Origin of the sequence: Lactobacillus sp. UMNPBX15 (assembly GCF_002553785.1) — a bacterium.
GTDB classification, from domain to species: domain Bacteria; phylum Bacillota; class Bacilli; order Lactobacillales; family Lactobacillaceae; genus Lactobacillus; species Lactobacillus crispatus.
Map to the genome: position 1 here is coordinate 57,672 of NZ_PCYV01000002.1, position 55,903 is coordinate 113,574.

At 37.8% G+C, this 55,903-nt stretch carries 61 protein-coding genes and 1 pseudogene (1 of these 62 running past the window's edge); 13 read left to right on the forward strand and 49 right to left on the reverse strand.

Going from position 1 to position 55,903, the window contains the following annotated elements; genetic code table 11:
- The 20 genes from CP366_RS01135 to CP366_RS01240 all read right to left on the reverse strand — a co-directional run.
- On the reverse strand, window positions 1–982 hold the beginning of the coding sequence (locus CP366_RS01135; RefSeq protein WP_089147710.1) for a fructose-specific PTS transporter subunit EIIC. It extends 1,016 nt beyond the left edge of the window; the window shows 982 of its 1,998 coding nt (coding positions 1–982); its start codon is at window positions 980–982; the stop codon falls past the left edge of the window.
- Window positions 983–1,002: 20 nt separating this feature from the next.
- Window positions 1,003–1,917: a 1-phosphofructokinase gene (gene pfkB / locus CP366_RS01140; RefSeq protein WP_005721020.1), complete on the reverse strand. Its 915-nt coding sequence runs from the start codon at window positions 1,915–1,917 to the stop codon at window positions 1,003–1,005.
- A gap of 1 nt (window position 1,918) precedes the next feature.
- Window positions 1,919–2,674, reverse strand: coding sequence for a DeoR/GlpR family DNA-binding transcription regulator (locus CP366_RS01145; protein ID WP_005721017.1), 756 nt, complete (start codon window positions 2,672–2,674; stop codon window positions 1,919–1,921).
- A 307-nt stretch (window positions 2,675–2,981) separates the two neighbouring features.
- Window positions 2,982–4,196, reverse strand: a complete 1,215-nt coding sequence (locus CP366_RS01150) for an ABC transporter permease (RefSeq protein WP_180707136.1) — start codon at window positions 4,194–4,196, stop codon at window positions 2,982–2,984.
- The gene (locus CP366_RS01155) at window positions 4,189–5,085 is read right to left on the reverse strand and encodes an ABC transporter ATP-binding protein (RefSeq protein WP_089145819.1); all 897 of its coding nucleotides are present in this window, start codon (window positions 5,083–5,085) and stop codon (window positions 4,189–4,191) included. Before CP366_RS01155 ends, CP366_RS01150 begins: the two co-directional genes overlap by 8 nt.
- A 39-nt stretch (window positions 5,086–5,124) precedes the next feature.
- Complete coding sequence (locus CP366_RS01160; protein WP_233197955.1) at window positions 5,125–5,352, reverse strand: hypothetical protein; 228 nt, start codon at window positions 5,350–5,352, stop codon at window positions 5,125–5,127.
- 269 nt (window positions 5,353–5,621) lie between these two features.
- The gene (locus CP366_RS01170) at window positions 5,622–6,044 is read right to left on the reverse strand and encodes a hypothetical protein (RefSeq protein ID WP_089145817.1); all 423 of its coding nucleotides are present in this window, start codon (window positions 6,042–6,044) and stop codon (window positions 5,622–5,624) included.
- Window positions 6,045–6,077: 33 nt separating this feature from the next.
- Window positions 6,078–6,272 (reverse strand): hypothetical protein, encoded by a 195-nt coding sequence (locus CP366_RS01175; protein WP_089145816.1) that lies wholly within the window; start codon window positions 6,270–6,272, stop codon window positions 6,078–6,080.
- Window positions 6,273–6,404: 132 nt separating this feature from the next.
- On the reverse strand, window positions 6,405–6,614 hold the full coding sequence (locus CP366_RS01180) for a helix-turn-helix transcriptional regulator (protein ID WP_065990707.1): 210 nt from the start codon (window positions 6,612–6,614) through the stop codon (window positions 6,405–6,407).
- 15 nt (window positions 6,615–6,629) lie between these two features.
- On the reverse strand, window positions 6,630–7,187 hold the full coding sequence (locus CP366_RS01185) for a hypothetical protein (RefSeq protein ID WP_061205101.1): 558 nt from the start codon (window positions 7,185–7,187) through the stop codon (window positions 6,630–6,632).
- A 227-nt stretch (window positions 7,188–7,414) separates the two neighbouring features.
- Entirely contained in the window at window positions 7,415–7,600 is a 186-nt protein-coding gene (locus CP366_RS01190; RefSeq protein ID WP_061205100.1) for a hypothetical protein, read from the reverse strand.
- Window positions 7,601–7,764: 164 nt separating this feature from the next.
- Window positions 7,765–10,071, reverse strand: a complete 2,307-nt coding sequence (locus CP366_RS01195) for a glycoside hydrolase family 31 protein (RefSeq protein ID WP_089147713.1) — start codon at window positions 10,069–10,071, stop codon at window positions 7,765–7,767.
- A 144-nt stretch (window positions 10,072–10,215) separates the two neighbouring features.
- Complete coding sequence (locus CP366_RS01200; protein ID WP_023488154.1) at window positions 10,216–11,619, reverse strand: FAD-binding oxidoreductase; 1,404 nt, start codon at window positions 11,617–11,619, stop codon at window positions 10,216–10,218.
- Window positions 11,620–11,826: 207 nt separating this feature from the next.
- Complete coding sequence (locus CP366_RS01205; RefSeq protein ID WP_005720986.1) at window positions 11,827–12,012, reverse strand: hypothetical protein; 186 nt, start codon at window positions 12,010–12,012, stop codon at window positions 11,827–11,829.
- 281 nt (window positions 12,013–12,293) lie between these two features.
- Window positions 12,294–12,518: a hypothetical protein gene (locus CP366_RS01215; RefSeq protein WP_089147714.1), complete on the reverse strand. Its 225-nt coding sequence runs from the start codon at window positions 12,516–12,518 to the stop codon at window positions 12,294–12,296.
- Between the two features lie 148 nt (window positions 12,519–12,666).
- On the reverse strand, window positions 12,667–12,990 hold the full coding sequence (locus tag CP366_RS01220; RefSeq protein ID WP_089147715.1) for a bacteriocin immunity protein: 324 nt from the start codon (window positions 12,988–12,990) through the stop codon (window positions 12,667–12,669).
- 141 nt (window positions 12,991–13,131) lie between these two features.
- The gene (locus CP366_RS01225; protein ID WP_089143635.1) at window positions 13,132–13,881 is read right to left on the reverse strand and encodes an aspartate/glutamate racemase family protein; all 750 of its coding nucleotides are present in this window, start codon (window positions 13,879–13,881) and stop codon (window positions 13,132–13,134) included.
- Between the two features lie 9 nt (window positions 13,882–13,890).
- Window positions 13,891–15,462 (reverse strand): UDP-N-acetylmuramoyl-L-alanyl-D-glutamate--2,6-diaminopimelate ligase, encoded by a 1,572-nt coding sequence (locus CP366_RS01230; protein WP_005720979.1) that lies wholly within the window; start codon window positions 15,460–15,462, stop codon window positions 13,891–13,893.
- Window positions 15,463–15,514: 52 nt separating this feature from the next.
- On the reverse strand, window positions 15,515–16,669 hold the full coding sequence (locus CP366_RS01235; protein WP_005723778.1) for a cell wall metabolism sensor histidine kinase WalK: 1,155 nt from the start codon (window positions 16,667–16,669) through the stop codon (window positions 15,515–15,517).
- Window position 16,670: 1 nt separating this feature from the next.
- Window positions 16,671–17,357, reverse strand: coding sequence for a response regulator transcription factor (locus CP366_RS01240; RefSeq protein ID WP_005720977.1), 687 nt, complete (start codon window positions 17,355–17,357; stop codon window positions 16,671–16,673).
- 187 nt (window positions 17,358–17,544) lie between these two features.
- On the opposite strand from CP366_RS01240, the gene CP366_RS01245 reads away from it, so the two are divergent.
- Window positions 17,545–17,838: a toxin-antitoxin system HicB family antitoxin gene (locus CP366_RS01245; protein ID WP_081307150.1), complete on the forward strand. Its 294-nt coding sequence runs from the start codon at window positions 17,545–17,547 to the stop codon at window positions 17,836–17,838.
- Between the two features lie 223 nt (window positions 17,839–18,061).
- On the opposite strand, the gene CP366_RS01250 is transcribed toward CP366_RS01245, so the two are convergent.
- From CP366_RS01250 to rsmG, 11 genes are all read right to left on the reverse strand, one after another.
- Complete coding sequence (locus CP366_RS01250) at window positions 18,062–19,303, reverse strand: RNA-guided endonuclease TnpB family protein (protein WP_089143634.1); 1,242 nt, start codon at window positions 19,301–19,303, stop codon at window positions 18,062–18,064.
- 178 nt (window positions 19,304–19,481) lie between these two features.
- Window positions 19,482–19,793, reverse strand: coding sequence for a hypothetical protein (locus CP366_RS01255; protein ID WP_224761823.1), 312 nt, complete (start codon window positions 19,791–19,793; stop codon window positions 19,482–19,484).
- An 82-nt stretch (window positions 19,794–19,875) separates the two neighbouring features.
- Entirely contained in the window at window positions 19,876–21,729 is a 1,854-nt protein-coding gene (locus tag CP366_RS01260; protein ID WP_061205199.1) for an ABC transporter ATP-binding protein, read from the reverse strand.
- A gap of 21 nt (window positions 21,730–21,750) precedes the next feature.
- Window positions 21,751–23,475: an ABC transporter ATP-binding protein gene (locus CP366_RS01265; protein WP_089147716.1), complete on the reverse strand. Its 1,725-nt coding sequence runs from the start codon at window positions 23,473–23,475 to the stop codon at window positions 21,751–21,753.
- Window positions 23,476–23,621: 146 nt separating this feature from the next.
- Complete coding sequence (locus CP366_RS01270) at window positions 23,622–24,407, reverse strand: DUF1129 family protein (protein WP_065990749.1); 786 nt, start codon at window positions 24,405–24,407, stop codon at window positions 23,622–23,624.
- Window positions 24,408–24,415: 8 nt separating this feature from the next.
- Window positions 24,416–25,516 (reverse strand): redox-regulated ATPase YchF, encoded by a 1,101-nt coding sequence (ychF, locus tag CP366_RS01275; protein WP_005720971.1) that lies wholly within the window; start codon window positions 25,514–25,516, stop codon window positions 24,416–24,418.
- Window positions 25,517–25,569: 53 nt separating this feature from the next.
- On the reverse strand, window positions 25,570–25,833 hold the full coding sequence (locus tag CP366_RS01280; protein WP_065990751.1) for a DUF951 domain-containing protein: 264 nt from the start codon (window positions 25,831–25,833) through the stop codon (window positions 25,570–25,572).
- Complete coding sequence (locus CP366_RS01285) at window positions 25,826–26,713, reverse strand: ParB/RepB/Spo0J family partition protein (protein WP_089147717.1); 888 nt, start codon at window positions 26,711–26,713, stop codon at window positions 25,826–25,828. The genes CP366_RS01280 and CP366_RS01285 overlap by 8 nt, the downstream gene beginning before the upstream one ends.
- Window positions 26,691–27,470 carry a ParA family protein gene (locus CP366_RS01290; RefSeq protein WP_005721788.1) on the reverse strand — a complete coding sequence of 260 codons (780 nt, stop codon included), beginning with the start codon at window positions 27,468–27,470 and terminating at the stop codon, window positions 26,691–26,693. The genes CP366_RS01285 and CP366_RS01290 overlap by 23 nt, the downstream gene beginning before the upstream one ends.
- A gap of 18 nt (window positions 27,471–27,488) precedes the next feature.
- Window positions 27,489–28,325 (reverse strand): nucleoid occlusion protein, encoded by an 837-nt coding sequence (noc, locus tag CP366_RS01295; RefSeq protein ID WP_089147718.1) that lies wholly within the window; start codon window positions 28,323–28,325, stop codon window positions 27,489–27,491.
- Between the two features lie 17 nt (window positions 28,326–28,342).
- Window positions 28,343–29,065, reverse strand: a complete 723-nt coding sequence (gene rsmG, locus CP366_RS01300) for a 16S rRNA (guanine(527)-N(7))-methyltransferase RsmG (protein ID WP_005720965.1) — start codon at window positions 29,063–29,065, stop codon at window positions 28,343–28,345.
- 161 nt (window positions 29,066–29,226) lie between these two features.
- On the opposite strand from rsmG, the gene CP366_RS01305 reads away from it, so the two are divergent.
- The gene (locus CP366_RS01305) at window positions 29,227–29,763 is read left to right on the forward strand and encodes a CvpA family protein (RefSeq protein ID WP_005720964.1); all 537 of its coding nucleotides are present in this window, start codon (window positions 29,227–29,229) and stop codon (window positions 29,761–29,763) included.
- A 156-nt stretch (window positions 29,764–29,919) separates the two neighbouring features.
- Window positions 29,920–30,087, forward strand: a complete 168-nt coding sequence (locus tag CP366_RS10625; RefSeq protein ID WP_158182144.1) for a putative holin-like toxin — start codon at window positions 29,920–29,922, stop codon at window positions 30,085–30,087.
- 92 nt (window positions 30,088–30,179) lie between these two features.
- Here CP366_RS10625 and CP366_RS01315 read toward each other — a convergent pair whose 3' ends face one another.
- The 6 genes from CP366_RS01315 to CP366_RS01340 all read right to left on the reverse strand — a co-directional run bounded on the left by CP366_RS01315 (window position 30,180) and on the right by CP366_RS01340 (window position 34,242).
- Window positions 30,180–31,109 (reverse strand): FAD:protein FMN transferase, encoded by a 930-nt coding sequence (locus tag CP366_RS01315; RefSeq protein ID WP_089147719.1) that lies wholly within the window; start codon window positions 31,107–31,109, stop codon window positions 30,180–30,182.
- Window positions 31,110–31,111: 2 nt separating this feature from the next.
- Window positions 31,112–31,903, reverse strand: a complete 792-nt coding sequence (locus CP366_RS01320) for a tyrosine-protein phosphatase (protein WP_005721790.1) — start codon at window positions 31,901–31,903, stop codon at window positions 31,112–31,114.
- Window positions 31,904–31,994: 91 nt separating this feature from the next.
- On the reverse strand, window positions 31,995–32,543 hold the full coding sequence (locus CP366_RS01325) for an NADPH-dependent FMN reductase (RefSeq protein WP_005720960.1): 549 nt from the start codon (window positions 32,541–32,543) through the stop codon (window positions 31,995–31,997).
- 13 nt (window positions 32,544–32,556) lie between these two features.
- Window positions 32,557–33,096 (reverse strand): NADPH-dependent FMN reductase, encoded by a 540-nt coding sequence (locus CP366_RS01330; protein WP_023488165.1) that lies wholly within the window; start codon window positions 33,094–33,096, stop codon window positions 32,557–32,559.
- A gap of 152 nt (window positions 33,097–33,248) precedes the next feature.
- On the reverse strand, window positions 33,249–33,872 hold the full coding sequence (locus CP366_RS01335; protein ID WP_065990758.1) for a TetR/AcrR family transcriptional regulator: 624 nt from the start codon (window positions 33,870–33,872) through the stop codon (window positions 33,249–33,251).
- A 127-nt stretch (window positions 33,873–33,999) separates the two neighbouring features.
- Window positions 34,000–34,242, reverse strand: a complete 243-nt coding sequence (locus CP366_RS01340; RefSeq protein ID WP_005721791.1) for a hypothetical protein — start codon at window positions 34,240–34,242, stop codon at window positions 34,000–34,002.
- Between the two features lie 107 nt (window positions 34,243–34,349).
- Here CP366_RS01340 and CP366_RS01345 point away from each other — a divergent pair, with 107 nt between their 5' ends.
- Window positions 34,350–35,762 carry a C69 family dipeptidase gene (locus CP366_RS01345; protein ID WP_005720112.1) on the forward strand — a complete coding sequence of 471 codons (1,413 nt, stop codon included), beginning with the start codon at window positions 34,350–34,352 and terminating at the stop codon, window positions 35,760–35,762.
- Between the two features lie 32 nt (window positions 35,763–35,794).
- Here the strand turns inward: CP366_RS01345 and CP366_RS01350 are convergent, their stop codons facing one another.
- The 4 genes from CP366_RS01350 to CP366_RS01365 all read right to left on the reverse strand — a co-directional run bounded on the left by CP366_RS01350 (window position 35,795) and on the right by CP366_RS01365 (window position 38,775).
- Window positions 35,795–36,469 (reverse strand): ABC transporter ATP-binding protein, encoded by a 675-nt coding sequence (locus tag CP366_RS01350; RefSeq protein ID WP_005721793.1) that lies wholly within the window; start codon window positions 36,467–36,469, stop codon window positions 35,795–35,797.
- Window position 36,470: 1 nt separating this feature from the next.
- Window positions 36,471–37,532, reverse strand: a complete 1,062-nt coding sequence (locus tag CP366_RS01355) for an ABC transporter permease (protein ID WP_005721794.1) — start codon at window positions 37,530–37,532, stop codon at window positions 36,471–36,473.
- Between the two features lie 2 nt (window positions 37,533–37,534).
- Complete coding sequence (locus tag CP366_RS01360) at window positions 37,535–38,059, reverse strand: TetR/AcrR family transcriptional regulator (protein ID WP_089147720.1); 525 nt, start codon at window positions 38,057–38,059, stop codon at window positions 37,535–37,537.
- 116 nt (window positions 38,060–38,175) lie between these two features.
- A complete protein-coding gene (locus tag CP366_RS01365) occupies window positions 38,176–38,775 on the reverse strand; it encodes a histidine phosphatase family protein (protein ID WP_060462439.1) in 600 nt (199 codons plus the stop codon).
- Window positions 38,776–38,904: 129 nt separating this feature from the next.
- Here CP366_RS01365 and CP366_RS01370 point away from each other — a divergent pair, with 129 nt between their 5' ends.
- Complete coding sequence (locus tag CP366_RS01370) at window positions 38,905–39,660, forward strand: alpha/beta hydrolase (RefSeq protein ID WP_005723752.1); 756 nt, start codon at window positions 38,905–38,907, stop codon at window positions 39,658–39,660.
- Here CP366_RS01370 and yaaA read toward each other — a convergent pair.
- Window positions 39,657–40,418 (reverse strand): peroxide stress protein YaaA, encoded by a 762-nt coding sequence (gene yaaA, locus CP366_RS01375; RefSeq protein ID WP_089147721.1) that lies wholly within the window; start codon window positions 40,416–40,418, stop codon window positions 39,657–39,659. The genes CP366_RS01370 and yaaA overlap by 4 nt on opposite strands.
- Window positions 40,419–40,476: 58 nt before the next feature.
- On the opposite strand from yaaA, the gene CP366_RS01380 reads away from it, so the two are divergent.
- Window positions 40,477–41,121, forward strand: coding sequence for a hypothetical protein (locus CP366_RS01380; protein WP_005721800.1), 645 nt, complete (start codon window positions 40,477–40,479; stop codon window positions 41,119–41,121).
- Between the two features lie 98 nt (window positions 41,122–41,219).
- On the opposite strand, the gene CP366_RS01385 is transcribed toward CP366_RS01380, so the two are convergent.
- Window positions 41,220–42,002: a DUF4931 domain-containing protein gene (locus CP366_RS01385; protein WP_089147722.1), complete on the reverse strand. Its 783-nt coding sequence runs from the start codon at window positions 42,000–42,002 to the stop codon at window positions 41,220–41,222.
- A 157-nt stretch (window positions 42,003–42,159) separates the two neighbouring features.
- On the opposite strand from CP366_RS01385, the pseudogene CP366_RS01390 reads away from it, so the two are divergent.
- The 3 genes and pseudogenes from CP366_RS01390 to CP366_RS01400 all read left to right on the forward strand — a co-directional run bounded on the left by CP366_RS01390 (window position 42,160) and on the right by CP366_RS01400 (window position 45,158).
- A pseudogene (locus CP366_RS01390) lies at window positions 42,160–43,361 on the forward strand (L,D-transpeptidase family protein).
- 92 nt (window positions 43,362–43,453) lie between these two features.
- On the forward strand, window positions 43,454–43,645 hold the full coding sequence (locus CP366_RS01395) for a hypothetical protein (protein WP_013086978.1): 192 nt from the start codon (window positions 43,454–43,456) through the stop codon (window positions 43,643–43,645).
- Window positions 43,646–43,826: 181 nt separating this feature from the next.
- Window positions 43,827–45,158: an RNA-guided endonuclease TnpB family protein gene (locus CP366_RS01400; RefSeq protein ID WP_089147723.1), complete on the forward strand. Its 1,332-nt coding sequence runs from the start codon at window positions 43,827–43,829 to the stop codon at window positions 45,156–45,158.
- Between the two features lie 163 nt (window positions 45,159–45,321).
- Here CP366_RS01400 and CP366_RS01405 read toward each other — a convergent pair whose 3' ends face one another.
- From CP366_RS01405 to CP366_RS01425, 5 genes are all read right to left on the reverse strand, one after another.
- The gene (locus tag CP366_RS01405) at window positions 45,322–46,095 is read right to left on the reverse strand and encodes a hypothetical protein (protein ID WP_089147724.1); all 774 of its coding nucleotides are present in this window, start codon (window positions 46,093–46,095) and stop codon (window positions 45,322–45,324) included.
- A gap of 2 nt (window positions 46,096–46,097) precedes the next feature.
- Entirely contained in the window at window positions 46,098–46,547 is a 450-nt protein-coding gene (locus tag CP366_RS01410; RefSeq protein ID WP_013086981.1) for a LytTR family DNA-binding domain-containing protein, read from the reverse strand.
- Window positions 46,548–46,687: 140 nt separating this feature from the next.
- Window positions 46,688–46,924 (reverse strand): hypothetical protein, encoded by a 237-nt coding sequence (locus CP366_RS01415; RefSeq protein WP_369823047.1) that lies wholly within the window; start codon window positions 46,922–46,924, stop codon window positions 46,688–46,690.
- A gap of 103 nt (window positions 46,925–47,027) precedes the next feature.
- Window positions 47,028–48,521, reverse strand: coding sequence for a peptide MFS transporter (locus CP366_RS01420; RefSeq protein WP_089147725.1), 1,494 nt, complete (start codon window positions 48,519–48,521; stop codon window positions 47,028–47,030).
- 113 nt (window positions 48,522–48,634) lie between these two features.
- A complete protein-coding gene (locus CP366_RS01425) occupies window positions 48,635–51,172 on the reverse strand; it encodes a M1 family metallopeptidase (RefSeq protein WP_089147109.1) in 2,538 nt (845 codons plus the stop codon).
- 214 nt (window positions 51,173–51,386) lie between these two features.
- On the opposite strand from CP366_RS01425, the gene CP366_RS01430 reads away from it, so the two are divergent.
- Complete coding sequence (locus tag CP366_RS01430) at window positions 51,387–51,749, forward strand: hypothetical protein (protein ID WP_005726721.1); 363 nt, start codon at window positions 51,387–51,389, stop codon at window positions 51,747–51,749.
- A gap of 71 nt (window positions 51,750–51,820) precedes the next feature.
- On the opposite strand, the gene CP366_RS01435 is transcribed toward CP366_RS01430, so the two are convergent.
- Complete coding sequence (locus tag CP366_RS01435) at window positions 51,821–52,804, reverse strand: hypothetical protein (RefSeq protein ID WP_013086986.1); 984 nt, start codon at window positions 52,802–52,804, stop codon at window positions 51,821–51,823.
- Between the two features lie 152 nt (window positions 52,805–52,956).
- Between CP366_RS01435 and CP366_RS01440 the strand changes: the two genes are divergently transcribed.
- The 3 genes from CP366_RS01440 to CP366_RS01450 all read left to right on the forward strand — a co-directional run.
- Window positions 52,957–54,204 carry an MFS transporter gene (locus CP366_RS01440; protein ID WP_089147726.1) on the forward strand — a complete coding sequence of 416 codons (1,248 nt, stop codon included), beginning with the start codon at window positions 52,957–52,959 and terminating at the stop codon, window positions 54,202–54,204.
- A 137-nt stretch (window positions 54,205–54,341) separates the two neighbouring features.
- Entirely contained in the window at window positions 54,342–54,956 is a 615-nt protein-coding gene (locus tag CP366_RS01445; RefSeq protein WP_035443518.1) for an IS607 family transposase, read from the forward strand.
- 30 nt (window positions 54,957–54,986) lie between these two features.
- The coding region (locus tag CP366_RS01450; RefSeq protein WP_098043572.1) for an RNA-guided endonuclease TnpB family protein at window positions 54,987–55,903 on the forward strand (917 nt) is incomplete at its 3' end.

Sequence of the window (55,903 nt, forward strand, 5' to 3'; positions counted from 1 at the left end):
TACCTCCACCAATAACGAATGGAAGCATGTGACTAATACCATTCATCAAGTTCTTGTAGATACCTGCCCACAAACCTGGCTTCTCAGTTGATGAAGATTCAGTTGACTTGTCTTGAGCACTTGCACGGTAAACATCAGCCTTACCACCCATAATGTCATCAATCAATTCGCCTGGCTTGTTAATTCCATCAACAACAGGACGGTTAACTAAGTGCTTGCCGTCAAAACGTGGCATATCAACTTTCTTATCAGAAGCGATAATAACACCTTTAGCACGCTTGATTTCATCAGGAGTCAACTTATCCTTAACCCCTTCTGAACCGTTAGTTTCAATTCTAACTTCGATGCCGCGCTTCTTACCTTCCTTGATCAAGGCTTCTTGAGCCATGTAAGTGTGGGCAATACCGTTAATACATGCAGTAACACCAACAATCAATGGCTTGTTGTCGTCATCACTTGTACCTTGAGCCTTAGCAGCTTCCTTAGCCTTCTTAGCTTCAGCTGCCTTCTTGTCTTCTTCGTCTTTTTTAGCTTCAGCCTTTTCAAAAAGATCGATAACTTCTTCAGGAGTCTTAGTATTCTTCAAAGCTTCAACTAAATCAGGATCAATTAACAAACCTGAAAGTTTTGCTAATGCTTGAAGGTGAGTATTGTCAGCACCATCTGGTGCAGTAATCATGAAGAATAAGTGAACTGGTTGGCCATCAAGTGAATTATAGTCAATTCCTTCCTTACTCTTGGCGAATAATACGCGTGCCTTGTTAATAGATTTGTTACGTGCGTGAGGCATCGCAATTCCGCCACCAATACCAGTAGTTGATTCGTTTTCACGTGCCCAGATTGACTTAATAAAAGCATCTTCGTCGTTAACGATATCAGTTGCTACTTCAAGGTCAGCCATTTCTTTAATGGCATCTTCTTTGTTCTTAGCCTTAAGCTCCATAATCATGGAGTCAGGGCTTAAAATATCCTTGATTCTCATATTTTTCCCCTCGTTTTTTATTAAGAAATTTGCTCAACTTTGATTTGTGGAAGAACAGCATCAATTTGGCTCTTAACTGCAATGTCCTTAGTAAAGGCAGTAGCGGCACCACAAGCCATTCCAATTCTGAAGCCTTCCTTAGGGTCTTGGGTCTTGTAGTAGGTACCAACGAAGCCGGCAATCATTGAATCACCTGCACCAACTGAGTTAACAGCAGTACCAACAGCACCCTTAGCATGGTAAACATGATCCTTGGTAAGAAGGAAACCACCTTCACCAGCCATAGAAACCATCACATTTTGAGCACCCTTATCTAAAAGCTTTTGTGCGTATTCAAGCATCACATCACTTGAATCAAAAGTTACGCCAAACAAGTCTGCTAATTCATGGTGGTTAGGCTTAATTACTAGTGGCTTATATGCCAAAGTATCAAGTAAAGCTTGTCCAGTAGTATCAACAACAAATTCTGCACCTGCTTCTTTAATAGTAGGAAGCAATGATTGATAGAAATCAGTTGGAAGGCTTGGAGTAAGAGAACCGCTCATTACTACAATGTCGCCCTTCTTTAAATCGTTTAAACGATCCTTAAAAGCAGTGATTTCTTGGTCGGTAATGTTAGGACCAGCCGCGTTAATTTCAGTTTCCTTTTCAGCGTGGATCTTAACATTCACACGAGTGTTATCTGAAATAGTAACGAAATCACTTTCAATTCTCTTTTGATTCAATTGACGAACCAATTCCTTACCAGTGAAGCCACCTACGAAGCCCCATGCCGTATTATCAACATTTAATTGGTTAAGGATTTGAGAAACGTTAATTCCCTTACCCCCTGCTAAAAATGAATCATTGTTAGTTCTGTTAACTTCTCCGCGGTTAACTTTTTCTAATTGAAGAACATAGTCAAGCGCTGGATTAACAGTTACTGTATAAATCATCCTATTTTGCCTCCTCTAATTCAATACCGACTGGTAATGACCGTTTTTGACCTGGTTTTAGTTGATCAGTTACCACAATCACGTCACTTGTATTGGCAAACACAGCAAAGTTACGCTCACCAATTTTACTATTATCAGTTAATACATAAGCGTGTCTTGCCTGTTTGATTTCGGCTGCCTTAACCGCAGCTTCCTCTGGATCAGGTGTAGTTAGATTGCCATTTTTTTCAATTCCATTAGCACCAACGAAGCTAGCTGAAAAATTCATTGCCTTAATCTGACTTAAGGCGGTCTGACCTATAACAGCATGCGTATCGTCCTTAACTTCACCGCCAATTAGAATTGTGTTAATTCCGTGATTTAAACTGCATAAAGCAGTCTCTACACCATTAGTAATAATCTTGACGTTAGCAACCTCTGCTAAAAATGGTACCATCTCATAAGTTGTTGTTCCTGCATCAATGAAGACATTGTCACCTGGACGAACAAAATTCTGCACGGCATATCTAGCAATAGTGATTTTTGCGTCATGATTCAAACTGAAGCGAACGTTTTGTGATACATCACGAGAAAAATGTTTAACTGATTGGGCACCGCCATGAACACGCTTAAGGATCCCATTTTTTTCCATCTGAATTAGATCTCGACGGATAGTTGATTCAGATGTTGCGGTTAAGTCACATAATTCACTTACGCGACATAACTCGTGTTGATTAACATAGTCTTCGATTAAGCTTTGGCGCTCCTGAGTCAGCATCATTTCTCACCTCGATAAATATTGTATTCGCTTTCTCCTCCAAAATCAATCATTTTTCTTCAAAAAATGTCATTTTTATTTATTATCGTTCAATAAAATTCATTTATATGCAAAAAAGATGCCGTTTTTTGATTGAAACGACATCTTTTCTTCGTCATTTGGAATTATTCTTAGTCGTTTTACCCTATTTGACTAAGAATCAGCAAAGATGACTAAGAAAGAGAACCCAAGATCTATTAACCTTGCTAAAACAAAACACGCCGAATCATTATTGATTCAGCGCGTTTTACTATTAAATATATTTTGTCTAGCCTTTCAAGCTACGCTTAAAGTTTTGCCATGGGCCGACATCATCTGTTTGCAAAATCAAGTTTGGATAGATTTTTCTAATCCAGATAAATGACGCTACTGTAGCGGCTAAAGCAATTAAAGCAGAGATAGCTGCCTCTAAATTAGTTGCGTTACCCATAATTACTCTAGCTGGCATTACAAATGATGATAGAAACGGGATGTACGATAATACTTTAGCAAAAATCGTATCCCCACCTGATTGCATATTGACTGTGAACAAGAACCCGATCAACATCAATGTAGATAGTGGTCCCACCGCTTTGTTGGCATTCTCGCTTTTAGCAACCAAAGCGCCACAGAAAGCTGCAAAGATAATAAACAATACCAAGCCGATTATCGTAAACACCAATCCCCAAGAAGCCAGATTGCCAATTGCTTGATCAATCATCGGCTTATACTGTCCAAATAAATCTCTAAAGCCATCGATGTATGGGGCCGCGCAATAAACTGCCACAAAACCAACAACATAAATTAACACTTGGGTAATAATTTCACCAAAAATACCTAAAATTTTCCCAGTGAAATAATCGCCACCTGGCATACTCGAAAAGATTACTTCCATTATCTTGGTACCCTTCTCCGTAGCGATATCTTGTGCTGTTACTTGCGTATAAGTGATCACAAGCATGTACAAGATAATCAGCAAAGTCCAGAAGGAAATTTGCTTAACAGGATCATTGTCAAAGCTCTTCTTCTCAACATGCTTAACTTGTTGCTTAAATTGCGCCCGCGTAGCTAAAGTCTGAGTCTGTTTTGTCGTTAGCTTGGCCTTACTTAAATTCAATTGTTGCTGGGCGGTGTTTAGGCTCGTTAGCAGCTCTGATTTTAGATCACTGTCCATTTTTTCATCACTATAGTAAGTTGCAGCTAATTGATTATTCTTTTGTTCAATTAAAACATAGCCATCGATATCTTCATCTTTATACGCCTTTTTAGCCTTAGCTTCAGTGCTATAGTTGTCAAAGTCTTCTGACTTTTTAATTGCTTGCTTTAAGGCAGAATTAGAAGTAACTACCCCGACATAGTTGTCATCACTACCGCCAGCTGATACCATTCCGATAACAAATGAAAAGAAGACGAGCAGAAACGGTGCTAAAATCATCAACAAATATGACCAAGTTTTCACTTCTCTACGGTAGGTTTCTTTAGCGACAAGCCAGATCTTATTCATGACGAGCACCTGCTTTCATCTTGAAAATTTCGTCTAAAGTTGGAGGTTCCTGGTCAAAAGTCTGGATATATTGACCGGCCGAAAGTTGGTTAAAAATATCCTTACCATATTTTTCGTCTGCAAGAATAAGCAGCTTCATTCCATTGTTTTGCAAAATTACATCTTTTACACCTGGCAAGGCTGATAATTCAGCAGCACTTTTGTCTGTCCTGACAAAAATTCGAGTTAAACCAAAGCTGTTCTTAATTTCATTTACTGGGCCATTCAAGACGATATGCCCATCATTGATCATTACGACGTCATCGCACAATTCTTCCACGTTACGCATATCATGATCAGAAAAAATGATTGTAGCGCCTTTTCTTTTTTCTTCCAAAATCAGCTGCTTCAGTAGATCGACATTAACAGGATCTAGTCCACTGAATGGTTCATCTAAAATAATCAATTTAGGTTGATGAATTAAAGTCGCAATCATCTGTACTTTTTGTTGGTTACCTTTAGACAAAGACTTAATCTTATCCATGGGGATCCCTTTAACAGCCAAACGTGATAACCAATCAGGTAATTCTTCTTTTACCTTTTTAGCCGGCATCCCTTTAAGGCTAGCTAAAAACACTACCTGATCTTCAATGGTTAACTTAGGCATCAAACTTCGCTCTTCAGGCAGATAGCCAATATTGTCATAATCTTTAGCGTTGAAAGAATGTCCATCAATACTAATCTGACCGTCATAATCAACGAATTTCAAAATACTATGAAAGATCGTCGACTTACCCGACCCATTTTTACCAACCAGTCCGAGAATACGTCTATCTGACACATTGAAGCTAACATCAAACAAAACCTGTGTTGACCCGAAGCTTTTATTTAGGTGTTCTATTTTTAACATGAGCTTTTCCTCAACTTTTATATGTTATTGATTGAATATCTAAGAATAATTATCGCCAAAGAATGCAAGCACATCCAAAATATTCAGCAGTGCTTGCCGCCAATATGCTTGCCAAAAATGAGGATATACCTTAGTAGATTTCCTAATAAATCTTAGTTGATAACCATCTGATGTTTTGTTCCGCATTACCTGGGGAATAGTAACTAACCAATATAGTGCAATTACTATAACAATTATCATAATTATAGAAATAACTGTATTTTTCATGGCATTCATTCCTTTTTAACTTCTGCTATGGGAATTATGTGGTACATATACTAATAATTGTCGCTATCATTTTCTGCTTTAAGCTTAAAATATCCGATACTTGTATAGCCTACCCAGATCAACAAGATAACAATAACGGTACATAATTTTCAAGTTGTACCATTACCAGTAATACTAAAAATTGCGACAATTAGTGCAATAACAGAGAAAATCACAGCACCAGTGAATTGTTTTTTAGCTTTTTCTAACATGATCTATCCCTCAACTTTTTATCTAATGGTTATTAGACCTAGAAGTACACCGTCAAAGAACTGCCATAAAGTATCGGTTGAAAAAATTGTTTTTACAATATCAACTGACCCCCAATTGGTTACTAAAGTAATCACTACACTAGCTGCAGCAACCACTACTCCTGTACCAATAACTTGAGGAGCAAGTTTCAACACTTTCTTCTGCCATGGAATCTTTGAATCTACTGTCTTGCTAACGGCCAAGTTAGCAGAAATAATGCCGCCAATTATCAAGCCAAAAGCGAATCCAATTGCAATAGATGCAATAATCTGCCAAGCCTGAAGTGGACCATGATTTTTAACATACATTATCCCTAAGAAAACCAGCGGACCCGCAATTGCTCCAATTCCCATGCCCTTAATAATTCTCTTGTTTTCACGAGCAAATTTTTCGTTATTCATTCTTGTTACCTCAAGGAAATTTGTCTTTCATTTTTAATTAAACAAATCCGAAAACTTAGTCGGAATGTTGTTGTTCTTGGCGAAGTATTTCTTGAATGCATCCCCAAAACTTAATTGATCTTTTTCTCTATTTTTAAGCAAATCATGAACAGCTAAGAATGCTGTAACGGCATAATTAACGGCTAAAACAATCAGTAAGCCGAACACAATATAAATTAAGTACAGCATTTTTCTTTCCTCTAATTCAGCGATTATCTCCCAGGAAATAATCTTTTATCCTTTTAAATTAATCATATCCCTATCATTCATGTAAAAGGTAAAACCGTCCAATTCTGTCATTTTTCGGACTGATTTTGCATTTTATTCTTCATCTTTTTTATAAGCTAATAAATCCCCTGGTTGACAATCCAAGACTTCACAGATCTTGCTCAACGTGTCGAAGCGAACGCCATGCGCCTTTCCTGTCTTTAGGATTGACAGGTTAGCCGGCGTGATGCCAACCTTCTCTGCCAACTCCTTTGAAGACATCTTTCGCTTCAAAAGCATAAAATCTAGTGTCACTTCAATCACCTATATCACTTCCTATTAAATAATTGAATCTGCGTCTTCTTGAACCTTCATCCCATATTTGAAGACTAGGTAAACTACGTACAAAATTGCTAGGAAGAACAAGCTATTAGTAATACTGGTTGGATAAATCATGTCAACGGATGAAGTTTTAGCAATCTTAGTTAAAGTTGCGTAGTTACTGTAAATCCCAATATAGAAAATTATCGTTGCGACTGTGTAAACAGATACTGAAATCAATAGTTTTTTCAGCAGTTGTAAATTTTTTACTGCAAAATAAATCTCTTGTTTAATGTTCTTAATAATCAATCGTGCGTAACCACAAATGAGAAACTGAGCGACCATGGCAACAATGAAAAGGCAAAACATCCCTAGCATTAGCCATATCCATGTACTACTGAACTGGACACCGAGTTCATCACTCATGCCTTTACTTATTTCTGCACCAGCTCCGGGCTGTGATAATACAAAAATTGTGAAGCCACCTGCTAAAACAAACGTAACAATGCTAAATACACAAAGCACTTGATAAATCCACGTTATTACCGTAAGCAAATTTAAAACAAACTTTTTCATTTTTCTCCCTCTCTTTCGTTTAATACTCTTTTCATTAATTATTGTATTACGATAATTTGTAATTGCAATACAATAATTAAATATTTTTTTGCAATAAAAGCAGATATATAATTTCCACAATAAAAAAACTAGCATGGAATATTTTCCATACTAGCTCTCTTAGTTGATTGATAATGCGATGTGACTTCACTACTACATCGTAGTTAGAATTTTTCTTATTTTGACTTTTAGTTTTCTTTCCAACCTAAATCTTCAAGCATTGATGCCATTGCATTAGCTGAGATCTTGTTTTCTGCAAAATGCATTGATTCTTGCTTCCAGCCGTCTTCTTCAAGCATGTTGGTCATGTCTTCAACACTAACAGTCTTTACGTTAAATCTTAATTCAGTTTCAGTAGTTAATTCAGTCATCATCGTTATTACCTCTCAATCACTTATTTCTCTCTTCACGTAAGCCATCCTTCATAAAGCTTGATAAATCAACGTTTTATCCAACAAAAATATTTTTAGAATAATACAATAAAAAACAAAAATAACAGGAATAACCCTGTTATTTGGAGTTATTCCTGTCATTTAAATTATGCTTCTGTATATTCGCCTTCGCAGTAGTTAAATACTACTTTACGATCAGCTAATTCAACTATAATTCGCTGATATTCATGTGCATAGCCATGATGCGCTAATTTGACCGTCACTTGATCATGATCAACTTCAATATCGTACAAGTTATACTCGCCTTTTTGATACTCAAAGTCAACGCCGTTATCCTGATAGTGTCTATACTTGCCGCCATTACCAAATACTCTGAATGTCATATCTTTATCCGGTTCATCAGAAATATGGTCGACTTCCTTACCCCACGGTAGAATCGTATCTTTTTTAATAAATAGCGGTAATTTATCAATTGGAGCATCAACTAAAATTGTATTCCCACCTGAATACTCTACACCGTTCCAGAAGTCAATCCATTCACCTTTAGGTAAGTACACCGCACGCTTAGTTTGACCTTGCTGGACAACTGGAGCTGTCAAAATATCCTCGCCTACCATATACTCATCGTTTAAGTTATACACATGTGGATCATTTTCATAATTTAAGACCAACGGCCGCATAACTGGTAGCCCAGTCTGAGTTTCACGGTAGAATTCATCATATAAATAAGGAATAAAGCGGTAGCGTAACTTCAAATACTTACGGTATATCGATAAAGTTGATTCACCAAAGACCCATGGTTCTTGTGAGCGCGTACCAAGTGCCGCATGGTTTCTATAAAGCGGACTAAACAATGCTCCCTCAATCCAACGTGTTAATAATTCTGGCGTGGTATCAGCTCCAAAGCCGCCAATGTCAGTACCAGCAAAGCTGAAGCCACTCAGACCCAAATTACATAATTGCGGAATCATCATTTGCACATGTGGCCACAAACTTTGGTTATCACCCGTCCAGACTGTGGAAAACTTTTGAGTTCCGGCATATGCTGCACGCGTGATTACAAATGGCCGCTTACCTGAATATTTCTTCAAACCTTCATAAGTTGCCTTAGCCATGTTGTGGCCATAGACATTGTGCATCTTGTCATGCGTAGTCGCTTCGTCTTCGTTGTGGAAAACAGTATCACCCGGAATTTCACCTCTAAATGAAGCAGGTTCATTCATATCATCCCAAATGCCACTAACGCCCAAGTCAACTAAGTATTTGCAATTTTTAGCCCACCATTGGCGAACTTTCTGGCGACCGAAATCTGGAAATACCGCATCCCCCGGCCAAACTTCATTTACATAAACAGTACCATCTGCTGCCTTAACGAAATAGCCCTTTTCAATACCTTCTTGATAAATTTTATAATCAGCATCATCTTTTTTTACGCCCGGATCAATAATAGTAATAATCCTGAAGCCCAATTTACGCATTTTTTTAATAAACTCTTCTGGAGCTTCATAAGTATCCTTGCGCCAAGTAAAGACACGATAGCCCTTCATGTAATCAATATCAAGATGCAAGACATCACAAGGCAAATCATATTTACGCAGATTTTCCGCAATTTTTTCTACCTGCTTTTGGCTAACACTATAGCCCCAGCGCGATTGCTGATAACCCAGAGTCCACTTCTGTGGCATTGGTACACGGCCTGTTAAGTAGGTATAATTCGTGACAACCGCCTTGAGTGAGGCCCCACCAATAACATAATAATCTAAATTACCATTATCAGCTGAATAGTAATAATAATTGTTGCTTTCCTTACCTAAGTCAATATGATTACGGTAAGTATTGTCAAAAAAGATACCATAAGGATGACCATTTTTTAATCCTAGTAAAATTGGAATCGACTTATACAAACGGGTGAAGCTCTCTACTTGAGGATCAGGATTGTCAGTATTCCAATTATCATAAGCATAGTGGCGTTTATTCAAATAGCCGGTTTTATCACCCAAGCCATAAAATTCTTCGTCATCTGCTAGTGATTTGACCACTTCATAATAATCGCCGTCATGCTTTCCCAGCAATTTATCCACATCATGGCCTTCAGATTCAGCCAGCTTCAAATGTTCCTCATCCATCTGTCGGTCAATTGGGGTTCTTTTCCCCCGATAATCTACGACCAATGGATTGCCTTGTTCATCAAAGACGTCAATTTTTTCATCATCATAAGCTTTTACTATCAACTTAGCCGTAGCTATTTCAATATGATCGCCTTTATTTTTAACTGTAAAATCAGTTTTAATTTCTTTATCGCCTTCGATAGCATAAGAATTGCTAGCATTACCTCGATCTTGAAAGAATCGCACAATTTCCGGTGTTAACACGGTCAAAATCATTGGTCCATTCTCATAGTTTAAGGTAATTTTTTGTCCATCTTTAGTAAAATCAGTAAGTTGATTAATCATAATTTACCTCTAAAATTCAAATCTATGTATTCGCTTTCAATTTTAGCACAATAAGCTAATCAATTGGGTCATACCAGAAAAAACACCTTCAGAAATTTTTGTATTTGAATACAAAAAAACTGCCTTACGGCAGTTTTATTTAATTTATTCCATTGGAAAAATCTTATCTGGATTCAAAACATAATTTGGATCAAAAACATGCTTGATCTTTCTCAAAAGTTCAGTGTAATCATGACCATAGAAATCCTCAAACCAATCTTTGCGGGCATAACCAATACCATGCTCGCCAGACATATTTCCATCCAAAGCTTTAGCTGTCTTATAAAGTTCGGTAATCACATAATGACTCTTTTGCTCAAACTCTTCGTCACTCATTGCATCTGAGCAAAGATAAATATGTAAATTACCATCGCCGGCATGACCAAAGTTAGGAATTCGCATACCAACCTCTTGTTCCAATTCATCAACTCTATGCAAAACATCAGGAATATGATTAATTGGCACACAAATATCAACTTCATCCATCTTTGGCGTAGACTTTTGAATAGCCAAAAGCAATGCTTCCCGACAAGTCCAAATCTTCTTTGCTTCCTCTGAATTAGCATCTAAAATTACCGCATCAGCTGCTTTAAACTTCTTCGTTGCTGCAAGGGCAAGCTTTAATTCCGCATCCAATTCCTCTTTAGTTAAAGAATCAAGCCCTAGAATAATGAAGCCATCGCCATTTGCAATTGGGAATTTTTCATCGTAATACTTTTCCCAGAGACTAATGACTTTTCTACCCATAAATTCAACGGTTGTTGGCACTACACCAGAAGCCAAAATTGCTGGTACTGATTTAATTGCTTCATCCAAATTAGGAAACGGAATAATTGCATTGATCGATTGTTTAGGACGTGGATATAAACGCATGGTAACTTCAGTTACTACACCTAAAGTCCCTTCTGAGCCAATGATCAGGTCTTTTAACGAATAACCTGATGAGGACTTAACTGCCTTAGCGCCAAATTTGTAAAGTTTACCATCAGTTAAAACAACCTTCAATTCGCGGATATGTTCTCGAGTAACGCCATATTTAATTGCTTTCAACCCACCGGCGTTAGTATCCACATTACCACCAATTGTAGCCCAATGCATTGCTGGAGCTGGCATATAAGTAAATGGTTTATTGGCTAAATATTCTTCAATATCTTTCAACCGAATACCTGCTTGCACAGTCATCGTTAGACTTTCTGGCTCGTATTCCAAAACCTTATTCATTTTCACCATATCCAGTGAAATGCCACCTTCAACGGTTAAATTGCCACCCATTAGACCAGTCGAATTACCACGCGGAACGATAGGAATATGATGATCACTTGCATATTTAACAACGTTTTCGACTTCTTCATTAGTTTCAGGTTGAATTACCAAGTCAGGCATTGCTCTAACCGTCTTAAATTGGTCATGATCCCAATGAACAGTTGGCTTAGTAATGAATCGCTCTGGATCTGAGATAAATTTACTCAAATTATCTATATCTGTTGCAGTTAATTTTTTAAAGTCCATCTTTGACACTTCTTTCCAAATTGAAACATCCTATATTAACTAATGTATCCGCTTTTGTAAGCGGTGTCAAAAACAAGAACTGAAGATTTTTTTATCTAAAAAAGCAAATTTCCATACTACCTCACTTTAAAATGCGATAGTATCGACTTTCATTTAAATAACTATTACACAAAATATGAAAACAAAAAAACTGCCTTACGGCAGTTTCTAGTTAAATAAATCCGACATCTTAGTTGGAATATTATTGTTTTTCACAAAATACTTTTTAAAAGTAGGTAAATCTGCATTTTCTTTTTTCACATACATATCATGTAAAGCCCAAAATGCAGTGATTAACAAATTAACACCCAAGACAATTAACATACCGATTAAAATATATACTAAGTAAAGCATTGATCTATCCCCCGCTATATCGTCACTTGACCCAGAGTCGCATCTTCAATGAAGTATCTGACGAAAGCTTGATTGAAGCTCATGCCCTGGCCGTTGTAAACATGCCACTCTTCGCGTTTGGCACCTACAGTTCTAATGATTGAAATTACTGTGCAAATTATCAAATATGCGATTAGCACGTTAAAAATTATTTTCATTACCAGCATGTCTACACGTCCTTTCTGTACTACTTAACTAATACACTAATATTTATTAGTCAATTTGTCAACATCTTTTAGTATTTACTTTTTTCTCCCCAAGTATAAAAAGCCATAGATAGCTGGTCCGATCACTACCGCCCCAGCTATAGAAACTATAATCACTGCAATAAAGCGAGGCATAGCAAAAAATTCCGAGCTAAATTTCATACAGGCCCAGGCCACAAAGAAAAAAATCGCCCAGCCAATTAAAATTGAAATTAGCATATTTAAACCTGAAAATTTAGGTTTAGAGTTTTTATTGTTCATCAAGTTTTCTCTTTCATAAAAATATTGTGCCACAAATTGAAGGTCAATAAACAAAAGTGACAGATTCGGTCGTTTTTTAGACTTATTTGGTTAAAAATAAGGGAGATTAAGCAAAATATGGCGCTTAATCTCCCTTTTGAATCAATAATTATTTGCCCATAAGACCTGAAAAAGCCATTCCTAAGGCAGCACCACCACATGCACCTGCTTTAGCTGATACGGGACGAGCATCACTAGTAATTGCATAATAAAACTTCATCACATCATGTGACAATTTACTCTGCCAGCTTAATGGATCAAGACCAACTCGAATTAAGTTGCAGACATAATTAGCTGATTCACCATTTTCTAACTCATGCTTTGCATCAAGTAGGATTTTTCTTTCTTCTGGCTTAGTATCTTCATTTACTAGTAGGTCAGTAATATTACTTAATAGCCATTGTTTTAAATCATCTTTATTTTCTTGATACATTTTTATCCCTCTTTTTCGACTTTTTCATTAATATCAGGATGCATCCCTACAACCATTTTAGAATCTTTCATGTTCTTCATCGATTCATTTATTTTAATAAAAAACTCTGCAAGTAGCAGAGCTTTTTACCTCATTGCAGAGTTACTTATACATATACTTAGCACATGCTTTTTTAGAATCCATACCATTACGAATCTTCAAAGCTAATTCAATCGATACATCCGCAATAATTGATTGTGGGTCAATCACATTGTAAGGATGATCTGGTGCTTTTTCCTGGGCCAAAGACAGTTCTGTGCAGCCCAACAAAATCACATTACAGCCGTAATCATCATGCATTTTTTGCAGAATCTGATGATATAGCTTACCATCAACGACGCCTTTTTCCTTAATATCGCGATAAATTAACTTAGTCACCATTGGCTGAATCTCTGGTCCACCGAATTCAACTTCTCGTTTAACACGGTGAATTTCATCTTCATATAGATGGTCATAAATTGACCCTTCAGTCGCAATCAAGCCAATTTTCTTTTCTTGTGGGTATTTTTCAATAAATTGATGCACTGCTATTCTCATCATGTGTAAAAATGGAATATCAGTCAATGCAGCCAAATCATCATAAAAATAGTGAGCGGTATTGCATGGCATCACATAGAAGTCTGGTCCCAATTTGGCTTGGCCCAGCACATCGTCACGTAAATCATAGAAAAAGTTTGGTTTAGTATGATCTTTAATATAAGCCGTTCTATCAGGAATTTGTGCATCATTAACCAAAATATAATTTAAATAATCTTGGTCCTTAGCTATTTTTACACGGTGATTAATTAAACGAACGTAGCTTTCTGTGGCAATAGTTCCCATGCCGCCAATAATACTAAAGAAGTGTTTCACTATTTTCACTTACTTTCTAAAGTGTTCTTCTTGACCTTCCAACTCATTAATTACCTGCTGTGCAACCACAATATCAGATGGATATGGAGTATTTACTCCGCGAATCTTTTGGAAAGCGTCAGCCCCCTTACCACAGATTAGCACAACATCATCTGGCGTAGCCATGGCAATCGCATCATGAATGGCCTTCTTACGATCTAACTCAATAGTAACGTCGCACTTAGAGTGATCTATTCCTGAATCAATTTCTTCGGCAATACTCTTTGGATCTTCAAAGCCCGGATCGTCTGTAGTTAAAAATGCTTTATCTGCGTATGCAGTCAAACTTTCACTAAAACCGGGACGACGTGACACGCCTTTATCACCAGGAGCTCCAACAACAACAATAATCTTAGGATCGTTGAATTCGTTACGCATAAATCTCATTAAAGCCATCATTGAGGCCTTATTATGAGCGTAGTCAACTACAACCATGCCGTGCTTCTTTGTTCTCTCGGTTTGCATCCGGCCTGGAATAGTAACATCGCGAATACCCTTCGCACATTGATCATGGTTAAGTCCAGCCAAGCCTGCTCCAATAATTGCGGCAGTACCATTTGACTCGTTGAAATCACCCAGCATCTTTAAAGTATAATCACCATTAATTGGCAATTTACGTGCCTTATCACTAGCACAAACTAAATTGAACCGAGTTTCTTTCATATCTAATTGTTCAGAAGAGAATCTGAAATCAATTGGCTGCTTCAAGTCTGGATTTTCAAAATTATCGCGGGCAAACAAATAAATACTATCGGGGTTGGTAGTAGTTGTTGCGGCAGCGTAGACTTCATCAAAGTGTGCAGTTTCAGCGTTGATAATACATTTACGTGAGTTAACAAGCAATTGTAATTTGCAATGCAAATAATCTGCAAAATTAGGGTGTTCGTTAGGACCAATATGGTCTGGACTAATATTCAGGAAAAAGCCTAAATCATAAGTTAAACCGAAGACACGATTTTTCTTATATGCTTGACTAGAAACTTCCATTACCAAGTGAGTCATGCCATTATCAACAGCCGTTCTCATGTCTCGGAATAAGTCCAAACTCTCTGGTGTGGTCAAGCTTGACTTAAAGCTATCTTCAGGCTTAGGTCCGACCACATCATTAACTGAAGAAATCAGAGCTGTCTTACCACCATTTGCTTGATCAAGCATCCCTTTCAAAAAGTATGCTGATGTAGTCTTTCCCTTTGTACCAGTGAAAGCTACAACAAACAAGTCATCTTGTGGAAAACGGAAGAAAGCAGCTGACAAAAGAGCCATTGCCTTAGAAACATCGCGCACAATTAAAGCGTGCATTCCTTTTCCTTCTGGATATGGTTGTTCAGCTACATAACAAATGGCCCCATTGTCTTTAGCCATTGACAAATAAGTTGGTCTAAAGCCTGCTCCCTTGCAGAAGAACAATGTATTAGTTTGAATATCGCGTGAGTCATAAGACACATAGTCCATTTTAGTAGCTACTGTATCTTGCACTGCGCTTGACTTGAGCAAGTGATGCTCTTTTAAGATTAATATACAGGTATTTAAGGAAATACTCATTAGCTTTTCTCCTCGTTGTATTTAAAACATTTCAGTCAAAATTATAACACAGCTAGTGTGTTGGTGACGCTTTCTTCGGATCAAGTGGCAAACGAATAATAAAACTAGTCCACTTTTCGTTTGATTCACAGCGAATTGTACCATGGTGTAAATCAACCACACCTTTGGTGATAGATAATCCCAGACCAGTTCCGCCTGTCTTAGTATTTCGCGAAGTTTCTACCCGGTAAAAACGCTCAAAGATTTTATTTAATGATTTCTTCGGAATTGGTGCCCCATTATTTTCAACGCGCAACTCTACTTCACGTTTGTTGACTAAATTGGCTACCAATTTAATTTTAGTTGCCCCTGTACCATACTTGAAAGCATTAGAAATCAAATTATTGTAAACGCGGACCAGCTTTTCCGCATCAGCCTTAATCGTTAGATTCTTTGGCCGCGCTTCAATCTCTATTTCAATGCCATTTTTTTCTGCTTCTAATTCAAAGCCGGCCGCTACCTGCTCCAACATTGAATAAATATGCAAATCATTCAGATTTAACTTAGTATTGGTCGACTTTAAAGTAGTATATTCAAACAGATCGTTAGCCAGTGCTTTCATTTGTTCTGCCTTAGTATAGGCAATATTGACATACTTTTTCTGATCTTCTGGCGAAGTCACTCCTGCTTTTAACAAACCAAGATAACCAATAATTGATGTTAGCGGCGTTCTGATATCGTGGGAAACATTAGTGATCAATTCATCCTTAGATTGCTCAATTGCCCGTTCTTCATTAATCGAATTTACAGTACTATCAACCAACGAATTAATCGAATCCACTACTCGTTGCAATTCTGGTCGTACCCGAAAATTAATCCGATGATCAAAATGACCATTAGCAATATAGTGAAGTTCCAAAATAATGTGACGTAGCTGCATTTGGTGATAGCGTCGAATCAAGCGCCAGTACAAAACAACCAAGTCGCCCACTCCCATTAAGACGATGAATACGTTTTGCCAGGACCAAAGATGATAGCCACCTGCAAAAGTGATCGTCTTTTTTAGAAAGTAGATTCCGTTGACCAGGCTTTCATCCTGCAAAATAGCTAAGTGAATCAGAATGATAATTGATAAATTTAATAAAAGCAGAAGGACGACCGTTACGACCCCTTCTGCAAACAATTCGCTCTTTTCGGCGCCAGTTAGCTTGACGCGTTCTTTTTTCATCTTATGCCTCGACCTTGTAACCTACGCCCCAAACAGTTTGGATGACATCCTCACCATCAGTGGCTTTTTGAATTTTATCACGAAGGTGTGACACGTGTACCATGACAGTTTTAGCTGAAACAATTGATTCTTGTTGCCAAACACGTTCAAAGATTTCATCAGCTGAAAAAACACGGTTAGGGTGACTAGCAAGTAAGTATAAGATGCCGAATTCTAAGGCAGTTAATTGGATAGTCTTACCATCAATAGTCTTAACTTCATGTGAATCACGGTTAATTACCAATGGTCCTACTTCCAAAATATCTGGTTTTTCATTCTTAACTTGCTTTTGACTTCTTCTCAAAAGTGAACGTACACGAGCCATTACTTCAAGTGGATTGAATGGCTTAGAAACATAGTCATCGGCACCAGTGATTAATCCTTGAATCTTGTCCATATCACCGGTTTTAGCAGAAACAATAATAATTGGAATATCGGAGTCTTTTCTAACTTCCTTAATTACATCGATTCCTGACATATTTGGCATCATCACATCCAAAATCATCAAAACGATATCTGGCGTAGTGGTCAATTTAGTAATTGCTTCCTTGCCGCTGTAAGCTGCGACAGGTTCATAGCCTTCATTTTTAAGGTAGATACTTAATAGTTCTACGATTTCTTTGTCATCATCAACAACTAAAATTTTCACGAGGAATGTTCCCCCTTCTTGTTTATTATTCTTCGAATTAACTATTTATAGTTTAGCAAATCTTATCCCTATTTTACCCATTTTTCATAAAAAGGCCTAAGATCATCCCCTATCTTTATTTTTTCTAAAAAATTAGAAGAAAAGTTTCGGCAAAAGCCAGTAAGAAAAGACTGAATTTCAAAAAATTATGGAAGATGATGGTGAAACTTACTACAGAGTAACAGTACCAAGACTTCCTGGCCTAATTGCCTATGGTGATGATCTAGAAGAAGGAATGGCTGAACTAGAAGAAGCAAAAAAAGCATGGTTTTCATCTTGTCTTCGACGCAATGTAAAAATTCCTGAACCATTAACCAAAAAATATTCAGGAAAATTATTATTAAGAATGCCTAAATCATTACACGCTCACCTAGCTGAAGAAGCCGAAGACGAAAATGTTTCTTTAAACGCATTCATTGTAAGTAAATTAGCACAAGAATAAATCAAAAAAAGCCTTCGAAATATAACCACAAATTTCGAAGATTTTTCTATGGGAAATTCTAGTACTAAAAAATACACGTTTCTCCATCATCAACTACCCCTGAATAAATTCAGGGGTTTGTAGTTCTCATCTGCTTACAGATAGTGGTATTAGCGTCTTGTGACTCCCACCTAAAGAGACTACATCATCGGGCAGTTGACTATGCCCGTTTATCTGCCAAGATTTACTCGGCAGATGCTTGTTTATTAAACTGCGGTGCCTCTTCACCACTGCGGTATAGCGTGCCTAAAAATTGGATATTCATTGAGGCAAGACGATCATCATTTGACTTATAGCCACATTTGTCACAAACGTACAAATGCAAATCATGATTTCGATTTTCCTTGCGAATCCGTCCACACTTAGGGCAGCGCTGACTGGTATATTTAGCTGGGACTTTAACTACAGCAGAAGAGTTTAAGTTGGCTTTGTAAGTCAAAAACTGCTCAAATTGGTAAAAAGCCCACGATACCATTTCATAGCGCCGATCTTTTGAGGACTTCTCAGTAGCAAAGCGCACATCGGTTAAATCTTCTAATGCAAAGATTGTGTTAGATCCATAATGGTCAATGAGTGTCTTAGTTAAGCAATGGTTGACATCGCTCATCCAGCGGTTCTCTCGTTGACCAATCTTCTTCAATCTTCTTTTGGCAGATTTAGTACCCTTGGCTTGAAGCTGAGCACGCAGTTTCTTATATTTCCGTCTTTTACGCAATACTTTCTGCCCATTATAAAACAGGGTTTTGCCTTGTTCATCATAACAAGAAGCTAAAAAGCGCAATCCACGATCAATTCCAACAACATGCTCAGCTTGTGAGGCTTGAAAGTCAGGTAATGAGATTGTGGCACTTAAATGTACATACCATTTGTTTCTAAATTGCAGTAGTTTAAGCGAGCCAAATTTCCACTTGCTTTCATCAAGGTATTGATCAAAACCCTTGCAAGCAAAATCAACTGCCTTTCTGCCTTGCAGGGTATTTAAGGATAGCTGATTAGTAGTAGCTTTGTAAGACCAATCCCGACCACGCTGTAAATCAAGCTGTGGGCGTTTAAAGGAAATAGGCTGCCAAAGCCAAGAAAGATCACGTGGAAATTGTGACCAGATAGCATGTCCTTTGGAATCTTTTTTGCCAGTATCATAGCGATAAGGCTTTTGACTTAATTGCGTCTTAACCGTCTTATAGCGTGCAATTACAGTTTTGATTGCGGATTGAGCCATTTGACTTTTAAGGGCAAACTTATCACGCAAATCATGATATAAAGCTTTGTTCAATTTAGCTTGATGCAATTCAAAATCATGGTCAAAAACATATTGAGAAATAAAGTTGCAAGCATCACGATACATAAGCACAGTATCTCTAAACGCACTTGCAGTTTCACCATCAATATTAAGTAGTTGTGCTTTAATAGTTATAGACTGATCCAAAATAATCACCCCCCTTTATGATATTCACTATGTATTATATCGTATTTAAGTAGTGAAATATATAAATTATAGAAAGGAAAAAAGGGACTGAAAGTGCAATTCCTCCCCGCATTAAATACGGGGTATCCTTGCTTAATCAGTCCCAAGTTTATCAATGAAAAACGTGTATTCATTCTATTTACTTTACCTTATCATCATGCAATTTAGTTTCGACATAAACGCAGACGATAAATAGCAAAGCAAAACAGCAGATCTTAGGTGCTGTTGCATAATCAAGCATGCTAGCAAAACCGAACAAGATACCATCTGGAATAACCCACCAGGAGCCGATCCAAGAATTAAAGGTATCACTAACTGTCGCAAAGAATGCAATCAAAATCGTTAAAACAAGTAAAACTGAAGTTAAGATCATCCCTGGCCGACCAAAATCTTTAAAACCATGATCCCAGTAGACCATCACGCCAAGCAGTACCAATAAGATTGATACCAACCATAGACTCCCTTTTTCATAATAAAGGCCTTCTTTCTGCCCTTATCCTAACACGATAAATAGCAGCTGCCTTGTTTAACGCTTATTGAATTTCCTTCTTGCCAGTGTAGAGTTCATAGTAGTAACCCTTTTGCTTGATTAATTCATCATGGTTACCATGTTCAATAATATGACCATGATCAAGTACCAAGATTAAATCTGAGTTAACAATCGTTGACAGACGGTGAGCAATAACAAAACTAGTTCTACCAGTAAGCAAGTTGTCCATCCCGGCTTGAACCATTTTTTCAGTTCGAGTATCAATACTTGAGGTAGCTTCATCAAGAATCATTACTGGCTCATCAGCAATCATTGCCCGCGCAATTGACAACAGCTGTATTTGCCCTTGTGAAAGGTCGCCGCCATCACCATCAATCACAGTTTCATAACCGTGATCAAGGTCATGGATAAATTCATCTGCGTGTGATAACTTGGCTGCTTGATAAACATCGTCATCACTGGCATCTGGATTACCAAAGCGGATATTGTCCATAATTGTGCCAGTAAAGAGATGGGTTTCCTGTAAAACAATTGAAAGTGATTTTCTCAAATCATCTTTTTTAATGTTTTTAATTGGAATACCGTCATAAGTAATCGTTCCTGAATCAATATCGTAGAAACGGTTAAGCATGTTAGAGATGGTTGTCTTACCTGCACCGGTTTCACCAACTAAAGCTACCTTCATTCCCGGTTTGGCATTAATGGAAATGTCATGCAAGATCTGATGATCTGGTACGTAGCTAAAGTTAACATGATCAAAAATAATATGACCACGTACTTGAACCTTCTTGGTTGAGCCATCTTTTTGTGGTACATTCCAGTACCACTTACTGCCGACTTCATCGTTTTTCTTAGAAAGAGTAACTGTACCTTGGTCAGCTTCTGACTTTTGATCTTCCAAGTTGAAAATTCTTTCTGCACCAGCTAAAGCCATTACAATAGAGTTTAATTGTTGCGAAATTTGGGCAATTGGCATACTGAATTGCTTAGATAACTGTAAGAATGAACCAATGGCACCAAGTGAAAGCGGAGCCCAACTATTAATTGCAGCAGCACCACCAACAAAGGCGATCAAAACGTAAAGCAAGTTACCCATGTTACCCATAATTGGGAATAAAATTGTAGCGTAAGTGTTAGCCTTACCTGAGGCTTGACGCAACTCATCATTATATTTGTCAAAGCCTTCCTTAGATTGTGGCTCATGGCTGAAGACCTTGATGACCTTCAAACCATTAAGCATTTCTTCATTATAACCATTGATTTGGCCCAGCTTCTTTTGTTGGACTTGGAAGAAGTGACTTGATCTAACCGTTAAGTAGCGCACAATTCCAAATGATAAAGCAAAGATAATGAAGGAGAAGACCGTCAATTGCCAACTAAGTGAGAACATAGCGACAACCACGAATAACAAACTCAAAGCTGAGTTAGTAAACTGTGGAATTGACTGTGAAATCATCTGCATCAAGGTATCAATATCGTTAGTATAACGCGACATGATATCGCCAAATTCATTTTGGTCAAAGTATGAAATTGGCAAGCTTTCCATGTGGGTAAACATTTCGTTACGAACACGGTATTGGACCTTTTGTGCCAAAACACCCATTAACATGTTAAAGAGGTAGTTGGATAAAAAGCCAATAGCATAGATCCCAAACATTACCGCAATTGCAGTAGCTAGAGGGCCATAGTTAGGAACTTTTTCTTTAGTTAAAGGCACAATATAATTATTGATCAAACGTTCAATGAATAACGAGCCAATAACGTTGCTGGCAGCTGCTAGTACAATAGTGATCATGGAAACGATGAGCATCCATGGACTCGTACTATTAACCAGTTTCAATAGGCGCAATAATATTTTGGTTCTGCTACCCTTTGTTTGATTTTTACTTTTTTCCATTGCTTGATCCAAATTGCTCACCTACTTTCCTTGTTCTTCCTGGAATTTAGCGATTGAACTATAAAGTTCGTTAGTCTTCATCAATTCATCGTGGGTTCCAATAGCTTGAATTTGACCATGATCCATGACGATAATCCGATCAGCATCCTTAATTGAAACAATTCTTTGTGAAATAATGATTTTAGTAGTTTCTGGCATATCTTTAGCCAAAGACGTTCTAATTTGTCGTTCAGTACTGGTATCAACAGCTGAGGTGGAGTCATCTAAGATCAAGATCTTCGGATTCTTAAGCAAGGCTCTGGCAATAGTAATTCTTTGCTTTTGCCCACCAGAAACGTTGTTACCGCCTTGTTCCACCATTGTGTCATAACCATCTGGCATTTCACGAATAAAACCATCAGCATGGGCGATTTTAGCAGCGGCAACAACTTGTTCATCGGTTGCATTTTCGTTACCCCACTTGAGGTTATCCTTAATCGTTCCTGTGAACAGCACATTCTTTTGTAAAACCATCGCAACGTTATCACGCAAGGTCTTCAAGTCATATGACTTAACGTTGTGTCCTGCAACCCGAACGGCACCAGAAGTAACATCATAAAGACGCGGAATCATTGAAACCAAGGTTGACTTCGATGAACCTGTTTCACCAATAATCCCGATTGTTTCACCTGGCCTAATGTGCAAATTGATATCTTTTAAAGCATCAGCCTTGTCCGCAGGTTCGTACTTAAAGCTAACGTGATCAAAGATAATTTCACCATTGGTCAAACGTTTCAATGGCTTCTTAGGATCTTCAATTGTTGGTTCTTCCGTAATCACTGAAGCAATACGACGACCACTGGCACCTGAGATAACCAATTGCGTAGTAATCATAGCTAAAATGTTTAAACTAAACAAAACTGAGTTTGAATAAGTAAACATTGAAATTAATTGACCAGTTTGTAAACTACCGCCAACCACTTCTTTTGCACCGAACCAGCAGATTGACAGCGTTGAAATATTCAAAACAGCTGCAACTACTAATGCGTTCAAAGACATAATCTTTTGTGCAGTCGCAAATAACTTGTAAATAAAACCTGATGACTTCTTGAATTCTTTAATCTGCGATTGTTCTTGGACGTAAGTCTTAACTTCACGAATACCACGTACGTTTTCACGCACAACTTGGTTCATTCGGTCATACCCTCTAAAAATCTTAGGAAAGTATGGATAAGCGGTTTTAATAATCAAACCCAAAGCAATTGCAAAAACCGGTCCTAAAACTGCAAAGATTAATGATAAACGCGGACTAATAATAATTGACATAATAATTGAAACGATGAACATCATTGGTGCTCTAACAGCAATTCTGATGATCATTTGATATGCCATTTGCACGTTGTTAACGTCAGTAGTCAAACGTGTAACTAAACTGGCACTTGAAAAGTGATCAATATTTTCAAAAGAATAGTCCTGCATATGGTAGAACATATCTTGGCGCAAGTTGGCTGCAAAGCCAGCGGCAGCATGCGCTGAAACATAACTAGCACCTGCACCCAAAGCTAGTGAAATAATGGTTAATACTAAGAGCAGTATTCCCATTTTGCTAATGTAGGACATATCCCCCTTCATAATTCCGTTGTCGATCAAAATACCGACCAAATATGGGATCAGCATTTCGATAATAACTTCACCGATAACGAAAGCTGGTGAGAGCAAAGACAATTTTTTATATTGCCTGATTGATTTGCTCAACGTTTTGATCATAGAGACCCACCTTTCTATTCATTTCTTTTAATCTCGCAAACAAAAAGATAAATGGATAATCTCCATTTATCTTTTTTTAACTATTAACGTTAAGTATGTGCTTATTTTTTCAAAAATTCAATTAACACGCTTGCAAAACAGGTAAATTATTTATGTTGTTGTGGCCTTGGTGCAAATGCGGAACCAATAATATTGTAGTGCTTTCTGAATAAATAACGTACACCATAAGCAACTACCGCAATAGCCACATCAATTGGTCCTGGCAAAACAGGGTTAATAGGACGTAATAATGGAGTTGCCAAAACGGTCAATACAACAAGCATAATTACCACAACAACTACTCCACCTAGAATCAGTTTAACCCATGAAGGTCGTTTTCCTGCCTGTGGTACCAGTAAGTCATTGTACTTGACCATTACTATACCCATTAAAATACCAATACTTGCTAAAGTTAACACGCCCCACTGTGCGTTGTAAGCTTGTTTGCCACTTTCAAATGAAGCCATTACCCCAAAGATGGCAAAAAACAGTGCTGAATAAAGCAAACTACCATCAACCATCAATTGCCAAGTTGGTGTAGCCACTGGCTTTTTCTTAGGATGAAGCATTTGTTCAGCCTTAATTGCTGGTGAAGCCAGGTAAAGCCCATTGGCTGGTTGCCCATGACGTTGGGCAATAATAATTTCACTGAGCAAGCCATTAGTCATCGCAACTGCATCAGCACGTGACATTGAACCTTGTTTTTGCAGTTCTTTTTCTAGACGAAAAACATAGTCACTGTTCTTGTTACTCAACTTTTCACGCAAAACTTTTGGATCTTCCTGCTTAATTTTTTCATCCTGAGTATCAAGCTCAGCTTGCTTCTTTAATTTAGCTTGTTTTTCAGTGTTAATTTTTGTTTGATCTTGTTCTCTCTTTGTCTCTTCAGCCATTCTTACTCCTAGACGTTAAATCTAAATTCAATAATGTCACCGTCTTGAACTTCGTAATCTTTACCTTCAAGACGCAGCTTACCAGCTTCTTTAACCTTTTGCATAGTTTCAAGCTTGTCTAAATCATCAAATGAAACAACTTCAGCTCGAATAAAACCACGCTCAAAGTCTGAGTGAATAACACCAGCAACTTGTGGAGCTTTCATCCCCTTGTGGAAAGTCCAGGCACGGGTTTCAGGACCACCGGCAGTAAAGAAAGTTCTAAGGCCTAAGATATGATATGCAGCACGAATCAAACGATCCAAGCCTGATTCTTCTACGCCTTCCATCTCAAGGAATTCTTTCTTTTCATCATCAGCCATACCAGCGATTTCTTCTTCAGTTGCAGCAGAAATACCTAAGCATTCTGCACCTTCGCTTTCGGCATGCTTCTTAACGATTTGGTAATACTTGTCGCTTTCTGGATCAGCCATTGAATCTTCAGCGATGTTAGCAACGTAGATAACTGGCTTGGAAGTTAACAAGAACAAGCCCTTAACAATCTTTTGTTCATCTTCATTAAAGTCAATTGAACGGGCAGCATTACCTTCTTCAAGTACTGGCTGCAATTTATTCAAAACAGCCATTTCAGCCTTGGCTTCCTTATCGCCTTGTTGAGCAACCTTTTTTACCTTATTGATTCTGCGGTTAACAGCATCGAGGTCCGCAATAGCAAGTTCCAAGTTAATAGTATTAATATCTTCTTCTGGATCAACCTTACCAGTAACTGAGGTAATATTGTCATCATCAAAGGCACGAACAACGTGAACGATGGCATCAGTTTGACGGATGTTTTCAAGGAACTTGTTACCAAGACCTTCACCTTTTGAAGCACCCTTAACCAATCCAGCAATATCGGTAAATTCAAAAGTTGTGTGCACAATCTTCTTAGCAGGAATCAATTCTTGAATTCTTGCCAAACGCTTGTCAGGAACTTCAACCATTCCGACATTTGGTTCAATGGTGGCAAATGGATAGTTAGCCATTTCGGCACCAGCCTTAGTAATCGCATTAAACAAAGTTGACTTACCAACGTTTGGTAAACCAACAATACCAGCAGTTAATGACATTTGTTGTCCTCTTTTTCTAAAATCAATTTTTTATTTTTACTTACTTGTCTATTTTATCCAAAATTTGGCCGAGCGATACGATCTTTTGGCACATATTGCTCTTTTTTTGCATTAACCGGATCATTCGCCTTAGTTAATAGCTTTTTTAGCTTCCGGTTAAACTCGCTGCGCGGCATCATGACTATGTGCCCACAACCCATACATTTTAATTTGATATCAGCACCCATGCGCAAAATTTCCCAGTCATTAGTTTGGCAAGCATGTGGTTTCTTCATTTGAACTGTATCAGCCAAATTATAAGTAATTTCTTTAGCCATCTAAATCAACACCTAACAAATCAAGAATCCGGTTCAATTCATCAGTTGAAGCAAAATCAATCGATAAATGACCCTTACCTTTTTGTGTTTCTGAAATATTGACGCTAGAGCCAAACTTATTAGCCAATTGGCTTTCGCTAGCCCGGATAAAGGCCGATTTCTTGACGGTCTTTTTGCTGCGAGGTTTTTTAGCGTTCAATTCACTGACTACCGCTTCAACCTTACGCACCGGCATCCCTTCCTTGACTACTCGCTTAGCCAGCGCATCAATCTTTTCCTTATCTTTCAAACTTAAAAGCGTTCTAGCTTGTCCCATCGACAGTTCACCATGTTGGAGTAAACGCTTAGTCTTGCTAGGTAAAGTGAGCAAACGCAAATAATTAGCAATATATGGTCGCGACTTACCCATCCGCTTCGAAACTTCTTCTTGCGTTAAGCCAAGATTCTTCTGCAGCATTTCATAAGCTTGCGCCTCTTCAAGTGGAGTTAAATCTTCACGCTGCAAGTTTTCTAGAACTGCCACTTCCATCATTTGGCTTTCGTTAAACTTGCGAATAATTGCTGGAATAGTCTTCTTCTTAGCCAATTTAGAAGCACGGAAACGACGCTCACCAGCAATGATCTCATATCCATTAACTGATTCGCGCACGATAATTGGCTGGAAAACACCATTTTCCTTAATAGAATCCGACAGTTCTTTTAATCTCTTATCATCAAATCTTTTTCTAGGCTGATAAGGATTCGGCCGAATATCGCCCAAATCGAGTTCTTGGACTTCTTCTGCCTCTTGAACTTGAGGCTCATCCTCAAATAAGGCTTCAAGACCACGACCTAGGCCGCCCTTTTTTCTTGGCTCTTTACTTCTTGAGTCTCTTGTCATGAGCTTTTAACACCTCTTTTGCTAAATCATCATATACCTTGGCACCACGAGATTTTGGTGCATATTCTGTAATTGGCTGACCATAACTTGGGGCCTCAGCTAATTTAGTAATTCGAGGAATGATGGTCTTATAAACTTTCTTGCTAAAGTAGGACTGCACTTCTTTAACCACTTCAGCACCCAAGTTAGTTCTGGCATCAAGCATTGTTAACAAAACGCCTTCTACGCCAAGATCTTTATTAAAATGCTTTTGGACTAAACGAATTGTGTTCAAAAGTTGGCTAAGTCCTTCCATAGCATAATATTCACTCTGAACTGGAATCAAAATTGAATCAGATGCAGTAAAAGCATTAATTGAAAGTTGCCCTAATGATGGCGGACAGTCAATAAAGACAAAATCATATTGATCGCTAATTGCATCTAAAGCTGACTTCAAGCGCGTTTCCCGAGCCATCATTGAAATTAGTTCCGTTTCAGCACCAGACAAGTTGATTGTGGCTGGAACCATATCTAGCTTTGGCGTTGAAGTATGGTGAATAGTATCTTGAATAGGAATTTCGTCAATCAAAACATTGTAAATGTCCTGGTCAATCTCTGATTTTTCAATTCCTAAACCAGAGGTAGCGTTACCTTGTGGATCAATATCCACAATTAAAACGCGATAACCACGGTCGGCAATTGAGGCTGCTAAATTGATGGTCGTAGTGGTTTTACCTACGCCACCTTTTTGGTTTGCAACCGAAATTACATTTACCATATTGTTCATCCTTCCCTATTACTTCCTTTTCAATTCAATTGTGATCTTATAATAATCCGGATCTTTATTTTCTGTTACTTTGACTTTAATTCCTGAATCTTCGGCTAACTTAACCGCCTTCTTAATGGTGTTAATTTGTACCTTTAAGTCTTTAGGAACTCGGCTAACGACCCGCTTAGCTTCTTTTTTAGCCTTAGGCTTAGGGTTAAAGTAAGCATCCACATCTTGCACAATCTCTTCAGTTTGTTTAACGTTTAAGCCTTTTGCTTCAATTTCTGTCAAAACGCGATCTTGATCTGCATTACTTAAGCCGATCATTGCACGACCATGACGAGCGGTAATTTTGCCAGCAATCAAAGCTTGCTGCACATTATCATCCAGCTTCAATAAGCGCAATTTGTTAGCCACATAAGATTGAGACTTACCCATATTTTTAGCCAAAGCAGTTTGAGTCAAATCATTCAATTCCATTAAATTAGTATAAGCTTTTGCCTCATCAATTGGATTTAAGTCTTCACGCTGTAAGTTCTCAATCAAAGCTAATGAAGCAGCTTGATCATCACTCATATTCTTGACGATCGCAGGAATAGTCTGCCAGCTCAAGCTTTTAGCTGCACGATAACGCCTTTCACCTGCAATAATCTCATATTGCTCGTCATCACCACCTTCACGAACTACGATAGGTTGGAGCAAGCCATCCTTATCAAGTGTTTCAGCTAATTCTTTAATTGAATCATCAGAAAATTCACGCCGTGGTTGATAGCGGTTAGGAACAATCTTGCTCAATTCAAGATCTTGAACCTGTTTATTCTTAGGAATTTCATCATCATGATGCATAAAAGAAAATAATGACATAATATACCCCTTTCTGTTTAATGAATCGGTTTGCGCCGCGGGGTGCCTGCTTGACGTGGATACTTTTTAGGTGTTGCTTTGACTTTTTGAACTAAGATTAGAGTTCGTTCTTCTTCGCTCTCAGGTAGAGTCAATTCTTCTTCCTTAATCAGCTTACCGCCCAGCAATTCAAGAGCTTTTTGACCATCATCCAATTCATCTTCGGCTTTTGGTCCCTTGAGGGCAATAAAGTAACCATCTTTTTTCACCAAAGGCAAGCAATATTCACTCAAAACACTCATCCGCGCAACCGCACGAGCAGTAACGAGATCGAACTTTTCTCGATAAAGCTTATTTTGACCAACGTCTTCAGCGCGGCCATGAACTAATTCGACGTCTTTCAAGTCTAACTTAGTAATTAAGTTCTTTAAAAAAGTCAATCGTTTTGCCAAAGAATCAACAATGGTAATCTTCAATTCTGGCTGCAAAATCTTGAGCGGAATTGATGGAAAACCAGCACCAGCACCAACATCACAAAGAGTAGCACCATCTTTAAAAACATCGCCAAAAGTAAACAGCGGCGTAATACTGTCATAAAAGTGCTTAAGGTAAACCTCATCTTCTTCGGTAATTCGTGTCAAATTGACATGCTCATTAACTTCGATCAAATAATTAAAATATATTTTAAATTGTTCAATTTGTTGGTCAGTTAATTTAAAATTGTGTTTTGATAGTTCTAAAATAAATTTTTCAGGATTCATTTTTCACCCGTGAAACCGTGTTTCACACCTCTAAATTTAACGCAAAATGCATTGATTAGTAAAGATATTTCATCTTATCAATTATGAAGTATTTTTACTCAATCGTCAAAGTTTTGCCGCCCGCAAAATAGGGTATAATAAGGCGCAAAGGAGTTAAAAATATGATTGTTACTTTAATTGTTTTAGCTTACTTAGCATATAAAACATATTTAGGCTATAAAACCGGCTTTACACGCTATATCATCGGTTTAATCTGTTCCGCCATTGTCTTTATGGTTGCCATTTTCATGCAAAATCCATTCGGTAATTGGCTATACACACAATACACTGGAGAAATGATTAAGACTAACTCCACTAACAACGTGGAATTAATGATTGCACGCTTTGTCGCTTTCTTTATTGTTTTCTTCGTGGGCAAAATGATCATGAAGATTGTCAAAAGCTGGATTCCTAACAAAAATCCACATGCGACTAACTTAGGCAGTATTCTCGACAATGTCTTGGGTGCTCTAGCCTCCCTAATTGCTAGTTATTTTGTTGTTTATGTAGTTTTGTCCATGTTCAATGCACTACAAAATCCATGGTTTATGCAGCAAACAATTGATTCTAGTTTTTTGAGGTTTATCATTTACAACACACCGGGGCTTTCAAACGGTGTCTTCAATAATATCTTTAATATTGGCAAAACTGTGGGATAAAATATATCAAAAAAGATCTGCTTGTATCATACTGAGCAGATCTTTCTTGATATGTTTTAACTAAATTAATACTACATTTATGAACCAACATTCGATATACTTATTAGCGCAGGAAGTTTTATGAACGGCGGCTGTTTTTCCCCGGAGGTGAGGCCTATGGGCTACATTGATGAAAGGGTTCCAGCCATGTCGGTTTACGAGAGTATCTCCTTGATGCTTTTGTTCGGTACATTTTTGTTGGCTTTGCTGACATATATTGACCACCACAAAAAAATAAAAAACGCTGCTCAAACATACTTTGACCAGTTATTGAGTAGCGTTTAACGTAAAATTTAACATTTGAAGCCGCCGCTCTTAAAGCGGGCTGCTTGGAGTCCCTAGGACTCCTTTTTCTTTAGTTATTATAGCATATTTCACTAATCACCGAAATTATCATATTCAATATGTTCATCATTATAAACAAAGATTGCACCAATTCGATCAGGGTTATCATGCCAACCCTTTAGTGGCTTGCCAGCAAAGAATAATCGTTTGCATTCAATTTCTGCTTCAACCGATGTTTTGGTAAAAGTAGTCACACCAGCTAAATCAGTATTTACAGGATACCCGGTTCTAGGATCAATCAAATGGTGATACTTTTTACCGTTAACTACTAAGTATCGCTCATATGTCCCACTAGTAACGGCTGAGCATTCAGGCACCATAACTGACGTAATATTGTCGCCTCGCGGCTGTTTAGGATCTTGCACACCAATTGACCACTGGCCACTAATTCTTTTAGGCGAATCACCAACTAACAAGATATTACCGCCCAGATTAATAATTCCTGCTTCAACGCCATATGCACGCCACAAGTCACGAATTCGGTCGGCAATCCAACCCTTAGCAATTCCACCTAGGTCCAGCTCCATGCCCTTCATTTTAAGAAAAACAGATTGGTCACTGTCATTTAAAACCACCTTAAATGGGTCAGTTAACAGCATTCTATCTTTAATTTCTTCATCTTTAGGAACATGTGCGCCTTTAAAACCGATATGCCAAAGCTTAACAACTGGTCCAATCAGAGCATTAAAGCCAAAATTCTCACGGCTCTTTTCTACTGCCAATTTAACCAAACCATACACAGCACTAGAGACCTGTACTGGATGTTCTCCAGCAGCATGATTGATATCCATTACTTCAGATTCATCTCGATTAACGGTAAAAATATCTTCGTAATGATCAATTAAATCAAATGATTTTTGTAATAGATCACGATTTTGAGTACCAAAAATCTGCAATGTAATTGAAGTTCCTAAAGCATGATGATCACCAACCACCTGCTCTAATGCTAAATCTTTAATCATAATTATTTCTCTTCCAAATATAAATCACGCAACGCTTCACGTAGTTCTGTCGTTACGCCAATTTTTTCTTGTAAAAAGTTATCGAAACTACCAAAATTCTGCTCAATAGCGATTAATGAAGTATCCAAAAAAGCATCAGAAACTGAACCTAAAATTCGCATATTAGCGCGAAAACAAAGATTCTCGCCCTCTTCTTGCATTTTTTTATCTCTTTTGGCCCGATAGTTATTAAGCATATAATTTGAGTACAAATAGTCCTGTCTAATTGTTTCCATATCTACGCCAAGCAGATATAACAAGACTACAGTTACCAATCCAGTTCTGTCTTTTCCTTCTGAACAATGATAAAGTACAGCACCTTTTTCAGTATTGGCCAACAGCTCTAAAATTTTATGCAAGCTATGTTGAGCGTGTTCTTTCAATACATGTGACTTGTAACGCTCACACATCATTCTAAAGCCAGCATACTGATCTTGACGATAAGTTGCGAATACTTGGGTTAAGTCTTTCTTACCGCCTTTGGTGTTGTCATCAACAGAAATTGGAATACAGAAATGCTCTACGCCAGGGATTTTGCTGTCTGGACAATGGTCACATTCAGTTGGTGAACGCAAATCAATAATCTTAGTCAAGCCATAATTGAGCAAAAACTCTTGATCATGTCTCGTTATGTTGCTAATCTTGCCCGTTCTTAATAACCGATGCATCTTGACCTTACGTCCCTGATAGCCAACATATCCCCCTAAATCACGCGGATTACAAACTTTTTCTAATGGCAAAATATTTGGTTTCATTAATTTCATCTCTTTATTAAGTATTTTGATAAAAAAGCCGGATAGTGTCCCTATCCGGTAATTTTACTATCACGAGGCAAGTCACGCAAAATTATTTGTTAGCTTGTTCAACAAATTTAATAAAGTTAGCCATCATAGCATCTAGTTGCTTAATGTAATCTTCATTGGTCAAATCGCCAGTTTCTTTATCAAAATTGCTTGCAGCACCGCCAATTAAGATTTCATTGCCTGGCAAAACATTGGCACTCATGTCTGGTGAAAGCAAGATTTCACGAGCATCTTCTTGCGCACGACTAGATCCTTGAATACCGTATGAAGTACCAACAACTGCAGCCGGCTTCATCTTCATCACATTAGGACCAGCATGTGAACCTAACCATTCAAGCGCACTCTTTAAGGCAGCTGGAATTGAGTGATCATATTCTGGTGTAGCCAAAATTACACCATCCGCATTCTTAACATCCTCGATCCACTTCTTAGTAACATCATCTGGCTCATCAGTTCTACAGAAAGGCTTAAGTTGATCGATTTCTTTAACTTCAATATCAGCTTGCTCACCATAACGCTTAGCAATAAATTTTGCTAAAAAACGATTGAAAGAAAATGGAGCGTTTGTACCAACAATTGCTAAAATTTTCATTTAAATAAGCCCCCTATTTAGTAAGTTGTGCATACCAATCATCAACTTCATCAAAGAAGTGATTCAAAAACTTAAGTGTACCTGCATCGGTCAAGTCGCCTTTATCATCAAATTGTTTTGGTGCCAAACCCATCATAAATTCGTCACCAGCAAAGACATGAGCACTAAAACCAGGTGCGCCCAAAATGCTCTTCAAGCGAGTTTGCGAACGAGACGCACCTTGAGGCATTGGTGAAGTTGACACAATAACTACTGGCTTATCATGGAATGGGTGAACAGAACTAGAAAGCCATTCAAGTGCACTCTTTAAGGCACTTGAAACTGAGTGTTGCTGTTCTGGTGAAGCGATCAAAACCATATCTGCATCAGCAATTTTTTTACCTAAAGCTAATACGCTAGCAGGAGCATCAACGCCTTCTTTATACATAGGTAAGCCCTTAACAGTCGCAAAGTCAAAATCATACTTATCGCCTAAGTCCTTAATAATGGCTTTAAGTAATTTTTCGTTAAATGAGTTATCGGCATTGGAGCCCGATAAAGCTAATACCTTCATAAAAATCACCTTTCAAAAATCTTCTTAGTTATCATTATAGACTAATGTAGCTTAATTTATGTCATTTTAATTTTAATAACAACAAGAAAAAACGCCTTCGATAATGAAGGCACCCTCTACTGAATGAAAAGCACAAATGATTGGTGAAATTTCTATGCCAAGTTATCCTTAAGCGAAGCTTCTTCGTCGGCAGCAAACATTGGGTTTTCTTGAGTTTCGCTGAGACGATTGTTAAGCATAGCATCGTGGATTTGAGCATTCAACACATTGACGATTTGAGTTTGGCTGAAGCTTGCAATCTCATTAACAACCAATGCAGCCATACCTGTAGTAGAAATCCAGTTAGCAATTACGATGTCATGAATCTTTTGATCATCGTAATCAACATCAGGATATTGTTCCTTGAACTTTTCAGTTCCAAGTTCCATCAAAGTGTCAGCGATGATCTTGCTACCAAACTTGCCATCAACGAACATTGCTCTAAACAAGTTAACATGAGCTTGAGCAAAATCAATGTATGACAAATCCAAGTCAATCAAAGGTTCACCAACGTACTTTTGTTGTAAAGTATGAGTTCTCAAGTCATTAGAGATTCTTCTCAAAACTTGATTGCGAAGATCATCCATGTTGTTAAATTCTAGATACAAAGGTTGGGTTGAGAAGTGTCCTGCTTTAGCAATGCCACGAGCAGTCAAACCTTCAATACCATCCTTGATTGCCATCTTGTAGGCTGTATCTAAAATCTTGTCTTTACTAATTTCTTTTTTTCTTGCCATTTTAATGCACCTCAATCATTGTATAAAACATGTGCTTTTCAATACACTTGTTTTCTTTTCTTCATCACTATAATATATCCAAAAAAATAACAATTGCAAGTCTTATACACTAACTTATTAAAAAATATTATAATCGCTTAAATAGCGATGAGCCGTTGTCTCCTGTAAATTGATCATAATGTGAAGAAGCCATTTCAATAACTGCTTGCTTGTCCAATCCTTGTGCAGCACAAAACGAAAAGAATGCAGCAGATAAAATATAGCCGCGTTCACGATCATCTGTCAGGTTATCTGAGAACTTCATATTAATCGAATGATTTGCATAATCCGTTGTCAATTCAATCGATTTATTTTCTGGTTTACTACTCATTCTATTGCAACCTCTTTTTGTTCTAAAACAAATAAAATTAAAAATTTAAAAATTTCTATTATAATTATATTACAAAATCAAAAGAATTAGAAAGCGTGTTTTTATCAATGAAAGTTTCAGCTTGGCGCTCATCATGCACCTCAATTTTAATCGGGAAAAAGGCCTCTCTTTCTGGCAGTATCATCATCGGTCGTAATGAAGATGCTAAGACTGCTTGGCCTAAGCATTTAGCCTTTAATCCACATCGAGATAATGTACAGAAAAACCATTTTAAATCCAAAGACAATAAGTTTGAAATGGATTTACCAACAGCTAGCTACTCTTATTCTTCAACCCCAGAATGGACAGATAAGTACGGAGTATTCGAAGAAGACGGAATTAATGAATATCATGTAGCAATGAGCGCCACCGAAAGTGCCTACGCAAATGACCGCGTTTTAGCTGTTGACCCCTTTGATACTGACAAAGGAATCTTAGAAGAGGCAATGGTCACCGTAGTTTTACCTTATGTTAAATCCGCACGTGAAGGCGTTCAGCGCTTAGGAGAAATTGTAGAAAAATATGGTGCAGCAGAAGCTGACGGAATTCTCTTTGGCGATCGTGATGAAGCCTGGTACATGGAAATCGGTTCTGGCCATCATTGGGTTGCACAACGAATCCCAGATGATTCCTACGCTGTTGTCGCCAATCAACTAGCTATTCAAGAAATTGATTTTGCCAGTGACGACTTCATGTATTCTCAAGACCTGCAAAAATTTGTCTACGACAATAAACTCTGGCCTAAAAATCAGCCATTCATTTGGCGTGATATTTTTGGCACTCATGACGATAGTGACTTACACTACAACACACCACGAGTATGGAGCGGTCAACGTCTGCTTACTCCATCTGTAGCACAAGAACCCGAAAGCTTTAACCTGCCATTTATTCGCAAGCCTGATGCACCAATTTCTGCGCAAGACGCTCAACGCGTTTTAAGCGATCACTACAACAACACCGCCTATGATTTAACCAATCAGAAAAACAGAAATAATGCCACTTTCAGACCTATCTCTGTGGCTACTACTCAGGAATCACACTTGCTTGAGTTAAACGGTGAAAACATGATTCACTGGCTAGCTATGGGTGTGGCTGCGCAAAGTGTTTATGTGCCATTCTATCCTCAAGGCACTAAGGTACCAAATACCTGGAAAAATGGAAAAGAAACCTACTCACCAAATTCAGCTTACTGGGTCTTTAAACTGGCTAGCGTCCTGGTTGATCGTAATTGGGGTAAGTACGGCACCGCTTTAAGCAATACGCAAAGTACTACTAACGAAAAATTGCTTCAAATTAGACAGCAATATGATCAAAAATTAGCACAAGAAAAGGATCAAGAACAACAAATTAAATTAGTGGATGAAGCCAATGCCAAATTAGCTAAAACTGCTACTGATGCTTATAAAGAATTGATCGCTAAACTAATCACCGAACAAACTGGTGACTCACCGCTGCGTTTCCAAATGGATCCTAACTTGTAAACAAAAATGCCTCAATGAGGCATTTTTTCTTACTATTTTTTCTTAGTCATTAAGCCGTCCATCATTTCATAAATATGGTCGGCGTATTTTTCTAGCCGCGGATCATGCGTTACTAGAATAACGGCCTTGTCACGCTTTTTCGCTAAATCCTTAAACAATTGTCCTACTTCTTCCACATTTTGCGTATCTAGCGAAGCAGTCGGCTCATCGGCTAACAAAATATCTGGGTTAGCATATAAGGCCGTCGCGATTGCTACTCGCTGCTGTTGCCCACCAGATAATTCATTTGGATACTTATTAACCAGCTTTTCAATCCCTAGCTGCTTGAGTAAGCCTTGCAATTTATCTTGCGACAAATTATTTTGCTTTTTTACTTTATCAATCAAAGTAAATTGCTCTTTAACTGTCAAAAATGGAACTAAATTATAAGCTTGTAAAACAAAGCCAATTTTATTCAAGCGTAGTTCTCCACTTTGCTTAGCAGAAAAATTACTAATGTCTCGACCATTAATCAAAATTTCACCTGAAGTTGGTTTTTGCAAGGACCCGGCGATCGTCAAAAATGTACTTTTACCAGCGCCTGAAGGCCCCATAATTAAAACCACTTCACCCTTATTAGCCTGAAAATTGATATCTTTCAAAGCTGCAACTTTAGCTTCGCCTTTACCATAAACTTTATTAACATCTTTTAATTCAATTACTGCCATTTTACTCACCAATTGCCTTTGCTGGATCAACCTTCAAAATTGATCTAATCGGAATCAAACTACCAATAATACCCATGACTAGCATCCCTAACGTACCACTAATCATAATTGCTGGCGTAAAGGTCATTGGCACAGCTGCTGGTAAAGTTAAATCAGTTAACCACATCAAGATAATCGCAATTACAACACCAATAGCTACTAAAATTATGGATTGACTGATCGTTGCACCAACTAAAGTTTTACTTGGAATTCCTTGAGCCCGCATAACGGCAAAATTATGCATTTTTTGCATAGTTAAAATATATAGGAAAACAGCAATCACGATCAAAGAAATAACAAATAAGAATCCAATCATCAATTCAAAAGTTAAGTTTTGAGCCGTATATCCTGGAAGCTTATTAATAAAGGCTTGAATTGGGTATGTCTTGGCATCCTTATAATTGAATTTATAATTACTATTCTTTGAAACAACTGCAGAAGCGGCTACATTAGGAGCGACCATCCGCAGTTTTTTCCAAGTTTTCATTGAGCCATAAACAATTGGCGCAATATTAATCTTGGCGTTATTTACAAAACCAACAATTTTATATTTTTTCTTAGAGCCATTCAGAGAAATTTGATCCCCAAGCTTGTAGCCTTTGTCTTTGAAACTACTGTCTACTGTAATCTGATTACCATTCTTTGCTTTTTTCCCAGCAATTATATCTTGATCTTGATAAATAAACTGGTCTTTTTTGATGCCTAAGAATTGAGCTGAAATTGAGTTTTTTCCCTTTTTCTTAGCTACAATTCCTAATTGACCAATAATTGCTTCATTCTTGCCAATTTTTGCGTTTTTTAGATCGTCTTTTGTCAGAATTGACTGACTCATGCTGATATTGGCATTTTTATTTAAAACAATCTTTTGCGCATTCCAATTTTCAATTGCTTGTGTATTCTGACTTGCTAACCCAACAGCCAAAGATGACAACATAAAAATTAAGTAGCTGATCAAAAAGATCATCAAAATAATCAAGCCATAGCGCAATTTTTCATGCTTAATTTCTTTCAGTGCTAGAAACATAACTACATCCCCTTTGCTAGTATGTCCAGGCTCTTCTTATAGCGCGCCAAGTTCTTTTCCTGATTTTCGGGATCTGATAGGCATAAGTTGATAACTTCATGACTAAGTACCATGGCACTCCACAATTGTGGCCCCATATTCAACAATTGTCTTGAATAAATTTTGAAATTATCTGGTATCAAGTACTCATTTTGCGACATATGCAATTTCATCATTGGTTCATATTTACTGTATTGAACTTTATCAATAAACTTAACTACTCTTGCATAAAAATGATTAGGATCAAATTTTTCATTAGGACTCATCCTAGCATGAATGTCTTCAATAGCGATGTGATACATATAAACATATGCATCAATTAAATCATCAAAATATTTATAAAATGCTCCTCGAGCAATGTTGGCATTCTTAACAATATGTGACACCTTAGCATCTGCTAACGGATAAGTGCTGAATTCTTCTAACAACACCGCTTCAATACGTCTACGTTTAGCAGACGGTAAATTTTTAAAAGTTTGCTTAACCATTTTGTTTTCCCCTTTTCCAACACAAATGACGACTTGTCATCAATTACTTATATCATAGCTGATTGTGACGAGTTGTCAATACATATACAAAAAAAGAAGGCCTCTGCCTTCCTTCTCTAAACTAAAACTCGATTATAGTAGTACAACCTAGCAACACCATCACGGACGCTAAATTTACTTAATGCACAATTATTTGGCGTATCTATCTTGTCCATGTCGCCATTACTCAAATAATGAGCTGCCATCATTCGAATCAAACGACCATGTGCCACTACTAATACCTTACCTTCTGGATATTTTTGATATATTTCGTCTAAAAAGTTAGCGCAACGTGCTTCAAACTCTTCGTAGCTCTCACCATTTTTGGCATATTTAACATAGTCGCGAGTAACTTTTCCCCATGGATCAACGACATCTGGATATTCCTTAGCAATATCATCCATCTTCTTGCCGTCCCAATCACCAAAATCAAATTCCAGCAAACGTTTGTCTAAATTTAATTTCTTTTTACCTTTAGTAAAAATTTTCGCAGTCTCTACTGCTCTCTTCATTGGACTGGAATAAACAACATCAAATTTATTTTCATCAAACTTAGCGGCGGATTTTTTAGCATATTCACGACCAAATTCATTCAAGTCTGCGTCAACTTGTGCGCCCTGAATTCGATTATCTTTATTCACGTCTGTTTGTCCATGACGAATAAAAACTATTTCCATTTTTTACATCACCTTTTCTTAAAATCATACCCTTATTTAACTAATCTTTCCATTTCTTTACTGTTTTTTTAGCGTTTTGAAATTTAAAAAGCTTAAAATATAAATAGATAATTAGAAAGGGGAAACATTATGTCCCGCGTTACAATTGAAAGAGATGGTCTCACCTTAGTAGGAGACCGCGAAGAACCATTCGGCGAAATCTATGACATGGCTATCCTCATGCATGGTTTTACCGCTAACCGCAACACTGAATTATTAAGACAAATTGCCGATGATCTACGCGACGAAAATGTCGCTAGCGTCCGTTTTGACTTTAATGGTCATGGCGAAAGTGACGGCAAGTTTGAAGATATGACTGTGCCAAACGAAATCGCTGACGGCAAGGCAATCTTAGAATACGTTCGCACCGATCCACATGTACGTAATATTTTCTTAGTTGGTCATTCCCAAGGCGGTGTAATTGCATCAATGCTTGCCGGTCTTTATCCTGATGTGATTAAAAAAGTTGTCCTTTTAGCACCAGCTGCTCAATTAAAAGACGATGCACTTAAAGGTAACACACAAGGCGCAGTCTATGATCCTAACCATATTCCTGATACTGTTCCACTAGTCGGCAATAAATTAGGAATGAAATTAGGCGGATTTTATCTCCGAACCGCTCAAGTTTTACCGATTTACGAGGTCTCTGCCCGCTTTAGTGGCCCAGTATCAGTCATTTATGGTACTAATGACCAAGTAGTTAACCCTAAATATGCTAAAAAATACCATGATATTTATGAAAATAGCGAACTTCATGCCATTACGGATGCAGATCACAGATTCACTGGTCAATACAAAAAGTCAGCATCAGATTTAACTGCTCAATTTTTAAAACCATTATTTTAGCGCCGAGTAAAGTCGAACTCAGTACGAAAGACGTAATGATCCTTAGTACTTACGTCAGGTTCAAATTGAAATTCAAAATCATTAAAGTCCTGCAAATCTGTGGGATTTTTTATTTGCTTCTCGGCAATGTAGCGCACCATTTCACCACGAGCCATCTTAGCGTGAACCCCAACGGTCTTCCACTTACCATTTTTTAGTTCCTGAAAGTCAACCGTAATTAATTGTCGTCCTTGACTCAAATAAGGTTTAACCAAACCTGTATATTGCTTGGAAGCCAAATCGATAACTATATTATCTTCTTGAAATAAATTTTCAGCGATATCACTGCCCCAGAAATGATACAAGCTATAATCACGAAAACCAACCATTTTAGTATTTAATTCTAGGCGATATGGGCAAACACCATCAAAAGGCCGGAGCATACCATAAAATCCTGATAGAATCCGCAAATTCTTTTGAATATAGTCAAGTGCAGGTTGTGTAAATAAATCCGGAGCCATATATTGGTATTGAATTCCTGAAAAAGCCAAAATTGCAGGAGTTAATCGTTCATCCAAATTCATATTTTCTAGTTGCAATATGCTTTGCTTAGTCACATTTTCACTAGCATGCCAAAGGTCTTTTAACTGCTCATTTGACCTTGACTTGAGAAATCTTTCTAGAATTCGTGTCTTATCCAAGAACTGCGGTTTTGACTGAATTGGAAATGAATCACGATCAATTTTCATAATTTTTGCAGGTGCAATAATAATTTTCATTTTTAGATTTTGTTCCTTTACGGTAAACTTAAATTGTGATTAATAAGGAGGAAAAATAATGAATCCTGATTTTGCAATTGTCTTAAATTATCAACTTAATGATAAGGCTGATGCCGACTTTTTAGTAAAAACAGCCCGTAATATCGGTGCTCGTGCAGTGATGACTGACAGGCAAACTGAAGATTTCAAAACAGCTTGCGCTAAGTATACTATTTTTTTAGCTAATCCAGAAAATAGTACTGACTTAACTAAGGATAACGTCATTGATACCATGGTCAATAACCGTAAAGCTGGTAAGACTACAATTATTAATGTGCCCGTTGAAGCAGGCAAGTTTTCTGCCGCAACTCAAGCAATGCTGGATACGATCAATGATTGGATGCACCAATTCGGTCACGCCTTCAACGAAGGAAAAACTAGTGCTTTAACCAGTAGCGATGGTTTTATTTTAGAAAATCGCCACGCAAATTACCAAAAATATGTCTTCTTACCTAGTCCTCTTCCTGACAAAATCGTGGTAGAAGGCCTAGTCGAAGAACCTAACCGGGTAGAATGGATTGAACATCGAACTGATCTTGATTTTAACTATAAGGATCAAAAATTAACTATTAACTTAGTCAAACCAGATGATGAGTTTGCTTGGCAAGTGTTGCGAATTCAAGCCCACCGACCTGAAGATGACATTTTAGAAACGAAATTTTAGTAAAAAGGCGTTCTTTGTAGCAGAACGCCTTTTTACAATCTTATGTAATTGCTATTTCTATTTTCAAAAAAATTTATTCTTGCTTAAGCTTTAACTACTTAACCATTATCAAAAAATTCTCTAAAACGACGTGCTTCTTTATCCAGAGTAATTTCATCATTAACTTGCGATAACTTATAACCAACAAAATAAGGTGGCGCTTCAAAACGTGTAATATATTTAGCACAAATACCGTCATCATTACGCGGATAAAAGAATAGATTATAAGAATCGCAGCGGCCATTATACATGATATTTAACAAATACTTGGCACCACTTTGAATCCAGTCAGCCCACAAGTCAATGCTATTTTTATCTAACAAGTTAATATTGAGCTCAGTGTAGCCTTGAACGGGATGTTCAGCAATGTTAACTTCTACCCCACTTTTTTCAAAAAGGGTCTCACCTTCAAAATTATTCGGGTGAATATATTTATAGCCATCTTCATGTTCAAAGCCAACTATCTGCATATGCGGGTGAATCAAGGAACCACCTGAATGTGGACCATAGTTCTTGTACCAAACAATTGACTCATATTGGTCACTAGCCTGCATTTTTTCAAAACAAGCTAGCGCAAAATGCATCAACTTGCGATTATGTTCCTGCGTATAAGTACTAATATCGCCGTTATGATCACTAGATTCAATTAGTACAGTCTGCCAGGTATCGCGCAAGGTCGGGAACTTATTCTTAAGCCAAATCATGTCATCTTCCTTGGCGTAAATATCAGTTAAATTTTCAACATCACAAAATGGGCAAACGTTTTTCTTCTTATCCTTACGATATGATTGCGGTTTGCCTTTAGCAATGCTCATTTGAAAAACAAGTGGATCATTAGTCATATTTATTCCTTTTTTTTATTTAAAATAGTTTAAAGTCTAATGGGTAAAGTTTTAATATAATGTAAAATATTTTGTAGCTTTACTAGCATAAAAATACTTGTTATACTGTGTCAAAACAAACATTTATTCGAAATTTACTAAGAGATGGGTTTTAATAATGCAATCTAGAACAGAAATGAGAAAACGAAATAATCGCAACAATCTCTATCTTATTATTATTGGCATAATTGTCGTAATTGCAATTATTTGTGGCTTTATCATTCATAATCAAAGAGTGGCTGCTGAACGTAGCCAGCGTGAATATGCTTCTACCCACTTCAACCCTAATGTAACAATTTATGGTGTGCAAGTAGGCAAGCTTACTGTTAACAAGGCGACTGCTAAGATCAATAAACAAGCTGATAATGTCGTCTTTTTAAGAAATAAAAAGATTATTGCTGAAAAAGACGACAAGGTTCAAACTATCAGTCAAGCTGAAGTTAAAAATATTTTTACTAAACAACATACTGATTTGCCAAGTAAGCAAAAATACGTCTTCAAATCCGCCAAAATGGATGAAGCCAAAAAGAATTTGCAAAAGATTCAAAAGGCTGTAGTCACCTATAAGATCAATGGCCAGGAATTCAAGCTAAAAGCTGATGACCTAATTCACGAAGTTACTTACAAAGGTGGTAAATATAAATTCACCGATGTAAAAAAACTGCATGCTAAAATGGAAGCGATCGATCAAGAAGTTAAAACTCTAAAGAAGAGTTATAAATTTACTGTTCCTACTGGTAACAAAGTCAATGGCAAAACGATTACGGTAAAAACGAAAGCTATGGTTGGGGAATTTATGTCAAGAAGGCTGTGGCTGCAGTAGAAAATGCTTTTATTAATGGTCAAGATGTTGTTGATGGTAGTAAGTATATTTATGGCGAGGGTTATAGTACCTATGCTCATGGCTATGGCAAAAGCAATCATGGTATCGGTCAAAACTATGTCGTTGTCTCCATCAAAAATCAGGAACTATGGGTTGTCCGTAAAGGGAAAGTTGCCGTTCACTTAACTGACGTTGTCACAGGTACTGAAAATAAGAGTAACGCTACTCCTAAAGGTGTTTGGTACATCATGTACAAAGAATCACCTAGCGTATTGCGTGGTTATAACGACGATGGCTCTAAGTATGCCTCCAAAGTACAATATTGGATGCCATTTACTTTGAGCGGCTGTGGCTTACATGACGCTAGCTGGCGTAGCGATTGGAGTAAGTCAGCCTATCTTACTGGTGGCTCACATGGCTGTGTTAACATTCGTCCAGCTGAAATTAGAAGTGTTTGGAACAACGTTTTAACTAACGATGCTGTTATCGTATATTAAAAAATAAAGATTAATCGCCTACTTCAATTGAAGCAGGCGATTTTTTTGCGTAAAATTAATAGAAAAGATATAGATTTTTGAGAGGATTAGACATGTTAATTATTGGTATTATCTGCCTATTTGTGGCAGTGATTTCTTACTTCAAGTATCTTAGCGAAAAAAACGGACAAGCCAACCAAAAGCAAGCAGAAAACAAAAACGAGGCAAAATGGCAACGCACTTTAGCCATCATTTTCCTCGTTTTCGGAATTTTATTAATCGGTTATTGGATTGCATTGCGCTAAAAAAGACGTGAATTTTCACGCCTTTTTTAATGAAAATGCCCGGAAATCCCCGTATTTTAATGCGGGGATGGATAGGGCCAAGCTGATCTAGCAGTCAGCTTTTTTTATTTTAAAAATAGAGACATATGTTCGGCTTTCCTGTAAAATATAAATATCTAATATACAGAAGGAGATGAAACACATGAAAAGAATGAGCAGTTTAGCCTATCATTTTGGCATCAAGCTTCGCTTTTATCCTAGTTCTAAGCAAAAGAAGATCATCAAGCTAAACTATGATGCGCAACGCTTTGTCTACAACTCTTATGTAGGACGCAATCGGACTAGCTACCATGCTAAGCACTACTTAGCTGTTAGACAATATCGAGCAATGCCTTTTGCCTTTTCTATTCTTAATAATTATGAGACTAGGTTGGCAGAAGAAGTAGTCACTAATAGCGAACTATTGGCTAAGCCAAAGAATATCCGCGATACTTATAGCTTTTTGCGTGTTAAAGAAATTGATAGTCTCGCTCTTGCCAATGCCATTCAAAATTATCAGAAGGCTTGGAACAACTATCGTAAGATTGGTCATGGAATCCCAACTTTCCATAAAAAACGCAGCGACTGGTCATATCAGACCAACTGTCAATATCCTAAGCAAAAAGAAGCTTTTCTTGATAATGGGACGGCTAGGTTTATTGATGCTCAGCACGTTAAACTGCCTAAGCTGGGAATTGTCCGCATTGTTGGCTTAAGAAAACTAATCAAAGAGCGCTTGCTTAATCATATTCCAACTAGAATTGGGACAGTGACGATAAAAAAGACCGCTGATGACCAATTCTACTTATCAATGCAGTTAGGCAGCGATATTGCCTTTGTTAAGGAATTGCCTAAAACACAAAGTCAAATTGGCATTGATCTTAATTTAGATAATTTCCTGACGGAATCGAACGGAACAATGGTCGCTAATCCACGCTTTTACCGCAAAGCCAAAAAGAAGCTGGCTCGTGCTCAACGAGTATTATCTCGCAGGCAGCGCCGGGCTAAAAAAGAAGGACGCAATTTGCGGCTAGCAAAAAACTATCAAAAGCAGCGTTTAGTTGTAGCTAAACTGCACGATAAGATCAGAAGACAGCGTAATGACTTCTTGCAAGTTCTCTCAACTGCACTAATCAAAAACCACGATTTAGTAGTTGCCGAGGAACTAAGAAGCAGAAACCTGTTAAAGAATCATGCCTTGTCTCAAGCCATTTCTGATGTCGGTTGGCGCAGCTTCCTGAATATGCTGGCATATAAGGCAAACTTATATGGCAAAGAGTTCAAAACAATTGATCCTAAGTACACCACTCAAAGATGCCATCAATGTGGCAGTATTATGGGGCAAAACGGTTATAAGAAACTAACGCTTAAAGATCGAGAGTGGACTTGTCCAATCTGTCGAACGCACCATATCCGCGATTGGAATGCGGCAGTGAACATCTTAGAAAAAGGGTTAGGCAAGTGGCAGAATCCTAAAATAAAAAAAGCAGCCTAGGCTAGGCTGCAGTCCGCTGGCAACTCACGGACTCAAAAGGCTTTGGTAAATAGACGACCTCTATCGGCAATAGTCAAAAGATTATTGCTGGTAAGTCAAGTCCGTATCTAAGCAAGTTGGTGTTCTGGTTAGCGCAAGCTAACGAGCCACCAAGCCCCAGAATTTATTCTGGGGTAGTTGACATATAATTGATTACCACGTTACCCATGTTAGCTCTACCCTTTAAAACCAAGGTTGGGCCGCCTCCATTGCTCTTGCCTTTTACAATAACATTGCCTAAGCTAACGCTCAATTGATTCTCTAGCTCCCATGATAGTGGAATATAGAGATTAACATTGCCCATTGAAGCTGTTAAATTCAAAATTACTGTATCTCCTGCCGCCTTCGCATCATCGAGATAAATATTAGCATTACCAAATGACGCATCTAGCGTAATTGATTGCAAATGTTGGGAGTGAATGTAACGCGAAGAATCGCCAGCTATTTTTTGATTAATAACGATGTTGTCGCCATCTTCAATGATATCTTGATGGCTGACGCGATGTTTTGGTTGGGCGTTTGCTTCTGCATCCCCATCGCCGCTACTCCAATCAAATGATTTTTGGATGGTTATCGTTGGTTTAACGCTTCTTTTAAAGAGTAAACTCAAGCCAATTGAAACCAGTAAAGCGATAAATAGGATCATCCAAGCTGATAAAAGCTTTTTAATTCCTAGCGGTCCGGCATAAGTAATTACCAAAAAGGCAATTGAGAAAACTGAAACATAGATACTGCGATCAAGCAAGCCTTTGATTAAGCAAGCCACAAAAATGACGGTCAAAATAATCATCCAAAAGCCTATTTTAAAACTTAATAGTCCCAATTGACTCACAACTAGGAGTACAGCTACAGCTAGCAATCCCACACCCCATAAAATTCTGCTAAAATTATTTTTCATAATTAAGACCTTCTTTCATCTAAGCGCATACGCAATTCTTTATAATATCGACGGGATGCATATACGGTTTTATAGGTATCATGAAATTGGATTTTACAATCCGAAATCGATCTAGTTAGACCATAAATTTGATCTAAATTAATAATTGTCGACTTGGAAATCCGCATAAAACCTGCGCCTAAAATATTTTCTAGCTCATACAATTTATGTTTATCCAAGCATGCCCTGTCTTGTGTATGTAGAATTACTTGCTTAGCATCTGTTTCAAAAAATAAAATTTTGTTCAGTGGTAAGTAGTAAGAAACATTATCCTTGAAGCACTCGATTTGATCTTCATGCTCTATATTTTGCAATTTGCGATAAAGCTGTTCCATTTCTGGAGAAATATTTTTAGCCTTAATAATCAATTCATCTTCTGAGGCATCTGGATCAATCTCAAGTTTTACTTTCATGTTCCTCACTCCCTTCCAAATCTGATAATCATATTAAAAAATATTTTAGCTAACTTTTCCATAGTTTTGAACTAAGCGGTAAATTTTACCTTCTAAGTGGTAAAAAAATAAGACGACATCTGCCGTCTTATTGCTTATTATCAATGTAAACTAGTAAAAAACGTTATCAATCCGAAAATAATTCCTGGAAAATTAGCCGTGAATAGCGGCCAATCTTTCTTTTCACCAAGAACTGCATAAAGTACCCAGATCGTGCAATTAATTGCAGCAACCAATGGCTGAACCGGATTACCATAATTTCCGTTCAAGTTATTAATAATTTGTGGAATATAAGAAACGTACATCAGTACAGATAACACGGATCCAATACGTCCTATAGTTAATACAGTTTTTCGATCTAATCCTTTAAATTTTTTCAACAAATCTCTCCCTTATCGTTTATTGTATGAAAAACCAGAGATCATTGCAAAAAATCTAATTTTAGTGGACACCTTCCATTAGCACATTAATTCTCTTAACTAAAAAGAACATTATTACCGCAAAGGCTACACTAACTAAGCCAACCACCATGAAATATTGTACTTCAGTGCCAGTTGAATAGAACTTAACAATTTGTGCATTCACTGCTTGTCCAGTTGCATCAGCCATAAACCACATACTCATCATTTGCGAACGATATGCATTAGGGGCCAGCTTGGTCGTAATTGATAAACCAATTGGTGAAATCAACATTTCAGCAATTTCAACTAAGAACCATGAACCAACTAGCCAAAATGGACTAACCTTGCCTGCTGTACCATAAAGCATCCCTGGCAAAGCCATCCACATATAAGATAGACCAGCAAAAACTAGCCCTGCTGCAAACTTGCCTGGAGCTGTTGGCTGCTTTTTCCAATGTTCCCAAAGCCAAACGAAGATTGGCGTTAAAATCATAATGAATAATGGGTTAAGAGACTGAAAGTTGGCTGCTGTAAAGTGCCAATTACCAATATGAAGCACGGTTCTTTGAGCGGCAAACAGAGCTAAAACTACTGAGCCTGATTCTTCAATGCCCCAGAAGATAGCTGCAGCAAAGAACAATGGAATGTAAGCCTTAACTCGTGAACGCTCAACCTTAGTTACTTTTGAACTACGTAGCATCATCACAAAGTAATAAATTGGCAGTGCAATTGCTAAAATAGTCAATAAAGTAATGACATTGTCAACGTTCAATTGACCAAAGCCGGCCATTGCAGCTAATACAAGGGCAATCACCACGAACCCAATAACTACCCACTTAATAATATTAAGCAAGTCACCCTTATCAATAGGATCATTAGGCGTCAAACTTTCAGGAGAAAGGTATTTTTTACCGCCCCAAACATATTGCACTAAGCCAAAGAACATCCCGATTGCAGCTAAAGAAAAGCCGGCATGGAAGTTCATTTCATTACCAAAAATATGAAAGCCAAAACCTTGTGCTGCCCATGGAACTAACCAAGGTGCAAGAAACGATCCTAAGTTAATCCCAAAGACAAAGATGCTAAAACCCGCATCTCTTCTGCGATCTTCAACTGAATAAAGACCACCAACCATGTCAGATACATTTGGCTTTAATAAACCAGTACCAACCACAATTAAGGCAATTGAAGCATATAACGCCGTTACACCAGCTGGAAGTGCCAAGACAATGTGACCTAACATGATCAAAACGCCGCCATAAAAGACGGTTTTTCTTGAACCCCAAACACGATCAGACAGCCAGCCGCCAACTAGGGTTGATAAATAAACAAGTGAACCATAGATTGACATGATTGATGCAGCCGTTGTTTGGTCCATTCCCAGACCACCTTTGGTGACTGCATAATACATGTAGAAAAGCAGGATGGCGCGCATTCCGTAGTAACTGAAGCGCTCCCACATTTCAGTAAAGAATAACGTGGACAAACCCTTTGGTTGTCCGAAAAATGCTGTATTTGAATCTTGTTTCCCCAAATAAAAACTCCCTTCTTATCATAGATAAGCACAATAGAAATAATTATACCACGAAAAATAAGGATCCACTTTTTACAGTGAATCCTTATTTATTAGGTAATTATTGCTTCAAATTAATCGATTGCTTTAGCAACTGCATTGTTAACAGCTACTTTTTCAGCTTCGATCAAGTCAACTTTACCTTCAATAACTTTAATATCCATCTTAATTTCACGACTAAGAAGTGGAATATTTACCTTTGGTTCAAAGAATTCTTTAAATTCTTTAAGTCTAGTTGGAGTATGGAAGACGCGAGTAGTTACTGTGATGAATGTTGTAAATTCCATGTCACCACCGACAGTCTTATCAAGCCAATCCCAATCTTCTCTAATCCAGTCCCAGGCTGCTTGTTGACCATGATGGTTGCTGAGCAAACCAGCATACCAGCCACGCAAGTCTTGTGGTTTAATTACGTCAGCATTTTCAAAATTATCAACAATTAACGCAACTTCGGCCGGATCAATCGTACTAGTAATTGCGCTACGAAGATCAACTTTGTATGAAGGATCAGCGGTTCTTTGATATTCCTTGATTAGGTTTTCGATTAGATTGTGGCTACCAAAGTTCTTTACTTCATTGATTAAAACATACGGACGAACATCAGCATTCATTGCTTCTAAATTGTCTTCATTAGCAGTGAAAATCTCATGAGCTGTTTTAATTGAGTCTTTATTTTCAGCGTAAAGACTGGCACTTAATTCATATGGACGAATTTGTGCATCTTCATCGCTTTCACCTGGCTTAACTTTCCAGCCCAAACGAGCAACTTGACCAGCGGATAACTTGTCATAAAGCTTCTTTAAGTCCTTTTCTTGAGCTGATTCAGGTTCAACAAATTGGCGCAACTTAGCAGCAGTAGCGTAAAGAGCATTAATAACTACACTTGACTTCGAGTCAGCAAATTTAGTCAAAAGTGGCACAACAGCAGCATAAGAAATTTGTTTACCTTCTGCTAAAAGACGTAAGTCTTGCAATAATTGCAATTTGGCAATTGGATCAAGTTCATCAACATGAGCCAAAATATCATCAAGCAAAGTCTTGTCATACTTAACGATAAAGTGTGAGTTGTTACCTACATTAATTCTAAGTGGGTGACCTGCTTCACTACGTAAATTCTTGTAGTAACCTAAGTCGATTTCCTTATCAGACATAATCTTAGGTGCCTTGAAGTTAGCATTCAACGGAATTTGCCATTGTCTACCAACGTCTTTACCTTCACCAATGAAGAATTGTTGTTGTGAAAGCTTTAAGTGACCATCGCTACTATCAACATATGCACTAACTACTGGATAACCTGGTTGCTTTAACCATGAGTGCATAATCTTGCCAATATCAAGGTCAGTTGCGGTTGAAAGAGCATCCCAAAGATCATCACCAGTGGCATTACCAAACTTGTGGTGATCAAAGTAATACTTCAAGCCTTTTCTTAAGGCATCGTCACCAAGAAGTGAACGAACCATAACTAACATTCTAGAACCCTTGGCATAAACAATGGCACTGTCGAAGGCAGAGTCAATATCTGCTGGGTCATTGATTTCCATTTGAATTGGTTGAACACCGTCAGTAGCATCTCTAGTCAAAGCTGCAGGTGCTTCACTGGTTTGGAACATTTCCCAAATATGCCAATCAGGTTCTAGACCATCAACTGACAAGTATTCCATCATGTTAGCAAAACTTTCGTTAAGCCATAAATTATCCCACCATTTCATGGTTACTAAATCACCGAACCATTGGTGAGCCAATTCGTGAGTAATAACTGTAGCAACCAATTTCTTCATTTCAAGGCTAGTATTGTCTGGATCAAGCAGTAAATATGCTTCACGGTAAGTTACTAACCCCCAGTTTTCCATGGCACCAGCACTGAAATCTGGCAAAGCCAATTGCAATGATTGTGGAAGTGGATACTTAGTTTGGTAAAATTCTTCGTAAAATTCAATTGCGTTCTTAGCAACACCCAAAGCAAAGTCTAATTCCTTAGGCTTGTGGGCCTTAGTTGCATAAACACCAATTAAGACGCCATCCTTAGTGTGAGTAGTCTTTGATTGCAAATCACCAAAGGCAAAGGCAACCAAGTAACTAGACATGCGAACAGTTTCTTCAAAGTGGTGGTAGCCGTCCTTGTCCACTTCAACTTCAGGCATATTGGCAAGAGCAACTTCGCCATCTTCTTCATCCCACTTAAGGGCTAAAGTAAAGGTAGCCTTAGCTTCTGGTTCGTCGATACATGGGAATGCTTGACGAGCAAAAGTGGTTTCAAATTGAGTACCAATAATTTGCTTCTTCTTACCTTCTAACTCGTAGTATGAAGGATAAATACCCATCATAGTATCAGTAAGTGGTGCACTATAAGCAATTTCAATTACAGCCTTGCTGTTTACACCAGTTGAAATTTTGATAGCTTCCTCTTTTTCAAGTACTTCAAAATCTACCTTTTTACCATCAACCTTAACGCTGTCAATGGTCATATATTTTTGGTTAATAAATACTGGATTTTCAATTACTTCACCGGTAATCGTTGAAGTACCATTAATTTCCTTTTGCTTACGGTTTACGTTAATACGTAAATCATAATGTTCTGGGTGGAAAGTTTCATAAAAACGTTTAACTGACATATTTTTCCTCCTAATTAATAGATCATTTACTTTTAATTTTACCAAAATAAAGAAAAAAGCGCTCAAAAAAGGCTATTTCTTATTGATTGTAAGGATGACGTTTCAGTTCTGTAACATTGCTGTCATATTGAGCTTGTACTATAGAAGCATAGTCATTAAGAAATAAATAAGTTTTGAAAGAATTAATTAAATTTAATAAGGAATGAATACATCAATGAATAAACATGTTAAATCTACTTTAGTAAAAATCTTAGCTGCCTTAGCACTTGCCTTTGCTTGTGTTGCAGTTGCAAATGCTTTTTCTACCAATACTTCAACTACTCAAACTGTTCAAGCTGCAAGAAAGCTTTCAAAAGCTGAAAAAGCTGCTAAGAGATGGATCGCAATGCGCGAATCAGGTGGTAGCTACACTGCTAGAAACGGTGTTTGTTACGGCAAATACCAATTAAACATTGGCTACTTACATGGTAACCTTTCACCTAAAAACCAAGAACGTGTTGCTGATAATTACGTTTACGGTCGTTACGGTTCATGGGTTAACGCCAAGAGATTTTGGTTAGCTCACAACTGGTACTAAAATTAAATTCCTTTAATTCCCAAAAGCTAAAGAAAACCAGCTTAGTCCAATTGACTAAACTGGTTTTTGTTTTACTCAAAATTATCTTGCTTGATAAAACGATAAAGTGCAATGACTAAAACTAAGATCGAGCACGCCATCCCTACATAGGCCATTGTTCCAATGTGGACAGCATTGTTAGCAGCCTCACGGGCTACTTGATTTTCCATTGCATAGCCCACAACCCATTTACGCATTAATACCGGCGTCAAGACAAAACTAACTGTACTAATAATTGAAGTCACTAACGCTACATTACGCGAATATGGTTCTTTAAAGAACTGTGCTAATACGCAGAATGCTGGAGCAATCATCAATAGCAAGATCCACATAATAATCCAGCGCCCAGAACTTGAATTCATCATCTGCGCACTATTAGTGGCATAACGATATGAGCTCCAAAGCGATCCACCAGATAAGGTATTAAGCAAACTCAAGAAATAAGATCCACGTTGTCCATAAACACCACCATTATTGGACAGAATACCTTGAACAAGTTGGAAACTATCAGTTGATCCAGCCGATGAAAAATCGACCGACACAACTTGCTTCATATAAGTAGCTAAAAACATGGTAACTGAGCCACCTAATTCTAGTGCTCTTAACATGCTTAATTTTCTTGAAGCTTTCAGATGAAATTCCAGACTTAAAACTCGATCAGGATGGTGACTGTGACCAATGATAAAAATCCCTGCAATGACGATCAAGGCTAAGATAACCAATCCCCACCAGAATTTAATCATGGCGAAAAATAAGGCTAAAACAATAATCGCAACCGAAATATATGGTCGGTCAGAAAAAATATTCCAAAAGTTCAACTTAACATGATGGTAATTTTCCCTTGATGCATTTGCGACATTTTGATTAATAATCGGCTGAGGATTACTAATTTTTCTGCTGCGAAATTCTTCACGTGTTGTTGCTCTTGTCTTAGTATAATTGGTCCGTGAACGATCTGCGCCGGCTTGACCGTGCTCTTTTTTCATGCGATATTCACGCCGCGACATATGTGCCATAAACTGCAGCCCCCTTCTCAAAGCACTATAGTAGCACATTATCACTTTTTTGCTTGAATTAAGAATGAAATTTCAGAGAAAATTTAGCTTTGTTTTGCATGTGCTAAAATGAATATTAATAATTGTGCTTTTTTTTAGAAAGAGATGACTTTTTGACTAAAACTAAATCAGCAAAACTGCCAGCTGGTTGGCATATGGCCTTTTACACCTTATGGCTCGGTTGCTTTATCACTGGGATGGGCTATTCAATGACAATGCCCTTTATTTCACTATTTATTTCAGATTTGGGTAATTATTCTAAACTGCAAATCAATCTTTATTCAGGATTAGCTTTTGCAATGACTTTTATTGCCCAGGCAATAGTTTCACCATATTGGGGCGGCCTCGCTGATCGCAAAGGTAGAAAACTAATGTGTATGCGTGCTTCTGGTGTGATGGCTTTAACTATTACCCTAACTGGATTTGCACCCAATGCAATTTATATTATTGTAATGCGTTTTATTCAAGGTTCTTTTTCTGGTTATATTAACAACGCCACCGCTTTAATGGCAAGTGAAACGCCGCATGAACGTAGCGGCTGGGTCATGAGTCAAATGATGACGGCCGGGACTGCCGGAAATTTGGTTGGACCGCTATTAGGTGGTGCTCTCTCCAGCTTCTTTGGCAATATGTTTGGTGGCGCCTGGGGGTATCGGATTCCATTCTTCATTACCGGTGTTTTAATGTTCACCGTCTTTTTAGGTACAACGTTCTTAGTTCATGAAGACTTTACTCCAATTTCTCGTGAAAAGATGAAGCCAATGGGCGAAATCATGAAAAGTTTGCCTAGCGTTAAATTGATTGTGGTCATGTTTATTACAACAATGCTCGTTCAATCATCTACCATGTCAATTGACCCAATTGTTTCATTATATGTAAAGTCGATGATGCCCCATGGCGCAGATGTCGCCTTTGTAGCGGGTGTCGTTGCGGCAACGCCAGGTCTGGGGACTTTAATTGCCGCCTCACGAATCGGACACAAAATGGATGAAATTGGACCACTAAGCGTATTAAGGATCGGCTTAGTTGTTGGAGCGATTTTGTTTGTGCCAATGGCCTTGACTACCTCACCGTGGGTTTTGGCAGGATTGCGTTTCTTGTTGGGAATCGCCAGTGCAGGGATGCTGCCAGCTGCTCAGACTGTGTTAACTTTGAATACGCCAAGCGAAAGTTTCGGCCGTGTTTTCAGTTATAACCAGTCATTTCAAGCAGTTGGCGCCATGTTAGGATCATTAATGGGATCAACGATTTCCGGTTTTTCAAACTACGCAACAGTATTTTGGGTAACTGGATTTACGTTACTGGTCAACTTTGTGCTTGTTTTGATTTTTGCTTGGGGAATTTCTTATCGGAATAGATAGGTTAAGCATATTCCTAAAGTATGGAATTTAAAAATGGAATAAAAGAGTTTCAACAGGTTTAAAAATATATGTGTAATTGTGTTTCTTAAGTGTTATAAAGTGTGCTATAATCTCGCTACAAGGTGGTGAGATTTTTTATGTCTAGAATTATGTATTTAAAAGAAGCTGCTGCCTATCTTGGCAAAGCGCCGTTCACTCTTCAAAGCTGGGATCGAGCTGGGAAATTAAAAGCTCATCGAACAGCTAACAACAGACGATTTTACTATCAATCAGAGCTTGATCAGTATTTAGGCCTTGATCATAACGAGCCCATTGATAAACGCAAAATTGTGGCTTACGCGCGGGTATCTTCCAATGGGCAAAAAGACGATTTAAAAGATCAAGTTGCTTTTTTAAGGCAATTCTTGAATGCTAGAGGCATTATCGCCGATGAATATATCTCAGATATTGGATCGGGCTTAAACTATAAACGTCCTAAATGGCTTAAGTTGATCAAAGACATCGATGCAAATCAGATTAAAGAGATCTACGTTACTTATGAAGATCGCTTTATCCGTTTTGGCTTTAAGTTCTTTCAAGAATTTTGTGCTTGGCATGACTGTAAGATAATCGTCTTAAACAATGAGGATACTTCGCCAGATAAGGAGCTAGTGGAAGACTTAATTAGCATTATTCATGTTTTTTCATGCCGTCTTTATGGACTGAGAAGGTATAAAAACAAAATAAAGAACGATCCTAATTTAAAAGAATAAGCGATGCATCTATAAAAGGAGGTGGATAAAATGCCAGAATACTATATAAAAACCAAATCCTATGAGCTGTTTCCCAACAAACAGATGAAGGCTGTTTTTGATCGCAATTGCGATTATCGGAGATTCTGCTGGAATGAAGCCTTGGCTTTGTGGAATGACGAATACGACATTAGGCAGCTGATGCTTGATAAAGAGATCAAAGCTGAACTGCGAAAGGCCAAGAGTCAACGCAAATTTACTGCCGAACAAGAAGAAATGCTTGCCAGCTATCCTGCGCCTAATTGGAAAGCCATCAGGAATAAACTAGTGGCAGAAAAAGAAGACTGGCAATTTAGCTATTCAGCCCATCTATTGCAGCTAGCCGTACAGGATTTGGGCAAAGCCTGGCAAAATTTTTTCAATAAGGCTCAAAAAGATTGGGGCAAGCCTAAATTTAAATCTAAGCGGGCTCCCAAGCAAGGCTTCAAGAGCGACCAAGCTAGAATTGTTAATGGCAAGCTGGTTTTGGAAAAGCCTCAAGGGTTGAAAGCAAATTGGCAACCAATAAAATTGTCAGAAAAGCCTTTTGATTATCCTACAGGAACAATGTCTTTCTATCGAGTAAGGGATAGGTATTATGTGGCAATTCCATATAAGATCCCCAAAGATAGGTTCGAAGTCAAAAAGAAAACAGGCAAAGCGACCGGGGTAGATATAAACGTAGGCCATTTCAATTATGAAGATGGTCAGCTTTTGATTATTCCTAAGTCTTTGACCAAAACATACAGCAAAATAAAGCATTATCAAAAGCAGCTGGCAAAGAAGCGAACAGTCAACGGTAGAATTAAAGGTGCGCAAAGCAAGAAATACTTGAAGACGAGAATCAAGCTTCAGGCATCCTATCAGCGTGCCCAAAACATTCAAACGGATTTAATGCATAAATTTACTACTGAACTGGTAAACAATTA

Bases quoted from the DNA above. Each gene is read 5' to 3' on its own strand.
- CP366_RS01185 (WP_061205101.1), bottom strand. From the start codon at position 7,187: ATGAAAAAGTTTGTTTTAAATTTGCTTACGGTAATAACGTGGATTTAT.
- CP366_RS01305 (WP_005720964.1), top strand. From the start codon at position 29,227: ATGATTGTTACTTTAATTGTTTTAGCTTACTTAGCATATAAAACATAT.
- CP366_RS01425 (WP_089147109.1), bottom strand. From the start codon at position 51,172: ATGTCAGTTAAACGTTTTTATGAAACTTTCCACCCAGAACATTATGAT.
- CP366_RS01145 (WP_005721017.1), bottom strand. From the start codon at position 2,674: ATGCTGACTCAGGAGCGCCAAAGCTTAATCGAAGACTATGTTAATCAA.
- CP366_RS01215 (WP_089147714.1), bottom strand. From the start codon at position 12,518: ATGAACAATAAAAACTCTAAACCTAAATTTTCAGGTTTAAATATGCTA.
- CP366_RS01335 (WP_065990758.1), bottom strand. From the start codon at position 33,872: ATGGCAAGAAAAAAAGAAATTAGTAAAGACAAGATTTTAGATACAGCC.
- CP366_RS01320 (WP_005721790.1), bottom strand. From the start codon at position 31,903: ATGAAACCAAATATTTTGCCATTAGAAAAAGTTTGTAATCCGCGTGAT.
- CP366_RS01350 (WP_005721793.1), bottom strand. From the start codon at position 36,469: ATGGCAGTAATTGAATTAAAAGATGTTAATAAAGTTTATGGTAAAGGC.
- CP366_RS01155 (WP_089145819.1), bottom strand. From the start codon at position 5,085: ATGTTAAAAATAGAACACCTAAATAAAAGCTTCGGGTCAACACAGGTT.
- CP366_RS01245 (WP_081307150.1), top strand. From the start codon at position 17,545: ATGGAAGATGATGGTGAAACTTACTACAGAGTAACAGTACCAAGACTT.
- CP366_RS10625 (WP_158182144.1), top strand. From the start codon at position 29,920: ATGGGCTACATTGATGAAAGGGTTCCAGCCATGTCGGTTTACGAGAGT.
- CP366_RS01265 (WP_089147716.1), bottom strand. From the start codon at position 23,475: ATGATCAAAACGTTGAGCAAATCAATCAGGCAATATAAAAAATTGTCT.
- CP366_RS01270 (WP_065990749.1), bottom strand. From the start codon at position 24,407: ATGGCTGAAGAGACAAAGAGAGAACAAGATCAAACAAAAATTAACACT.
- CP366_RS01315 (WP_089147719.1), bottom strand. From the start codon at position 31,109: ATGATTAAAGATTTAGCATTAGAGCAGGTGGTTGGTGATCATCATGCT.
- CP366_RS01170 (WP_089145817.1), bottom strand. From the start codon at position 6,044: ATGAATAACGAAAAATTTGCTCGTGAAAACAAGAGAATTATTAAGGGC.
- yaaA (WP_089147721.1), bottom strand. From the start codon at position 40,418: ATGAAAATTATTATTGCACCTGCAAAAATTATGAAAATTGATCGTGAT.
- CP366_RS01400 (WP_089147723.1), top strand. From the start codon at position 43,827: ATGAAAAGAATGAGCAGTTTAGCCTATCATTTTGGCATCAAGCTTCGC.
- CP366_RS01405 (WP_089147724.1), bottom strand. From the start codon at position 46,095: ATGAAAAATAATTTTAGCAGAATTTTATGGGGTGTGGGATTGCTAGCT.
- CP366_RS01355 (WP_005721794.1), bottom strand. From the start codon at position 37,532: ATGTTTCTAGCACTGAAAGAAATTAAGCATGAAAAATTGCGCTATGGC.
- CP366_RS01330 (WP_023488165.1), bottom strand. From the start codon at position 33,096: ATGAAGGTATTAGCTTTATCGGGCTCCAATGCCGATAACTCATTTAAC.
- CP366_RS01220 (WP_089147715.1), bottom strand. From the start codon at position 12,990: ATGTATCAAGAAAATAAAGATGATTTAAAACAATGGCTATTAAGTAAT.
- CP366_RS01365 (WP_060462439.1), bottom strand. From the start codon at position 38,775: ATGGAAATAGTTTTTATTCGTCATGGACAAACAGACGTGAATAAAGAT.
- CP366_RS01340 (WP_005721791.1), bottom strand. From the start codon at position 34,242: ATGAGTAGTAAACCAGAAAATAAATCGATTGAATTGACAACGGATTAT.
- CP366_RS01260 (WP_061205199.1), bottom strand. From the start codon at position 21,729: ATGGAAAAAAGTAAAAATCAAACAAAGGGTAGCAGAACCAAAATATTA.
- CP366_RS01200 (WP_023488154.1), bottom strand. From the start codon at position 11,619: ATGGACTTTAAAAAATTAACTGCAACAGATATAGATAATTTGAGTAAA.
- CP366_RS01205 (WP_005720986.1), bottom strand. From the start codon at position 12,012: ATGCTTTACTTAGTATATATTTTAATCGGTATGTTAATTGTCTTGGGT.
- pfkB (WP_005721020.1), bottom strand. From the start codon at position 1,917: ATGATTTATACAGTAACTGTTAATCCAGCGCTTGACTATGTTCTTCAA.
- CP366_RS01150 (WP_180707136.1), bottom strand. From the start codon at position 4,196: ATGAATAAGATCTGGCTTGTCGCTAAAGAAACCTACCGTAGAGAAGTG.
- CP366_RS01235 (WP_005723778.1), bottom strand. From the start codon at position 16,669: ATGAAAAAAGAACGCGTCAAGCTAACTGGCGCCGAAAAGAGCGAATTG.
- CP366_RS01360 (WP_089147720.1), bottom strand. From the start codon at position 38,059: ATGGTTAAGCAAACTTTTAAAAATTTACCGTCTGCTAAACGTAGACGT.
- CP366_RS01435 (WP_013086986.1), bottom strand. From the start codon at position 52,804: ATGGCACATATGTCGCGGCGTGAATATCGCATGAAAAAAGAGCACGGT.
- CP366_RS01445 (WP_035443518.1), top strand. From the start codon at position 54,342: ATGTCTAGAATTATGTATTTAAAAGAAGCTGCTGCCTATCTTGGCAAA.
- CP366_RS01195 (WP_089147713.1), bottom strand. From the start codon at position 10,071: ATGATTAATCAACTTACTGATTTTACTAAAGATGGACAAAAAATTACC.
- CP366_RS01290 (WP_005721788.1), bottom strand. From the start codon at position 27,470: ATGGTAAATGTAATTTCGGTTGCAAACCAAAAAGGTGGCGTAGGTAAA.
- CP366_RS01190 (WP_061205100.1), bottom strand. From the start codon at position 7,600: ATGATGACTGAATTAACTACTGAAACTGAATTAAGATTTAACGTAAAG.
- CP366_RS01325 (WP_005720960.1), bottom strand. From the start codon at position 32,543: ATGAAAATTTTAGCAATTGTTGGTACAAACGCTCCATTTTCTTTCAAT.
- rsmG (WP_005720965.1), bottom strand. From the start codon at position 29,065: ATGAATCCTGAAAAATTTATTTTAGAACTATCAAAACACAATTTTAAA.
- CP366_RS01230 (WP_005720979.1), bottom strand. From the start codon at position 15,462: ATGAGTATTTCCTTAAATACCTGTATATTAATCTTAAAAGAGCATCAC.
- CP366_RS01280 (WP_065990751.1), bottom strand. From the start codon at position 25,833: ATGGCTAAAGAAATTACTTATAATTTGGCTGATACAGTTCAAATGAAG.
- CP366_RS01430 (WP_005726721.1), top strand. From the start codon at position 51,387: ATGAATAAACATGTTAAATCTACTTTAGTAAAAATCTTAGCTGCCTTA.
- CP366_RS01395 (WP_013086978.1), top strand. From the start codon at position 43,454: ATGTTAATTATTGGTATTATCTGCCTATTTGTGGCAGTGATTTCTTAC.
- noc (WP_089147718.1), bottom strand. From the start codon at position 28,325: ATGTCATTATTTTCTTTTATGCATCATGATGATGAAATTCCTAAGAAT.
- CP366_RS01345 (WP_005720112.1), top strand. From the start codon at position 34,350: ATGAAAGTTTCAGCTTGGCGCTCATCATGCACCTCAATTTTAATCGGG.
- CP366_RS01410 (WP_013086981.1), bottom strand. From the start codon at position 46,547: ATGAAAGTAAAACTTGAGATTGATCCAGATGCCTCAGAAGATGAATTG.
- CP366_RS01175 (WP_089145816.1), bottom strand. From the start codon at position 6,272: ATGCTGTACTTAATTTATATTGTGTTCGGCTTACTGATTGTTTTAGCC.
- CP366_RS01380 (WP_005721800.1), top strand. From the start codon at position 40,477: ATGAATCCTGATTTTGCAATTGTCTTAAATTATCAACTTAATGATAAG.
- CP366_RS01385 (WP_089147722.1), bottom strand. From the start codon at position 42,002: ATGACTAATGATCCACTTGTTTTTCAAATGAGCATTGCTAAAGGCAAA.
- CP366_RS01160 (WP_233197955.1), bottom strand. From the start codon at position 5,352: ATGAAAAATACAGTTATTTCTATAATTATGATAATTGTTATAGTAATT.
- CP366_RS01370 (WP_005723752.1), top strand. From the start codon at position 38,905: ATGTCCCGCGTTACAATTGAAAGAGATGGTCTCACCTTAGTAGGAGAC.
- CP366_RS01285 (WP_089147717.1), bottom strand. From the start codon at position 26,713: ATGACAAGAGACTCAAGAAGTAAAGAGCCAAGAAAAAAGGGCGGCCTA.
- ychF (WP_005720971.1), bottom strand. From the start codon at position 25,516: ATGTCATTAACTGCTGGTATTGTTGGTTTACCAAACGTTGGTAAGTCA.